Origin of the sequence: Sphingomonas pituitosa NBRC 102491, from assembly GCF_001598435.1 — a bacterium.
Taxonomy (GTDB): domain Bacteria; phylum Pseudomonadota; class Alphaproteobacteria; order Sphingomonadales; family Sphingomonadaceae; genus Sphingomonas; species Sphingomonas pituitosa.
On sequence record NZ_BCYY01000016.1, the window covers coordinates 1 to 57,671 of the forward strand.

Here is a 57,671-nt window from a genome sequence, read left to right on the forward strand (position 1 = left end):
GGGGCGGCGGGGGCGGCGTGGCCTCACCGGCGCCGGTCGTGCCGGGCATCGGCGCGGGGGCGGGGGCAGCCGGGTCGGTCTGCGGCGTCGACTCGCCGGGCATCGGTGCGGTCTGGGGCGCCGGCTGGGTCTGGGTCTGGCCCGGCGTCGTCTGCTGCGCCGGCATGTCCTGGGCGATGGCGGTGCCGCTGAGGGCGACCGCCGAGGCGAGAAGCATCCACTTCATCTTGTGTCTCCTTCTTCATGAAAGACGAGATGCGAACGTCCGCCGCGGCGGATTGTTGCAACCAGGTTTCCGGGAAGAGGGAGGCAGGGCGCGGCGACGACACGCCGCCGCGCCCGATTTCGGCTCAGTTGCCGGCGTCGAGCGCGTAGCCGGCCGAGCGCACCGTGCGGATGATGTCCGGCCGGTTGCCCTTGTTGATCGCCTTGCGCAGGCGGCGGATATGGACGTCGACGGTGCGCGATTCGATGTCGCTGTCATGCCCCCACACCGCATCGAGCAGCCGCTCGCGCGAGAACACCCAGCCGGGATGCTCGAGGAAATGCTTGAGCAGCCGGAATTCGGTCGGCCCCAGCTGGATCACCTCGCCGCCGCGGCGGACCTTGTGGCCCACCGTGTCCATCTCGATGTCCGAATAGGTGAGGGCCTCGCCCGCCAGCGCCGGGCGCACGCGGCGCAGCACCGCGCCGACGCGCGCGACCAGTTCGCGCGGCGAAAAGGGCTTGGTGACGTAGTCGTCGGCGCCGGTCTCCAGCCCGCGCACCCGATCTTCCTCTTCGCCGCGCGCGGTGAGCATGATGATCGGCACATTGGCCGTTTCCGGCATGCGGCGCAGGCGGCGGCATACCTCGATGCCGGACAGCCCCTCGACCATCCAGTCGAGCAGCACGATGTCCGGCGTCGCCTCCTTGGCGAGCAGCAGTGCTTCCTCGCCGTCGGGGGTGTGCTTCACTTCATAGTCTTCGCGCTTGAAATGCCAGGTGACGAGCTCCGCGATCGCGGCATCGTCTTCCACCAGCAGCATTTTGACCCGTGCCATATGTTCCCCTCAGCTCCCGCTGCTTTCGCCGGCTTCCGCTTCGGCGAGATACTGCCCGGTCGCGGCAAAATAGACCATTTCGGCGACGTTGGTTGCGTGGTCGCCGATCCTCTCCAGATTCTTCGCGACGAACAGCAGGTGCGCGACCTGGCTGATCGTGCGCGGATTCTCGACCATGAAGGTCACCAGCGTACGGAAGATCGAATCGTAGAAATCGTCGAGCGCAGTGTCGCTGGCATGCACCTCGGCGGCAGCCACGGCGTCGCGCGCGGAGAAGGCATCGAGCGCGGCCCGCACCATGTCGGCGGCGAGCTGGCCCATCGCGGGCAGGATCGACACCGCCTCGATCCGCTCCTCGCCCTCGGCATGAATCATCGGCACGCGCTTGGCGATGTTCTTGGCATAATCGCCGATCCGCTCGATCACCGCGGCGATCTTCAGCGCGGCGATCACCTCGCGCAGGTCGTCCGCCATCGGGGCGCGCAGCGCGATGACGCGGACGATCAGCTTTTCCAGCTCCGCCTCGATCGCATCGATCTGCTTGTCCTTCTTGCGCACCGTCTTGGCGAGCGCGAGGTCGCCGCGCTGCAGCGCCTTCATCGCGTCGTAGATCGCCTGTTCGGCAAGGCCGCCCATCTGCGAGATCAGCGCGCGCAGCTGGCTGATGTCCTGGTCGAACGCCTTGACCGTATGTTCCTGAGGCCCTGCCATCAGCCGTACCTTCCGGTGATATAGTCCTTCGTCCGCTCCTCGCGGGGGGCGGTGAAGATGTTGTCGGTCTCACCATATTCGACCAGCTGGCCGAGATGGAAGAAAGCGGTGCGCTGCGAGACGCGTGCCGCCTGCTGCATGTTGTGGGTGACGATCACGATGGCGTAGCGGCCGCGCAGCTCGTGGATCAGCTCCTCGATCTTGGCGGTGGCGATCGGGTCGAGCGCGCTGGCGGGCTCGTCCATCAGGATCACTTCCGGGTCCACGGCGATCGCGCGGGCGATGCACAGCCGCTGTTGCTGGCCGCCCGAAAGCGCGGTGCCGCTGTCGGACAGGCGATCCTTCACTTCGTCCCACAGCCCGGCGCGCTTCAGCGAGCGTTCGACGATGCCTTCGAGATCCGTCTTGGAGGAGGCGAGGCCATGGATGCGCGGGCCATAGGCGACATTCTCGAAGATCGACTTGGGGAACGGGTTCGGCTTCTGGAACACCATGCCGACGCGGGCGCGCAGTTGCACCACGTCCATGTCCGGCGAGTAGATGTCCTCGCCGTCCAGCGTGATCTCGCCGGTCACCCGCGCGCTGGCGATGGTGTCGTTCATCCGGTTGAAGGTGCGCAGGAAGGTGGACTTGCCGCAGCCCGACGGGCCGATGAACGCAGTCACCTTGTCCATGTCGACGTCGATCGAGACGTCCTTCACGGCCTGCTTGTCGCCATAGGAGACGCTGACGCCGCGGGCCGACATCTTGTGGGGGGCGGGGGAGGCGACGGTCATTACCAGCGGGTCTCGAACTTGTTGCGAAGGTAGATGGCGAGCCCGTTCATCGCGAGCAGCACGGCGAGCAGCACCAGGATCGCGGCGCTCGTCTTCTCGACAAAACCGCGGCTGACTTCGTCGGACCACAGGAAGATCTGCACCGGCAGCACCGTGGAGGGGTCGGTGAAGCCGCCGGGCGCGGTGACGATGAAGGCGCGCATGCCGATCAGCAGCAGCGGCGCGGTCTCGCCCAGCGCGCGGGCCATGCCGATGATCGTGCCGGTGAGGATGCCGGGCATCGCCAGCGGCAGGACATGGTGGAACACCACCTGGATCGGGCTCGCGCCGATGCCGAGCGCGGCGTCGCGGATCGAGGGCGGCACGCCCTTGATCGCGTTGCGGCTGGCGATGACGATCACCGGCATGATCATCAGCGCCAGCGTCACGCCGCCGACCAAAGGCGCCGAGCGCGGCAGCATCGGGCCATAGACATGCCCGCCGATCTGCCAGGTGCCGAGGAACACCGCGAGGCCGAGCAGGCCGAAGATGATCGAAGGCACTGCCGCAAGGTTGTTGATCGAAACCTCGATCAGATCGGTCCAGCGGTTCTTCGGCGCATATTCCTCGAGATAGATGGCCGATAGTACACCCACCGGAAACGCGATCAGGAAGGTGATCGCCATGGTGAGCAGCGAGCCCTTGAGTGCCCCCCAGATGCCGACCGCCACCGGATCGGTGGAGTCGGACTCGCGCAGAAATGCCCAGTTGAACCCGCGGGAGATCGCGCCCAGCTTCTGCAGCCGCGCGACGCCGGCTTCCATCGCCGGATCGCCCTCGCCTGCCAGCGCCTGGTCGAAGCCGGTGGCGGCGGGGACATAGACCGTCGCGCGGCGCTCCAGCAGCGAGGGATCGCGCTTCACCGCGGTGCGCACCGCCAGCCAGGCGCTGGGCGCGAGGTAGCCGTCGCCCTCGGGGCCGAAGGCGCGGACCGCGGCATTCTGCACCACGTCCTCCAGGCCGGCACTGGCCAGCGCCAAATCTGCGGCAGGCGTGGCAAGCTGGCGTCGCTCGATCTTCAGGCCGTCGGCCCTCAGGTCGATCGGCAGTGCCAGTTCGGTGACGGTGAAGCCGCGCCAGCCCTGCGCTACCATGGTCAGCAGCAGGAAACCGAGGAACGCGGCGGACAGGATGACCGCACCGGCGCCCAGCACGCGAAAGCGCCGCTCGGCCGCGTAGCGGCGGCGGATGCGCTTCTGCATCGCCGCGCCCTTCCAGTCGGTCGGCCGGCGTTCGCTCGGGGGGGCGGCGGGCTTACTCATAGGCTTCGCGATACTTCTTCACGACGCGCAGCGCGACGATGTTGAGCAGCAGGGTGATCACGAACAGGGTGAGGCCCAGCGCGAACGCGGCCAGCGTCTTGGGGCTGTCGAACTCGGCCTCGCCGGTCAGCAGGTCGACGATCTGCTTGGTGACGGTGGTCGCGCTCTGCAGCGGGTTGAGCGTGATCGTCGCCGCGCCGGAGGCGGCCATCACCACGATCATCGTCTCGCCGATCGCGCGGCTGACCGCGAGAAGCACGCCCGCCACCACGCCCGGAAGCGCCGCGGGCACGAGCACGCGCGAGATCGTCTCGCTGGTGGTGGCGCCCATCGCCAGGCTGCCGTCGCGCATCGCGGTGGGCACGGCGGCGAGCGAATCATCGGCCATCGAGGACACGAACGGGATGATCATCACGCCCATCACCAGGCCCGCTGCGAGCGCGCTTTCCGACGAGGCGAAGGGATCGCCGAGCAGCACCGCCAGCTTGCGCACGGCCGGCGCCACGGTCAGCGCAGCGAAATAGCCGTAGACGACGGTGGGCACGCCGGCGAGCATCTCCAGCGTCGGCTTCATCCAGCGGCGCGTGGTCGCGGAGGCATATTGAGTGAGGTACACCGCGCTCATCAACCCGAACGGAATGGCGACCAGCATCGCGATCACCGCGCCGATGAAGAAGGTACCCCAGAACAGCGGCACCGCGCCCAGCGACGCGCCGGGGTCCTTCGCATCGATCACCTGCGGGCTCCAATGCGTGCCGAACAGGAACTGGGTGATCGGCACCTGGCTGAAGAAGCGGGTCGATTCCCAGAAGAGCGAGGCGAAGATGCCGATGGTGGTGAAGATCGCGATCAGCGAGGCGACCAGCAGCCCCATCATCAGCGTGCGCTCCACCTTGGAGCGCGCGCGGAAATCGGGGCGGATACGGCTGAGCGCGAAGGCGGCGCCGGCAAAGGCGAGCAGCGCCGCCGCCGCCGTACCGGTCCAGGCATAGCGGTTGCGCGCCGCGCGCACGACCGGGGCGAGCTGCCGCGCCAGCGGATCGGCTTCGGTGTCGTACGGGTTCTTTGCGACCTCGCGCGCCTGGGCGAGCACCGAGTCGCGTTCGAAGGCGAAGTCGGACAGGCCGGCGGCGGTGGGGCTCTGCAGCACCGTCTGGCGAACGAGGCCGGGGCTGACCGCCGACCACACGACCAGGAACAGCAGCGGCGGCAGCACCGTCCACATGGCGACGAACCAGCCATGCTGCGCCGGCAGCGAGTGGAGCCGCTTGGCGCCGCCGCGATCGAACCGCAGCGCACGCGCCCGCGCCGTCAGCCAGCCGATCAGGCCCAGGCCCAGGATCACAAACGAAAGCGCGAAAGGGTTCACGGGCGGAGCAACTCGGCGGAACGGGGGGCGAGGACGGGGATCACTTGAGCACGGCCGGATCGAGCGGGGTCAGGTCCGCCACGCGCTTCGCCATTTCGGCCCGCATCGCTTCGGGCGCGGCGATGAGGCCGCGCTTCACCAGCGGGCCCGTAGGGCCCCAGAGCGTGGCGTACAGGGCGAGGAAGTCCTTCAGCCCCGGCACGGCCTTGAGGTGCCGTTTCTTTACGTAGAGATAGAGCGGGCGGGCGCCCGGATAGCGGCCGTCGGCGATCGACGCATAGCTGGGCGCCACGCCTTCGACCGGTACGCCGTGCAGGCGGTTCTGGTTCTCTTCGAGATAGGAATAGCCGAAGATGCCCAGTGCATTGGGGTTCTGCGCCAGCCCCTGGACGATCAGATTGTCGTTCTCGCCCTTGTCGACATAGGGGCCGTCGTCGCGAATGCGGCGGCATTCGGCGTCATAGTGCGCCGGATCGGCCTCGGCCTTCAGTTTCGCGGCATTCGGATCGGCCTCCAGGCAGCCGGGGGCGAGCATCAGTTCGACGAACGCATCGCGGGTGCCGCTGGTCGAGGGCGGTCCCATCACCAGGATCGGAATGGCAGGAAGGCTAGGGTTCACGTCGCGCCAGGTGCGCGCGGTGTTGGGCTTGCCCATCGGGTTGGCCGCCAGCGCCAGATAGACGTCGCGCTTGCTCAGCTGCAGCTTCGGCCCCTGGTTGGATTCGGCGAGCGCCACGCCGTCCAGGCCGATGACGATTTCCAGGATCTCGCCGACCTGGTTGGCCTCGCAGCGATCATATTCCCTGCGCGTCATCCGGCGCGAGGCGTTGGCGATGTCCGGGAACTGCGCGCCCACGCCCTCGCAGAAGCGGCGGATGCCGGCGCCGCTGCCGATCGATTCCACCACCGGCGCCTTGCGGCTGCTGCGCGCGTTGACGAACGCCTCGGCCACGGCCGTCGTGAAGGGGTAGACGGTGGAGGACCCGACGACGCGGATTTCACGCGTAGCACTGCCGTCGCACGCCGAAAGGGCGAGCGTGCCGAAGGCGATCAGCGCTAGACGACCCAGCATCGTCACTTTGTGCTCCCCGAGGATGGCGGTATTTGGATTACGGAGTCTGCGCTTTGCCCCGCGCACTGCCCATCCGGCAATCGCGTTACGACTTTATGACAATGGGTTCGATCGGCAGCCGGACCGCGACCGTGGTGCCGACCCCCACCGTGGAGGCGATGTCCATCCGGCCCCGGTGGCGCTCCACCACATGCTTGACGATCGCGAGGCCGAGGCCGGTGCCGCCCAGCGAGCGGCTGCGTCCCGAATCGACACGATAGAAGCGTTCGGTAAGGCGCGGAATATGCTCCGCCGGAACGCCTTCTCCCTGGTCGACCACGGCGAAGCGCACCATCGTATCCCCCTCGCTGCGCAGCGACACGGTGACCGGCGTGCCGGCGCGGCCGTATTTCATCGCGTTGCCGATCAGGTTGTGGAGCAGCTGGCTCAGCTGGGTGCGGTCGCCGCGTACCGGCGGCACGGCTTCGATCTCGGTCACCAGATCGGCGGCACGGGGGCTGCCCGAAAGTTCGGCGCAGACCTGCGGGATGAGGTCGGCCAGCTGCACCGATTCTGCCGGGGCGCGATATTTCTCGGCCTCGATCCGGCTCAGCGAGATCAGGTCGCTGATCAGCCGGTCCATGCGCCGCGCCTCGTCGTGCATGATCTTGAGGAAGCGTGCGCGAATCTCCGGCTCCTCGCCGGCACCGTCGGCCAGCGTCTCGACATAGCCGAGCAGCGAGGCCAGCGGCGTGCGCAGCTCGTGGCTGGCGTTGGCGACGAAGTCGACGCGCATCCGGTCGGCGGTGTAGCTGCCCGTGCGGTCGACCAGGTGGACGACACGCTCGCCGGTCTCCAGCGTGCGGACGCGCATTTCCCAGCGCTGCTCGCGCGTGCCCAGGCCGACGAGGTGGATGGGGGCGCTATGGTCCTCGCCGGGATCGAGCAGGCGTTCGGCGGCGGCAGGGTGGCGGATCGCCAGGCGCACGTCCTCGCCGAGGATATGCTCGCCGAGCAGCGCGCGGGCGGCGGCGTTGGCGGCGATCACGCGGGTGGCGGCGATCACCAGTACCGGCTCGGCGATGGCCTCGATCACTTCGCCGAATGCCGGATCGCGATCGGCGGCGGCGGTATCGTCGCGCCGGGGCGGTGCCGGATCGCCGCCGATGCCGACGACCAGCACGGCGGCGAACCCGCCGACCAGCAGCACCAGCGCCACCTGCAGGTCCCCGTTGAGCAGGAAGCCCACCAGCGCCGAAAGGGCGGCGACGCCCAGTGCGAGGACGATTCGGGAGCCATGGGCCGAAAGCATGGTGCCTTCTAGCGCGCGATCGTCCCAAGACGAGCCCGTATTTACGATTGCGAAATGGGCGCGGGCGCAGAAGAAGAAGGCGATGGACGATCCCGAACCCGAAGAACAGCCGACCCGGCGGCGTGCGCTGATGCTGGGCGCGGCAAGTGCTGCAGCGATCGTCTCCATCCGCCCGGCGCTGGCACAGACCAGCGCCTCGGTGATGCAGTGCGAGATTCCGGTGACCGATCCGGGCCGCGCGGGCAGCTATATCGCGCCCGACGGCAGGGTGGTGCCGGCACGCACGCCTGGCGCCTTTCCGGCACCGGGGCGCAACTTCAAGGCGCAGGACGTGAAGCGGGCGCTGAACGGCGGTACGCTGCCCGGCACCGATCCGCAGGCCAGCCGCGCCTATACCAACTATATCCGCCGGCTGCAGCGCGGGACCAGCGGCTTCACCTGCTTCGCCTCGCTGCAGATGCCGCGCGGCTGAGGCGGGGGGCGGTGTTCTATCGCGCCGCCGATCCTGCGACCCTGCGCATCGTGCCGCTGGATTCGCTGACGCTCGTCTACCACCGCGCGTCGGGCATCACCCACATCGTCGATGCGCCGGTGCCGGAGATCCTCGACATCCTCGGCGAAGGCCCGCGCGACGTGGGCGGGCTGCTAGGGATACTGGCCGAGCGTTTCGACCTTGCCGATCCCGATCCGGCCGCCCTGGCGGTACGGCTCGACGAACTGGTCGCGGCCGGCCTGGTGGAGCGGACATGCGCCATCTGAAGCTGCTGCGGATCGGACCCATAGGCTTCCGCATCGGCAGCCACTGGCGGCGGCCGATCGCGGCGCTGGACGAGCTGTACCGCGACTATCCCGGCCCCCGGGACGACATCGCCGATTTCAACGTTCACCTCTTCGCCGCGCGACCCTGGCGGCGGGTGCTGCGCCCCTCGGTGCACATCGCCGGCGACTTCGTGATTCCCGATGCCGCGCCGCTGCCGCTGGCCCAGGGGCTGCTCGCCGCCGAGATGGGGATGAACCTGCAGATGGCGCTGGGGCTGCGGCGCTACCTGCTGCTCCATGCCTCGATGGTCGAGCGGAACGGCCGCGCGGTGCTGATGACCGGCATCTCCGGGGCGGGCAAGTCGACGCTCGCGGCGCTGCTGATGGCGCGCGGCTGGCGGCTGATGGGCGACGAGTTCGCGCTGATCGACTGCGCGACCGGCCTCGCCCATGCCTTTCCCCGACTGGTCAGCCTGAAGAACGAGGCGATCGACGTGGTGACGCAGGCGCTCCCCGGTGCGCGCTTCGGCCCGCTGCTGCAAGGCACGCCCAAGGGTGCGATCCGCCACCTGGTGCCCGATGCGCGCGCCATCGCCGCGATGGAAGTACCCGCCGAGCCCAGCCTGATCCTGTTCCCCCGCTTCGGCTTCGAGCCAGCCGAGCGGCCGGTGCTGCCGAGCGAGGCCTTCGTGCGGCTCACCCAATCCTCCACCAACTATGTGGCGCTCGCCGAGCGCGGGTTCGAGGCGCTGACCCGGCTGGTGCAGACGGTGCCCGCGCGGGCGATCGATTATCCCGATGCAGCGACGGCGCTCGCGATGGTGGAGGCGCTGGCATGAATCCGGCGCTGCTGCTCGCCGGGGTGCTGCGCGATCCGGCGACGATCGCGGACCTCGCCGCGCCGGACTGGAACGCGCTCTGGGCGGTCGCCCGCGCCGAGCAGCTGGCGGGCACGCTGGCGCACCGCATTGCCGGGCTGCCGATGCCGGAAGCGGCGGCGCAGCTGGTGGCGGATGCCATCGTCTCGGCCGAGCAGGGACGCACGGCTGCCTTGTGGGAAGCCGAAATGGCGCGGCGGGCGCTCGCCGAGCTGGACGTGCCGGTGGTGCTGCTGAAGGGCACGGCCTATGCCGCCGCCGGGCTGTCCCCCTCGGTCGGGCGGGTGATCGGCGATCTCGACATTCTCGTGCCCCGCGATGCGATGGCGGCGGTCGAGGCCGCGCTGCTCGCCGCCAGCTGGGAATGGGTGAAGCCCGATCCCTATGACGATGCCTATTACCGCCGCTGGATGCACGAGCTGCCGCCGCTGATCCACCGCGACCGCGACAAGATGATCGACGTCCACCACACGATCCTGCCGCTCACCGCGCGCATCCGCCCGGATGCGGCGGCGCTGCTGGCGGACAGCGTGGCGCTGGGGAACGGCCTGCGCATGCTTGGGGCCCAGGACATGCTGTGCCACGCCGCCGCGCATCTGTTCGCGGACGGGGATCTGGCGGGGGGCATGCGCAACCTGTGGGACATCCATTGCCTGCTCGGCGAGTTCGGCTTCGACGGGCTGGCCGAGCGCGCGGCGCAGCACGGGCTCGGCGCCGCGATGGCGCGCGCCGTCCGGCAGTCGGTGCGGCTCTACGGCACCGAGGCGCCGCCGAAATGGCAGGGCTGGGACGCGCTCGATCCGCTGTTCCACCGCCGGCTGACGGCGCGGGATGCATGGGGCCGTTCGACCCGCAAGGCGGTGCAGCTGGGCTTCTATATCCGCTCGCACCTGTTGCGGATGCCGCCCGCAATGCTTGCGCGGCATCTCTGGACCAAGTGGCGCAAGGGCTACCGGCCGGCTTGAGCACGGCCGATCGCGGGGTGGGCGCCGGATCCGGTTCCTCGCCGGCTTGGTTGTTGTGCGACCCGAGAGGTTCGAGGGTTCCGGCGCCCTGGGGGGCAGGACGGGCGGCGGATCCGGGATCCGGCCGCCCGTCCCGCGAGATCAGAAGGTCGCGACCTTCACCATGAACCGGACGTTGCGGCCGGGCTGGATCACCAGATCCTTGTTGAGCGAGGCGGCGTTGCGCTGCACCTCGTCGGTCAGGTTCTGGCCGATGATCGCGAACTCGATCCCCGGCAGCGACTTGAACGGACGCCACGCGATCTGTGCGTTGAGGTTGTTGTACCCCGGCGTCTCGGTGTCGAACGCGCCGAACCTGGTCTGCTTGCCGGCATGGACGAACTGCACGGCGCCATCCAGCGTCGGGCTCAGCCAGTTGACGCCGCCGCCCAGGCGATAGGGCGGGATGCGCGGCACATTGCCGCCGCTGTCCAGCGTCGCGCGGGTATAGTCGGCCAGCGCGGTCAGCTGCAGCGTGCTGTACTGCTGGTGGAACAGGTCGTAGCTCGCCTTGCCTTCGAGGCCGCGGAAGTGCGCGCCCTGCTGGCGATAGTTCAGCTCCTTCAGGTCGCCGTCGCCGCCCACCGCGCAGGTGCCGTCGTCGTCGCAGGTGCGCCCCGTCAGGTCGCCATAGATATAGTTGTCGAACCAGGTCGAATAGGCGCTGCCGTCGAAGTGGAAGCGATCCAGGTTCACCCGCACCGTTGCCTCGAGCGAATTGGCGCGCTCGATCTTCAGGTTCGGATCGCCGGTCTCGAACGTGTTCGGCCCATCATGGCCGCCGCGTGCGAACAGTTCGGTGATCGCGGGCGCACGGCCGGTGCTGGAGCCGGTGAAGCCGAGCTTCACATGTGCCCCCACGTCGAGCAGCGCGCCGATCGCGCCGCTGACCGGGGTATAGTCGCGGCTGGTGAACAGGTTGGACGCCGGCGTGCCTTCCGTGCGGACATGCTCCACGCGGCCGCTCGCCTGGAGGTGGAGGATGTCGGTCAGCGGCACTTCGGTGAAGAGGTACGCCGCCTCGCTCTGGGTGGTGGTGGGGAACAGGTAGCTGCTGTCGGCGCCGATCGCCGAGAACTTGCGGTTCTGCAGCTCGAAGCCGATCGCCGAGTTGCGGATCGGGCCCAGCGGGTTCAGCAGGAATTCGAGGTGCCCGTCGAATTCCTTGTTGCGGAACGTCGTGTCGATCGTCCCGTCCGGCTCCTTCTCGTCATGCGTATAGTCGGCATAGCTGGCATCGAGGTTGATCGTCTTGAGCGGGCCGGCGTCGACCGCGAACACGTCGCGGCTCATCACCTTGGTCTGGCGCATGTCGATATAGGTGGTGTCGCTGGGGATGCCGTATTTCGAGTTGTACTGGCTGACCGACAGGCCGACATGGCTCGCATCGTTCCCGCCGAAGAAATAGGAGCCGCCGACCGAGGCTCCGTGGCCGCGGAAGAACGAGTTCTGCTGGGTGCCGAGCGGCGTGTCATAATCGCCGGCATCGCGATAGAAGCCGTCGGCGTGGAGCGCGATCGCACCGAGCTTGGCATCGACTAGCGCGCCGCCTTCCCCCATGTTGGAAACGGTGCCGTAGCTGCCCACCGCCTCGCCCGAGATCGTCGCGCTCGGCAGCTTCATCGGCACGCGGTTGTTGATCACGTTGACCACGCCGCCGATTGCCTGGCTGCCATAGCGCAGCGTGCCGGCGCCGCGGACCACTTCGATGCTCTGCGCCGAAAAAGGGTCGACCGGGATGCCGTGGTCGGGACCGATGTCGGACACGTCGGAGCTGCTGGCGCCGTTCTCCAGGATGCGGACGCGGGTGGCGTCCATGCCGCGGATGATCGGCCGGCTGGCGCCGTTGGCGAAGGTCGTCGCGGCGATGCCGGGCTCCTGCGCCAGTGCGTCGCTGATGCTGGCGCCGCCGCTGCGCAGGATCTGGTCGCGATCGACATGGGTGACGATGGTCGGCACCTCGTCGCTCGCCACGGCATAGGGCGCCGCCGTGATGATGATGACGTTCTTGTCGTTCGTCTGGGGATCGGGATCGGCAAAGGCATGGGGCGCGAACGCGACGACAGCCGCGCCCGCGAGAAGGGCAGTACGCATGGGAAAAAACCTCCGTGAACCTGGGGCGCGCCGCGGATGATCGCGGCGCGAATCGTCTTCAGGCGGTGCGGAGTGCGGGGGGCGCGCGGCTGCGCCAGGCGTGCGAGCGGAGCAGGCGGTGCGCCGGGGCGGCGGCGGCGACCGCGCGCCATTCCATGGCGGGGGCGGGAGGGCTGAGCGCAGGCGGCAGCGACGCCAGATAGGCCGCAGCCGTCGCACCCTCGTCGCAGAGCGGGCAAGCCGGATCGTCGTCGTTCTGCCTGGGCGCATGGTGTGCTTGCGTCGCCACGGACCAGCCAGGCGCTGCGTGCACATGCGCGCGAACGATCCCCGCCTGCCAGCACAGCGCGAAGGTCAGCAGCAGCGCCGGCAGCAACCGGACGAGGAGATCGGGTACGCGGAACAGGCGCATTCCCGCTGCCCTACTGCAGCGCAGTGTATGTTTCAATATATCATCGGCGTGCGAGGGCGGCGATGTCGATGCGGGCGGTGGCCAGCGCCAGCGGCGCGTGCCGGTGCGAGACGAGGAGCAGGCCGGTTCCCGTCGTGTCCAGCCAGTCGCGCAGCCGGGCGACCAGCGCTGCCTCGGTCGCCGCGTCCAGGCCTTCGCTCGGTTCGTCAAGCAGCAGCCACGGGCGGCGGGCGAGCAGCGCGCGGGCAAGCGACAGCCGCTTGCGCTCGCCGCCCGACAGCGTACCGCCGGCTTCGGCGATCGGCGTCTCCAGCCCGGCGGGCATCCCTGCGACGGTCGTATCCAGGCAGGCGGTGCGCAGCGCGGCGTGCATCTCCGCTTCGGTGATCCCCGGGCGGGCAATGCGCAGATTGTCGGCGATCGAGCCTGCGATCAGCATGGCATCCTGCGGCGCGAGGGCGCATTGCTGTCGCAGCGCATCGGCGGGGCATCGCTCGACCGGGGTGCCGCCGAGGTCGATCGGATGGACCGGCGCGCGCAGGCCGGCAAGCGCTTCGATCAGTCGCGTCTTGCCGGTGCCGGAGACGCCGGTGATCGCGATGCGGGCACCCGGGTCCAGCACCCGGCCGCCGAGCGTGATGGGCAGCCCCGCTGCCGTGCCGCCGGGCGCAGGGTTCAGCTCCTCCGGCAGCTGCGACAGCGTGGCGAGCCTCGCCATGCCCTGTTCGACGCTCGCCTGGCGAAGCGCGGTACGGGCGAAGGCGGCCATCGCCTCTACCGAAGCGGCCGCGGCAAGCAGGGCCAGCGCGCGCACCGGCGCGGCGCCTTCGGCCAGCGCAAACACCAGGGCCGCCGCGAGCGTGCCATAGCCGGCGAGCAACCCCGCCACCACGCCGTCGCCGCGCGCGAGCGCCGCGCGGGCGCGGTCGAGCGGGCGCGACAGCGCGGCCATGCTATCCGCCACGCGCGGGGCGAGGCCATAGGCGATGATCTCGGGCCGGGCGGCGGCATAGTCGACAAAGGCGGTGCGCAGCGCGCCCAGCGCGTCGGCGGCTTCCGCGGCGGGGCGGGTGGTAAGGCGGCGCGCGGCGAGGGTCAGCAGCGGCGGCAGCGCAGCGAGGAGCAGCGCCAGCGCGAGCGCCGCCTTCCAGCCCGCCAGCGCCACCAGCGCGACCGCGAAGCACGCGGCGGCGAGGCTGGCGGGCCGACCGGGACGGCGGACGACCAGGTCTTCCAGAGCCTCGATGTCGCCGATCAGCCTTGCGCTGGCATCGCCGCTCGCCAGGTCTGGCGCGGTGCGGCTGTCCTGTGCGGCGAGCTTGCCGAACAGGCGCCCGCGCAGATCCGCCATCGCGGTGAGGGCGGCCTGGTGCGAGAGCAGCCGCTCGCCATAGCGTCCGCCGGTGCGCAGGATGGCGAGCCCGCGAATCGCGGCGCTGGGGATCAGATAGTTGAACGCGACGACGGCGGCGGCACCGCTCGCCCCGGCGATCGCCGCACCGGTCAGGAACCAGCCGGACAGCGCCAGCAGCAGGATCGATGCCAGCCCGGCAATGGTCGCGCAGGCGAGCGCCTGGCGCAGCGTGCGGCGTTCCGGGGCGGCGGGGGGGAAGGGATTCACAGCGTCACCTCGGCATCGGCAGCCGCGATCAGGCGGGGATCATGAGTGGCGACGATCACCGCGCGCGCGGTGGCGACGGCGCGGAGCAGCGCGGTGATCGCCTCGGCGCTGGCATCGTCGAGATCGGCGGTGGGCTCGTCGGCGAGCAGCAGCGGGCGATCGGCGAGCAGCGCGCGCGCAAGCCCCAGGCGCCGTCGCTCGCCGCCCGAAAGGCCGGAGCCGCGATGATCGAGCAGCAGGTCCAGGTCGGCGCCGCGGCGCGCCAGCATCGGGGCGAGGCCCACTTGCTCGATCGCGGCGCGCACCGCGGCGTCGCCGGCGTGCGGCGCGGCCAGTACCAGATTGTCGCGGAGCGTGCCCGGCAGGATGAGGGGGTGCTGGGCCGCCCAGGCGATGGCGTCCGCGCCGGGCGCGGTGAGCGTGCCCGAGCTCGGCGGAATCTGTCCGGCGATCGCCGCGAGCAGGCTCGTCTTGCCGCTGCCGGTGGGGCCGGTCAGCGCCACCAGCCCGGTGGTGCCGATCGAAAGACGTGCCGGGCCGATCGTCCGGCCGGGCCAGGCGATCACCACCGCGCGCGCCTCCACGCCCGTAAAGGCGGCGGGGGCCGTGGCGGGGGGCGCCAGGTCCGGCACCGCCGCGATCGCCGCGCGCGCGGCCTCGCCCAGCTGCTTGTCATGATAGGCCGCAGCCAGCCGGCGCATCGGCAGGTAGAATTCGGGCGCCATCGCCAGCGCGAAGAAGGCCTCGCGCAGCGTCAGCGTTTCGGGATCCGGGAAGGGCAGCAGCCCGAGCAGGCTGAAGCCGCAATAGACCGCCACCAGCGCGACGGCGAGCGCCGAAAAGAACTCCAGCACCGCGCTGGACAGGAAGGCGACGCGCAGCACCGCGATCGTCCGGCGGGCCACTTCGCGGGTGGCGACCCCCACCTGGCGGGCGATCCGTTCCTCCGCGCCGAAATGGCGGACGATCGGCAGGGTGCGAACACGATCGACGAACAGGTCGGACAGGTCGCCCAATGCTTCTAGCTGCCGCTCCGACGCGCGCCTGGCGGCGGTGCCGGCGAGGATCATGCCGAAGACGAAGGGCACCAGCGTGCCGATCAGGATGCTCGCCGCGACCAGGCTCGCACAGGCGATGATCCCCACCGCCACCAGCGGCGCGGCGGCTGCCGCCACCCGCGCGGGCACGAAGCGGGTCTCATATCCCTCGATCGTGGCGACATGGTCGATCGCGAGCACCGCCGACTGCCCGCTCGACGGCGCGGCGCCGCTGCCGAGCAGACGCTGGACCAGGCTGTGGCGGAGCGGGGCGGTGGTCGCCTGCGCGCCGCGCACCGCCAGCACCGGCACGCCCCAGGCGGTCGCCGCGCGCAGGAGCCCGCCGCCCAGCATCGCGGCGAATGCAGTCGCAGGCGCGGCGTGCCCGGCGGCCGCCGCGGCGACGCCGTCGGCGATGCCCCATGCGAACAGCGCCGCGCCGCCCAAGTCGATGATCCAGGCGAACCCGGCCTGTTTTTGAAGAGCCATATGAGACAATTTGTACAAGCGATTTCGGCCCTGCAACGGAATAGGGGATATCCCGCATAGGCGGTTGCGCAACCGAAGCCTAGGCCGCGAACACCGGCTCTTTGCTGAGGACAACATTATGGATATGGCAGTCGTTGAGCTGTCGCGCCTGCAATTCGCGCTGACAGCGATGTACCACTTCCTGTTCGTGCCGTTGACGCTTGGCCTTTCCTTCATCCTCGTGATCATGGAAAGCGTCTATGTCGTCACAGATCGGCCGATATGGAGGGACATCACCCGTTTCTGGGCCAAGTTATTTGGCATCAACTTCGTCCTTGGTGTCGCCACCGGGCTGACGATGGAATTCGAATTCGGGACCAACTGGTCCTATTACTCGCACTATGTTGGCGACATCTTCGGTGCACCGCTGGCGATCGAAGGGCTGATGGCCTTCTTCCTGGAAGCCACCTTTGTCGGCCTGATGTTCTTCGGCTGGGATCGCCTGTCGAAGCGCCAGCATCTGATGGTGACCTTCCTCACCGCGCTCGGCACCAATTTGTCGGCGCTGTGGATCCTGGTGGCGAACGGCTGGATGCAGCACCCGGCGGGTGCGGTGTTCAACGCGGATACGATGCGCATGGAAGTCGTCGACTTCATGGCGGTGATCTTCAATCCCGTCGCGCAGGCGAAGTTCCTGCACACGGTGAGCGCCGGCTATGTCTGCGCCAGCGTGTTCGTGCTCGGCATCTCGGCCTATTACCTGCTGCGCGGCCGGCATCTGGAACTCGCCAAGCGCAGCTTCGCGGTGGCGGCGGCATTCGGGCTGGCGGCGTCGCTGTCGGTCGTCGTGCTCGGCGACGAGAGCGGCTATGCCCTTACCGACAACCAGAAGATGAAGCTGGCCGCGATCGAGGCCGAATGGCACACCGAGGCGGCGCCTGCGGGCATCACCGTGTTCGGCTTCCCCTCGAACCAGGGTCGCGAGACGCTGTACCAGGTCAAGGTGCCCTATGTGCTGGGCCTGATCGGCACGCGCAGCCTGACCGGCCAGGTGGAAGGCATCTATCCGCTGGTGGGCAAGGCCCGGCTGCGGATCGAGAACGGCCTGATCGCCTATGACGCGCTGCAGACGCTGAAGACCGATCGCAAGAACCTCGCCGCGCGCGGCAAGTTCGAAGCGACCAAGGGCGACCTGGGCTATGCCCTGTTGCTGAAGCGCTGGGTCGCCGATCCGCGCCAGGCGACGCCCGCGCAGATCGACCGGGCTGCCTGGTCGACCGTACCCAACGTGCCGGCCGTGTTCTGGCTGTTCCGCGGCATGGCGGCGCTCGGCTTCTTCTTCATCGCCTTCTTCGCCGCCGCACTCTACTACGCCAACACGCGCCGCTTCCACCGCAAGTGGTTCCTGCGCGCGGCGATGTGGGTGATCCCGCTCCCCTGGCTCGCGATCGAGTTCGGCTGGGTCGTCGCCGAAGTGGGGCGCCAGCCCTGGGCGGTCGACGGCGTGCTGCCGACCTTCCTCGCCACCTCGAGCCTGACCGTGCCGGCGCTGTGGACCACGATCATCGGCTTCACCGCGATCTACGGCCTGATGGCGGTGATCGAGCTGCGGCTGATGCTCGCCAGCATCAAGCACGGGCCCGAGACCTACGAGCCCTGGCAACCCCGCCACGACCCGGTGCCCCCGGCACCCGAGCCGCGGCCGCTCCACGCCGTTCCCGCGGAATGAGCGCGAGCAAGGAGAAAGAACATGTCCATCCCGCTCGATTATGAAATCCTGCGCCTCATCTGGTGGGCGCTGCTGGGGGTGCTGCTGATCGGCTTCGCGCTGACCGACGGCTTCGATCTGGGAACGGCGGCGCTGCTGCCGTTCGTGGCCCGCAACGACGAAGAACGCCGCATGGTGATCAACACCGTCGGCCCGACCTGGGAAGGCAACCAGGTGTGGTTCATCCTGGGCGGCGGCGCCATCTTCGCCGCCTGGCCGTTCGTCTATGCGGTCAGCTTCTCGGGCTTCTACCTCGCGATGTTCCTGGTGCTGGCGGCGCTGATCCTGCGTCCGGTCGGCTTCAAATACCGCTCCAAGCGCCCCGACGCCGCCTGGCGTTCGCGCTGGGACTGGGCGCTGTTCGTCGGCGGCTTCGTGCCCGCCCTCGTCTTCGGCGTCGCGGTGGGCAACGTGCTGCTGGGGGCACCCTTCCGGCTCGATAGCGATCTGCGCTCCTTCTACGAAGGCACGCTGCTCGGCCTGTTCACGCCGTTCAGCCTGGTCGCCGGCCTGCTCTCGGTGGCGATGCTGGTGCTGCACGGCGCCGGCTGGCTGAGCCTGAAGGCCGAGGGCATGGTGGTGGAGCGCGCGCAGCGTTTCGGCACCGTGGCCGCGATCCTCGCGATCGTGCTGTTCGCGGTGGGCGGCGCGTTCGTTGCGTACGGCGACATGGGCTATCGCCTGGTCGGCGCGGTCGATCCGAGCGGTCCGTCCAACCCGCATCTGATCCAGACGGTGAAGGCGCCGGGCGCGTGGCTGGCCAATTACGGCACCTATCCGTGGATGCTGATCGCCCCGGCGCTCGGTTTCCTGGGCCCGGTGCTGGCGCTGATCGGCATCCGTGCCCGCAGCGGCGCGCTGGTGTTCACCGGTTCGTCGCTGGCGAATGTAGGCATCATCGCCACGGCCGGCCTGTCGATGTTCCCGTTCATCCTCCCGAGCTCGATCGACCCGGCCTCCAGCCTCACCGCTTGGAACGCCTCGTCGAGCCACCTTACGCTGTTCATCATGCTGGTTTGCACGCTGGTCTTCCTGCCGATCGTGCTCGCTTACACCGCCTGGGTGTACAAGGTGATGTTCGGCCGCGTCAGCGGGGAAGAGCTGCGGCTCAACCCCGACCTCTACTGAGGAGTAACCCCCATGTGGTATTTCGCCTGGATCCTGGGAACCTGCCTGGCCGTCGCGGTCGCCGTGCTCAACGGCATCTGGCACGAGTTCCACTCCGACCCTTCGTCGGATGTCACGGTTCTCGACTGATCCCATGGCGGAGCGATCGACTAGGCGATCGCTCCGCCGTGCAGGAGGAGAGGGAAGGCGGCGAACCGGAACCGGTTCGCCGCCTTTTTCCGTTCTGGATTACATCGGGTCGCCAGCCGCGCGGCGCTCGAAAATCGCCGCCAGTTCCAAGTGCAGCCGCTTGTGGCGCTCGTTAGGCGCACGGGTCGCACGGTCTCGCTCCTGCTCGGCACGCAGGCGGAAGTGGCTCGTAAGGGGGGCCGTTCGGGGGGAGTTCATCTACCCATCTCAGACAAAAGTGCGACTCGTTCGCAGGGAATTTGGCGGCACACGGACCCGCTCGCCATTCCGTAGAAGTCACGGTCTGTACCGATACGGTACGGCGCGCGCGCCCGCCCCGGCGCCGGATGGGACCGACCGTTCTGGAAAGGGAGTGAACGGGAGGCGCACCGGAACCGTCCTGCGCGGCATCGGGTTGGACAGGCACTTCCCCACGCACAGGAGCGGCCCTTGCAGCGATTCATCGCCGAGCTTCCCGGCTGGATGACCAGCATCTTCGCCATCGTCCTCGCCATCGCAGTGGCCCTGCTCCTCCACAGGCTGGCCTTTTCGCTGGCGCGGCGCGCGGCGGCCCGGACCAGCACCCAGCTCGACGACATCGTGATCCGGCGGCTCTACCGCCCGGCGCGGTGGCTGCTGATGGCGATCGCGCTCTCCTTCGTGCAACCGGGGCTGGACCTGGGCGCAAGCGGGACGCGCGCCTGGGCGCAGGCGGCGGGGTTGCTGGTGCCCGGCCTGATCGGCTGGATGCTGGTGGCGCTGCTCGGCGTGCTGTTCGACTGGGTGCTGCTGCGCGCGGACGTTACGGTGGAGAACAACCTCCGCGCCCGGCGGCGGCGCACCCGCGCCTCCATCCTCCACCGCATCATCGTGTTCGTCGTGCTGGCGATCACCTTCTGCCTGATGCTGATGAGCATCCCCAGCGTGCGCAGCATCGGCGTGACGCTGATCGCCTCGGCCGGCCTCGCCGCGCTGGCGGTGGGCGCCGCCGCGCAGCCCGCGCTCAAGAACCTGATCGGCGGCATCCAGATGGCGTTTTCCGAGCCGATCCGGCTCGACGACGTGGTGATCGTGGAGGGCGAGTGGGGCCGGATCGAGGATATCCGCCTCACTTATGTCGTGGTGCGGCTATGGGACGAGCGGCGGCTGGTGGTGCCCGTCTCCCAGTTCCTCGAAAAGAGCTTCCAGAACTGGACGCGCGAGACCAGCCAACTGCTCGGCAGCGTGTTCTGGTATCTCGATCCCGCCGCCGACATCCCCCGGCTGCGCGCCAAATTGGAGGAACTGGTGAAGGCCAATCCGCGCTGGGACGGCCGCTTTTTCAACCTGCAGGTGACGGACACCAAGCCCGAGGCGATCGAGGTGCGCGGGCTGATGACCGCCAAGGATGCCTCGACCGCCTTCGACCTGCGCTGCGACATCCGCGAGGGGCTGCTCGCCTATATCCGCGAGGAGATGCCCGAGGCGCTGGTCCGCACCCGCGGGCTGATCGAGTTTAGACCAACGCGTGTGGGGAGCGATTCAATATCCTAAGGCCGTCATCCCGGCGAAAGCCGGGATCCAGTCGCCGCTCGGCCGCAGCAAGTGGCTTGACGGAGCCCCCAATGGATCCCGGCTTTCGCCGGGATGACGAAGCTTCGAACGCGATGGTTTCCGTCGAAGAGCCTCGGAATCACGCCTCGACCGGAAGCCGGGTCTCCGTCTCCATCGGCACGCTTCTGAGCTCGTCGGTGAACTTCTTGAGCCACCACATCACGTCCTGTTCGTCGACGCCCTGCTTCAGCGCCTGCCAGCGCTCGATCCGCTCTTCGAGCGACATGTTGAGCGCCTGGCAGATCGCGTCGGAGACTTCCTCGGCGCTATAGGGGTTCACCAGCAGCGCCTGCTCCATCTGGATCGCCGCGCCGGCGAATTTGGAGAGGATCAGCACGCCCGGATCCTTCGGATCCTGCGCCGCGACATATTCCTTCGCCACGAGGTTCATCCCGTCGCGCAAGGGGGTGACCAGGCCGATCTTGGCGGCGCGGTACACGCCGGCCAGCACGTCGCGCGGATAGCCCTGGTTGACGTAGCGCAGCGGCACCCAGTCGAGATCGGCATGCGCGCCGTTGATCTTGCCCGACAGGCCCTCCAGCGTGTTGCGGATGCGCTGATAGGTCTCCACCGTCGCCCGCGACGGCGGGGCGATCTGGAGCAGGAACACTTCCTTGCGCTGCTCGGGGTAGGTGGTGAGGAAGCGTTCATAGCCAAGGAATCGCTCCTCCAGACCCTTCGAATAATCGAGCCGGTCGACACCGACGATCAGCGAACGGCCGACCGAACTGGTGCGCATCTGCTGATACGTCTCGCGCGCGGAATCGCTCTCGGCCAGCGCGGCGAACTCCTTGGCGTCGATGCCGATCGGGCAGGCGACCAGCTTCACGCTCTTCAGGCCGATGCGCAGCACGCCGTCGGGCTGGACCACCGCTTCCATCTCGGCGCGGGCGAAGTCGATGAACGATTCCATCCATTCCTGGGTGTGGAAGCCGATCACGTCATAGGCGAACAGTGTCTCGATCAGTTCGTGCGCCTTGGGCAGGCTGGAAAGTAGCCGGCGCGGCGGCCAGGGGATGTGGAGGAAGAAGCCGATGCGGTTCTTGCATCCCCGCCGGCGCAGCTCCTGGCCGAGCGGGAACATGTGGTAATCCTGCACCCACACCACGTCATCCGGCTCGATCAGGGGCCGCACGGTGTCGGCAAAGCGTTCGTTCACCCGCTGATAGCCGCCCGCGAAACCGCGCTCATATTCGGCCAGGTCGATCCGGTAATGGAACAGCGGCCACAGCGTGCGGTTGGCATAGCCGTTATAATATTCGTCGATGTCCTGCTCTTCGAGGTCGACCGTCGCGGTGGTGACGCCCTCGCTGCGCTGCATGCTGATCTGGCCGGTGAACTGGTCGGTCTGCTCGCCGGACCAGCCGAACCAGATGCCGCCATTTTCGCGCAGCGCGGCGGCGAGCGCGACGGCCAGCCCCCCTTGCGCGCCGGAGTTAGAGCCGTTGGGCGCGGTGACGCGGTTCGAGATGACGATCAGGCGGCTCAACGGATCGAACTCCACGGTTTGCTCAGCAGGACGGCGCAGTTGATCATGCCGACCAGCGAGTAGGTCTGGGGATAATTGCCCCACAATTCCCCGGTCACGGGGTCGATATCCTCGGAGAGCAGGCCGGCGGCGGTGCGCCGGGTGAGCATCTCCTCGAACAAGGCGCGCGCTTCGTCGGTGCGGCCGGTGATGTGCAGTGCCTCGATCAACCAGAACGTACAGAAGTTGAACGCGGTTTCGGGCAGGCCGAAATCATCCTCGGTATCGTAGCGCAGCATCGTCGATCCGCGCCGCAGCCCGGCCTCGACGGCCTTGAGCGTATCGGCAAAACGGGGATCGTCGGGCGCGAGGAAGCGCATCTCCAGCAGCTGGAGCAGGCTTGCGTCGAGATCGTCGCCCGAGAAGGTGGCGGAGAAGCGCTGGGTCTCCTCGCGCCAAGCCTTGTCGAACACGGTCGTGCGGATCGTGTCGGCGCGGGTTTGCCAGAAGGCGCGGCGTTCCTCGAGGCCGAGCGCGTGCGCGGCGTTGGCCAGTCGGTCGCACGCGGCCCAGCACATCGCCACCGAATAGGTGTGGACGCTCTGGCGGGTGCGCAGCTCCCAAAGGCCGGCATCGGGCTGGTCGTGATGCTGCCAGGCGCGTTCGCCGACGCGTTCCAGCGCCTCGAAATCCTCGATGCCGGCGATGCGGTACAGCCGCTGGTCGAAGAACGCCTGGACGTTGGACAGGACGATCTGGCCATAGGCGTCGTGCTGGACCTGTTCGTAGGCCTGGTTGCCGACGCGCACCGGCCCCATGCCGCGATAGCCGGCAAGATCGGGCGCCGCGCGCTCCTCCAGCGTCGCCTCGCCCAGCACGCCGTAGAGCGGCTGGATATGGCCGCCGCGCGGCTCGGCGCGGGCATCGTCGACGATGTTGCGGAGATAGCCGAGATAGGTCTCCAGCACGTCGAGCGCGCCCAGCCGGTTGAGCGCCTGCACCGTGTAATAGGCGTCGCGGATCCAGCAGTAGCGATAGTCCCAGTTGCGCTGCGAGCCGGCATGTTCGGGGATCGAGGTGGTGAGCGCGGCGACGATCGCGCCGGTTTCCTCATGTTGGCACAGCTTGAGCGTGATCGCCGAGCGGATAACCACGTCCTGCCATTCGAGCGGAATGTTCAGGCCGCGCACCCAGTGCTGCCACTCGGCGATGCTGTTGAGCAGCATGTCGTCGACGGTCTCGGCGACGTCGCCGGTGAAGCTCTCGTCGGGGCCGAGGAAGAAGTGGAGCGGCTTCTCGACGCGGAATACGCGTTCCTCGTCCACCATGCCGACCGGCGCGGTGGTGGTGAGCCGCAGCGTCATCGGCTCGACCAAGTAGCGGAGGTGGTTCGAGCCGCCGATGCGGGTCTTGCAGCCCTTGCCCCAGCCGCAGGTCGGGCGCAGCTTCACCCGGATGCGCGGGCTGCCCGCCACCGGCTTGACGATCCGCGCGAACGCGACCGGGCGGTACACCCGGCCGAGCCGCTGGAAGCGCGGGCAGAAATCGGTGACTTCGATCGCGTTGCCGGCGGCATCGGTGTGGCGGCTGACCAGGATGGGGGCGTTGCGGAGATAGTGCTGCTCGACCGAGACGACGCCGTCGAGCGCGATGTCCCAATAGCCGCCCTCGGGCTCCTCGCCGCCGACCAGCGCCGAGAACAGCGGATCGCCGTCGACGCGGGGCACACAGCCCCAGACGAAGCGGCCGGTGCGATCGATCAGCGCGCTGACCTGGCAATTGCCGATCGGCCAGAGGTCGAGATTGGTCATGCGTGGACTCCGGCAGCAGTGGCGAGCCAGGTGAGCACGCCGGTCACGTCGTCGACACGGTAGCGCGCGTCGGTGGGGCGGGGCGGGCCGACCAGCACGCCGGCCCCGCCCAGCAGCGCCACGGCGGAGAAGCCGGGCTCGTCGGTCACGTCGTCGCCGAGGAACACCGGGCGTCCGGCGGCGAAGCGCGGATCGGCCATCAGCGCGCGGATCGCGCTGCCCTTGTCGCCGCCGGGGCTGCGCACCTCGACCATCATCTTGCCGTGCTGCAGGTACAGGCCGTGTTCGGCGGCGAGCCGCTCGCCCAGCGCGATGGCATCGGCCTCGTGCTCGGGGTTCAGCCGGTAATGCACCGCGGCGCCGAGCGGCTTGTCCTCCAGCACCACGCCGGACCGCGCATCGGTGAAGGTGCGCATCGTGGCGAGCGCCTCCTCCAGCCCGGCGGGCCGCTCGGCGCGTTCGCGGCGGCCGTCGGACCAGCGGAACTCCATGCCGTGGCTGCCGACGATCGAGGGCGTGCGATCGCCGAACATCGCCGCCAGGTCTTCGGCCGGACGGCCGCTGACCAGCGCGAGGCGGCCGTCGAGTTTTTCCTCCAGCGCGCGGATCAGGTCGACGAGCCTGTCGTTCACCACCACGCCCTCCGGGCGCTCGGCGAGTTCGACCAGCGTTCCGTCGAAATCGAGGAACAGGCTGGCGGTATCGAGCAGGTCCGCCGGCGGCGGCATCAGCGAAACGGGTTCCCGGTCGGGCATGCAACTCCTCATCGGGGCGCCAGCAGACGGGCGCCCTCCACAGGATCGTTACGCGCGCGGGACCGATCCGTTCCCCGATCCGTCGGATTCATGCTGCACCTGCGTTGTGCCGAAGCGCAGCGACAGGCCGTGATAGAGCCGCTCCTTCGAGACGATCTGCGCGGTGAAATCGGCGATCAACGCGGCGGCGAGCAGCGGCAGCATCAGCCCGCGGCTGGCGGTGGTCTCGGCGATGATGATCACCGCGGTCAGCGGCGCGCGGACCACGCCCGTGAAATAGGCGACCATGCCCAGCAGCACGATCGTCCCGCCCGGCGCGGTGGGGAAGATCGGGCGAACGAGGTCGCCGACACCGGCACCCACCGACAGCGACGGCGCGAAGATGCCGCCGGGGATGCCGGCGACGGCGGTGGCGAGCGTCGTCGCGAACTTGGCGGGGGCATACCACCAGGCGATCTCGCTGCCGGTGATCGCGGCGCGGGCAGCGTCATAGCCGGTGCCCCAGGTGAGCCCCGTCGCCACCCCGAGCGTCGCCACGACCAGCCCGCAGGCGGCGGCGAAGACCAGTTTATGGCGGCGGATCGCGACCAGCGGCGGCCACGCCGATCCGCCGGCCGCGAGCATCAGCCGGGAGAAGATGCCACCGGCGACGCCGCCCACCACGCCCGCCACCGGTGCTGCGAGGATGGCCTGGCCCAGCGGCAGCGTGCTGCGCATCGCGCCGAAATAGACATAGTCCCCGGCAATGCCGAGGCTGGTCATGCCGGCGATCAGCACCGCGGCCATCACCAGCACCGCCATGCGCTGCTCATAGGCGGCGGCGAGTTCCTCGATCGCGAAGGCGACCCCGGCGAGCGGGGTGTTGAACGCCGCCGCCACGCCCGCCGCGCCCCCGGCGATGAACACCGATGCGCGGATCGGCACCCGGGCGAGGCGATGGGCATAGCCCATGATCGACGCGGCGACCTGCACCGTCGGCCCCTCGCGGCCGGTCGAGGCGCCGACCAGCACCGCGCCGATGGTGAGAACCAGCTTCAGCACGACGGTCTTCGCGGCGGTGAGGCTGGTCATTGCATGTTCGGGGTCGCGGGTCGCCGCCATCACCTGCGGGATGCCCGAGCCGGTGGCGTCGGGGGCGAAGCGGCGCGTCGCCCAGGCGAAGAAGGCGAAGCCGGCAGGGGTGAGGAGGAGGGGGAGCCACCACCAGGTCCGCTCCAGCATCGTGAACCGGCGCGCGGCCCAATCGGCCGCTTCTGCAAAGCCGAGGGCGACGAGGCCGATCACGATCGCACCACCGAGAAAGGCGACGCGGCGGCGCCAGGTCTGGGCGGTTGGGCCATGCCGGCGCACGATCGCGCGAACGCGGCGGGTAGTTTGGTGGCGGTCCATGCACTCCCTCAGCCTGGCCCCCGCCGCCGGCGCTGTAGCGGGGAGGGGCGGGAAGCGCCACCCTAGATCCTCCCCGTTCCGGGGAGGATCTAGGCGCCTCAAACGAACGCCGGCATCCCCGGCAGCAGCTTGTCCAGCGTCACCGGATAATCGCGCACGCGCACGCCGCAGGCATTGTGGATGGCATTCGCCACCGCTGCACCCACGCCGCACAGGCCGAGCTCGCCCACGCCCTTCGCCTTCATCGGCGAGGTGGTGGGATCGGTCTCGTCGAGGAAGATCACCTCCTGGTGCGGGATGTCGGCATGCACCGGCACCTCATACCCGGCGAGGTCGTGGTTGACGAAGAAGCCGAAGCGCTTGTCGACCGCGAGCTCCTCCATCAGCGCCGAACCGACGCCCATCGTCATCGCGCCGATCACCTGGCTGCGCGCCGACTTGGGATTGAGGATACGCCCCGCCGCGCACACCGCCAGCATCCGGCGCACGCGGACCTCTGCGGTGGCCGCATCGACCGCGACCTCGACGAAATGCGCGCCGAAGGTGGACTGCTGGAATTTCTTGGCGAGGTCGCCATAATCCATGAAATCCTCGGCAACGATCTCGCCGGACCTGGCCGCATCCGCCAGCGCGGCGGTGCGGTTGCCGGCGCGGACCTTGCCGTCCTCGAACACCGCATCGGCGGAATTGAAGCCGAGTGCCGCCGTCACCTTGTCGCGCAGCGCGGTACACGCCGCATAGACGCCGGCGGTGGAGCTGTTGGCGCCCCATTGCCCGCCCGAGCCTGCCGAGGCCGGGAAGCTCGAATCGCCCAGCCGCACCACCACCGCATTGACGGGCACGCCCATCATCTCCGCCGCAGTCTGCGCGATGATCGTGTAGGTGCCGGTGCCGATGTCGGTCATGTCGGTCTCGACCGTGACCACGCCCTTGCCGTCCAGCCGCACGCGCGCACCCGAGCGTCCGTTGATGTTGTTGCGGAAGGCGGCGGCCATGCCCATGCCGATCATCCAGCGGCCTTCGCGAATGGCGCCCGGCGCCTTGGCGCGCTTCGCCCAGCCGAACTTCTCCGCGCCGATCTGCATGCACTGGATCAGCTGGCGCTGCGAGAAGGGGCGGTTCGCCGCTTCGGGATCGACCTGGGTGTCGTTGAGCGCGCGGAACGCGACCGGGTCCATGCCCAGCTTTTCCGCCATCTCGTCCATCGCGATTTCGAGCGCCATCAGGCCCGGCGCCTCGCCCGGCGCGCGCATCGCATTGCCTTCGGGCAGGTCGAGCACCGCGAGCCGCATCGCGGTCAGGCGGTTCTCGCCGGCATAGAGCAGGCGGGTCTGGCCCACCGCCGTCTCCGGTCCGCCGCCGGGCAGGTCGCCCGACCAGCTTTCATGGCCGATCGCGGTGATCTTGCCATCCTTGGTGGTGCCGATGCGGATGCGCTGGATCGTCGCCGGGCGGTGCGTGGTGTTGTTGGCGATCAGCGGGCGCTGGAGCGCCACCTTCACCGGCCGGCCCGCCGCCCTGGCGCCGAGCGCCGCGAGGATCGCGTCGGTGCGGACGAACAGCTTGCCGCCGAACCCGCCGCCGACGAAGGGCGACATCAGCCGCACCTTCTCCTTCGGCACGCCCAGCGTGCGCGCGACATCGCCCTTGCCCCAGTTGATCATCTGGTTCGAGGTCCACAGCAGCAGCTGGTCGCCGTCCCATTTCGCGGTGGAGGCGTGCGGCTCCATCATCGCGTGCGAATGGTCGGGCGTGGTATAGCGCGCATCGAGCTGCACCGGGGCACTCGCAAAGGCGCCCTCGAAATTGCCGACCTTGCTTTCGGACGGGCCACCAAAGCCCGGCGGGGGCAGGGGGGCGCCCGCCATTTCGGCTTCGAGGTCGAACCGGCCCTTGCCGCGCGCATAGTCGACGCGGATCAGCGACGATGCCGCGCGCGCCTGTTCGAACGTCTCGGCCACCACCAGCGCGATCGCCTGGTGGTAATGCTCGATCTCGGGCCCGCCGAGCAGGTTGGCGGTATTGAAATTGCCCTTGGTCAGCTTGCCGGCATTTTCGGCGGTGACGATCGCGAGCACGCCCGGCGCGGCCTTGGCGGCACTGAGGTCCATGCCCGTGATCCGCCCCTTGGCGATCGCCGAGCCGAGCACATAGCCATAGGCCGCGCCCGGCGCGACATCGTGCCGTTCATAGGCATAAGGCGCGCGGCCGGTGGTCTTGAGCGGACCGTCGATCCGGTCGGTGGGCTTGCCGATCACCTTGAGGCGATCGATCGGGTTGGTCGTGGCGGGGGTATCGAACTTCATGGCTCAGCCCCTTGCTTCGCTCAGCACCGCGGCGAGCGTGCGCTCGGCCAATGGCAGCTTGAAGGCATTGTCGTGCGTCGGCGTGGCGCCGGCGAAGGCGATCCTGGCGGTCGCGGCGGCACCCTTGGGGAGCGCGGCCTCGGCAGCCTCGACCCGCCACGGCTTGTGCGCCATGCCGCCGAATGCGACGCGGCCGGTGCCGTCCTTCTGCACCACCGCCGCCACCGAGACGAGCGCGAAGGCATAGGAGGCGCGGTCGCGCACCTTGTGGTAGAAATGCTTGCCGCCCAGCGGCTTGGGCAGCGTCACCGCAGTGATCAGCTCGCCGGCCTGCAGCGTGTTGTCGAGGTGCGGGGTGTCGCCCGGCAGGCGGTGGAAATCGGCGATGGCGATCTTGCGCGTCGCACCATCCGGCTTCACCGTCTCCACGGTGGCGTCGAGCAGCCGCATCGCGATGGCCATGTCGCCCGGATAGGTGGCGATGCACGCCTGGCTGGTGCCGATCACCGCCAGTTGGCGGCTGAACCCGCCGATCGCCGCGCAGCCGCTGCCGGGCTTGCGCTTGTTGCAGGGCTGGTTGGGGTCGTAGAAATAGGGGCAGCGCGTGCGCTGGAGCAGGTTGCCCGCGGTGGTCGCCTTGTTGCGCAGCTGGCCCGAGGCGCCCGCGACGATCGCCCGCGTCAGCACCCCATAGTCGCGGCGCACGCGCTTGTCGGCGGCGAGATCGGTGTTGCGCACCAGCGCGCCGATGCGCAGGCCGCCGTCGCTCGTCTCCTCGATCCGGTCGAGCGCGAGCTTGTTGACGTCGATCAGATGCGCCGGAGTCTCGATCTCGAGCTTCATCAGGTCGAGCAGGTTGGTGCCGCCGGCGATGAACTTCGCGCCGGGGGTCTTGGCGGCGAGGGCTGCGGCATCGGCCGGGCTGCTCGCACGGGTGTAGTGGAACGCCTTCATGCCTGCCTCCGCCCCGCGGCCTCGCGGATCGCCTCGACGATGTTGGAATAGGCGCCGCAGCGGCAGATGTTGCCGCTCATCCGCTCGCGGATTTCGCTGTCGGTCAGCGCAGGCGCTGCGGCGACGTCGCCGGACACATGGCTGGGGATGCCCGCCTTGATCTCGTCGAGCACCGCCACCGCCGAGCAGATCTGCCCCGGGGTGCAGTAGCCGCACTGATAGCCGTCATGCTTGACGAAGGCGGCCTGCATCGGGTGCAGGTCCTCCGGCGTGCCCAGGCCTTCGATCGTCGTCACGCTGTCGCCATCGTGCATCACCGCCAGGCTGAGGCAGGAATTGATGCGACGGCCGTTGACCATCACCGTGCACGCACCGCACTGGCCGTGGTCGCAGCCCTTCTTGGTGCCGGTCAGGTGAAGATGCTCGCGCAGCGCGTCGAGCAGGGTGGTGCGGGTGTCCACCGTGAGCTCGGCCGGCTTGCCGTTGACCTTCAGCTGGATGGGCAAAGTGGGGGGCGTCTCCATCGGCGCGGCCGGTTCCTTGTTGCTGGCGCTGGCGGGGAGGGCGGTCACGGCGGCGAAGCCTGCGCCGCTCGCCAGCAACCCCCGTCGCGATACGCCGATATCGGCTGGTCTATCCATGTCCTGGGTGTCCCCTGCTTGCCTGTTCCCTCGCCAAATGGCCGTGCGCCGGGCTTGTTCCGGCGTGATCCAGGCGGGGTCGATAGCCTTGTGCATCTACCGGCTTTTCGCCGCAGCCGCAATTGTACCGACAGGTAGCAAACTTGCTTTCCACCATTGCAATTCGGCAACAGTGTCGTGACATTTTGTTTCCGGGCGTGTCTGTCGCGTTGCCATTGCCCGTAGTTCGTGCAGACATGGGCGAATGTGAAGGCGCACGAAAGTTGCGTCGACTACGGAAAATGTTCCGGGAAAAGGGAAAATCCATGACGTCCACGTTCAGAACCTGTCTGCTCGCGTCGACCATGCTGGTCGCCGGCATTGCGGCGCCTGCCTATGCCCAGCAACAAAGCGTCCCCGAGCCCGAAGCCCAGGCCGAAAGCGGCAGCGAAATCGTCGTCACCGGCACCCGCATTTCGCGCCCGGATCTCGAACTGGCCAGCCCGGTCAACGTCATCAGCCAGCAGGAAATCACGTTCCGCCAGCCGGGCACCGCGGATGACCTGCTGCGCAACCTGCCGGCGATCCGCCCGTCGATCGGCGCGGGCGTGAACAACGGCTCCGACGGTTCCTCGACGCTCAACCTGCGCGGCATCGGCGAGCAGCGCACCCTGGTGCTGCTGGATGGCCGCCGCCTCGTGCCCTATGGCCTGGACGGCCTGACCGACACCAACAACATCCCCGTTGCCCTGCTGCAGCGCGTGGAAGTGTTCACCGGCGGCGCCTCCTCCACCTATGGCGCGGACGCCGTGGCCGGCGTCGTCAACTTCATCACCCGTCGCGACTTCTCCGGCATCGACGCGTCGGCGAGCTACCGCGTGTCCGAACGCGGCGACAGCCAGCGCTTCAAGGCCGATCTCGTCGTCGGCGGCAACTTCGCCGATGGCCGCGGCAACGTCGTGCTGGCGGTGGGCTATACCAAGGCCGATCCGCTGCTTCACATCGATCGCAAGATCAGCGAAGTGCCGATCAGCTCCACCACCGGGGCCTTCGCCGGCTCGAGCACCGCGGCCGTGACGATCTTCGGCTCGCCCGGCCTGACCGCGCTCGGCCTCGGCCCCAGCGACTTCGGCGCCGTGGTCAACCCGACGACCGGCCTGCTCCAGTCCGCGACCGCGAACGACACCTACAACACCAACATCGGCACCTATTTCCAGACGCCGCTCGACCGCATCAACGCCTATTCGGCGGGCTATTACAAGATCACCGACGCGATCGAATTCTACGGTTCGGCGATGTTCACGCGGAACCAGATCGCGACCCAGCTCGCATCCTCGGGCACGTTCAACAACACCTATCAGCTGGGCCTGAACAACCCCTATCTGACGACCGGCATCCGCAACCAGCTCTGCACCGCGAGCAGGATCTCGGCGGCGGACTGCGCCACGGCGGCGGCCGTGCAGGGCGGCCCGGGCACGGCCGGCTATCGCGAGATCCCGGTGGTTGCGCAGCGCCGCTTCACCGAGTTCGGCCCGCGCGGCAACCTGTTCGAATCGCAGATGTTCCAGGTGCAGGGCGGCTTCCGCGGTGAAATCACCACGGGCCTGAAGTACGATGTGTCCGCGCAATATGGCGAGACGACCCAGAACCAGACGCGCCAGCGCTGGGGCTCGTTCAGCAAGGTCCAGCAGGCCCTGCGCGCCTATCGCGACGCGAGCGGCACGATCCGCTGCGTCGACAGCGCCAACGGCTGCGTCCCGCTCAACCTGTTCGGTCCAAACGGCTCGATCACGTCGGCGCAGGCGGCGTTCGTCAATCTCGACGCCATCATCAACCGCAAGGTGCGCCAGACCGTCGTCACCGGCAGCGTCTCGGGCGACCTGTTCACCTCGCCGCTGGCTGCCAGCAAGATCGCGTTCGCGGTGGGCGCCGAATATCGCAAGATCACGGCCGCCAGCCAGCCGGACGGCCCCTCGCAGGTGCAGGGCGAAGTGCTCGGCACCGGCGCGCGTACGCCGCCGGACACGGGCCGCTACAGCGTGAAGGAAGTGTTCGGCGAATTGATCGCGCCGCTCGTCGAGAACCAGCCGTTCATCTACAAGCTGACGGCGGAAGCGGGCATCCGCTATTCCGACTACACCACCACCGGCGGCAGCACGACGTGGAAGGCCGGCGGCACCTGGGAGCCGGTGCAGGGCTTCAAGTTCCGCGGCACCTATCAGGTGGCGGTGCGCTCGCCCAACATCCAGGAACTGTTCCAGTCGCCCGTCCAGGGCCTGGGCAACCTGACGCGCGACGTCTGCGCCGGCACCGGCGTGCTGAGCAACGCACCGCTGGCCGCGCTCTGCGTCGCCACCGGCGCGCCGGCCGGCACGATCGGTTCGATCGCCCAGCCGAGCTCGGGCCAGATCAACAACACCACCGCAGGCAACCGCAACCTCGACGTGGAAAAGGCGAAGACCCTCACCCTGGGCGGCGTGTTCACGCCCACCTTCCTGAAGGGCTTCTCCGCGACCGTCGACTATTTCCGCATCGACGTGTCGAACGCGATCACCCAGCCGGCGCAGGCGGACATCCTGAACGGCTGCTATTCGGCGACGCTGAACCCCAGCTTCTCGAACAACGCGTTCTGCGCGCTGATCCAGCGTAACCCGCTGACCGGCACGCTGAACGGCGCCGGCGAAACCCCGGGCGTGATCCTGACCTATTCGAACCTGGGTCGGATCCGCACCGCGGGTATCGATCTCGGCGTCAACCAGCGCGTGCTGCTGAACGACATCGGCATCCAGGACAGCGGCGCGATCTCGGTCGGCTTCAACGGCACCTATCTGGACTATTACCGCTTCCAGGCGAACCCGAACTCGATCGACCGCAACTGCACCGGCCGGTACAGCGCGGGCGGCTGCACCAATCCGCGCGCGAAGCTGCGCTGGAACGGTCGCCTGACCTATGATCGCCCGGACTTCGACGTCTCGCTGCTGTGGACCCACATCAGCCATGTCAGCCTGGAGGATCCGATCGGCAGCATCCTGCCGCGTTTCGCCCGCATTCCCGCCTACAACTATTTCGACCTGTCGTTCGGCGTGCGCCCGACCAAGAACCTCAGCCTGAACTTCACCATGAATAACCTGCTCGACAAGGATCCGCCGCTGGTGGGTTCGGGCGTGGGTGGCACGGCCTACAACAGCGGCAACACCTTCCCGACGATCTACGATCCGATCGGCCGGTCCTACACGCTGGGTGCGCGCCTCACCTTCTGACGCATTCCCTAAAACATAAATGTCTCCCAACACCTGAAGCGGCGGGCCGAAAGGCCCGCCGCTTTTTTGTCGGGGCTCAGTCCTGCTGGTCGGACAGGTCCATGAAGTTGCGGGCGGCTTCGCGATCGGCCTCGTCCTCGAAGGTGACGTCGAGATCGGGCGCGTTGCCGAGCATGAAGAGGAGCGCCCAGAGCGCAAAGCGGCGGGCGCGATCGGTTTCCAGGCCGAGATCGACCTTCATCCGTTCGATTCCCGAGGCGAGCGCGGGCGGGGTGAGGGCGCCGAGGTCGGCGGTGCCGAAATAGCGGACTAGCTGATCGTCGAGTTGCATGACGCCGCGCCTAGGCCGGTCCGCCGCGAGCGGCAAGGATACGGGATATTCCCAGGCGACGCGCGCATCCCTGCGGTCCATGCGGCGGGATCATGTGGACCTATCATCCCGATCTGCTCGCCACGCCCGTGCCGCGTTACACCAGCTATCCCACCGCCGCCGAATTCGGCGAGGGGGTGGGGCCGGCGGACATGGCGGCGGCGCTGGAGCGGGTGGGGCCGGAGACCGAGCTCTCGCTCTATCTCCACATTCCGTTCTGCCGCGAGATCTGCTGGTATTGCGGCTGCAACACCGGGGCGGCCAACCGCACCGCGCGGCTCGACGCCTATCTCCTGCGGCTGTCGGAGGAGATAGAAGCGGTCGCCCGGCGCCTCGGCGGTCGCGGCCGGATCGGGCGGATCGCGTTCGGCGGCGGCAGCCCCAATGCCATCGCGCCGGAGGCCTTCGCTCGTCTCGCAGAGCACGCAAAGGCCGCGTTCGGCGCGGCGGCACCGGTGCTTTCGGTAGAAGTGGATCCGCGCGGTTTCGATGCCGCCTGGGCGGAGGCGATGGCGAAGGCAGGCGTTTCCCGCGCCAGCCTGGGCGTGCAGACCTTCGATGCGGGCCTGCAGGCGGCGATCGGCCGGGTGCAGCCGCGCGAGGACATCGCCGCCACCGTCGACCTGCTGCGCGGCGCCGGTATCGAATCGATCAATTTCGACCTGATGTACGGCCTGCCCGGGCAGACGGACGAGGCGCTTGCCGCATCGATCGGCGAAAGCGTGGCGATGGGTGCCGATCGCCTGGCGGTGTTCGGCTATGCCCATGTGCCGCACCTGATCCCGCGCCAGCGCCGGATCGATGCGACGGCGCTCCCGGATGCCGCCGCGCGCTTCGGCCAGGCTGCGCTGGCGCATGCTGCGCTGCTGGGCGCCGGCTATGATCCGATCGGCTTCGATCATTTCGCCCGGCCCGGCGATGCCATCGCCGTCGCCGCGCGCGAGGGGCGGTTGCGGCGCAACTTCCAGGGGTTCACCGAGGACGAGGCCGAGGTGCTGATCGGCCTGGGGGCGAGTGCGATCAGCCAGTTTCCGGACCTGCTCGTGCAGAACGAGAAGAATGCCGGGCGGTGGCACATGGCGGTTTCCTCCGGCCGGTTGGCGGCTGCGCGCGGGGTGCGGCGCTCCAGCGACGATCAGTGGCGCGCGGCGGCGATCGAGGAACTGCTCTGCCAGGGCCAGGCCGATCTGGCGGGCATCTCCGGCCGCGCGGCGATCGCGCTGCGGCTTGCCCGGTTCGCCGCGCTGGACCTGGTGCGCTGGGAAGGCAGCGTGCTGCTGCTCGCCCCGGAGGCGCTGCCCTATGCGCGGGTGATCGCCAGCGCCGTCGACCAGTATCGCGGCCCCGCGGCAACGCGCTTCAGCAGCGCGGTGTGATCCATCCGATCTCAGGGAAGATACCCAGCCTTCGGTGTATAGCTTCGGTTAATCGAGGGTCTTATAAGGCGCCGGCCCGACACGCGCCGGGGTCTTTGTTTTGCGCGGTTCGAAAGAGCACCGATGTCGCGTCCCGTTTTCTTTGATCCCACCGGCAGCCGCAAGCGCTGGACGATGCGCACGGTAGTGGCGCTGATCGGCGGCGTGCTGATCGCCGCGGTCGTGTTCGCCGCCACCATCGTCAATGTTCCCCCCGCGCAGGACCTGCCGGTCCGCTGGGAGAATGCCAAGCCGGCGGCGCTGCGTTCGCTGAGCGCACGCGGCCAGTCGCGTGCGCAGCGCTGGCTGCCCGGCGGCGCTGCCAAGCGGCCGGGCGCGCCGCTCACCGTGGGTTTCTACGTGCCCTGGGACCAGGCGAGCGCCGACTCGCTTCGCCGCAACATCGGCGATCTCGACTGGGTGGTGCCCGCGCTCGTCTCCGTGACCGGGCCCGGCCATGCGATGCAGGTGCTGGACGATGCGAAGTTCGCGAGCATCGTCGCCGGCGCCCGTCGTCCGCCGCGGGTGCTGCCGATGGTGCAGAACGTGTCCGACGAAGCCTGGGACACCGCCGGCTCCGCCCGCCTGATGGCGAGCCCGGCGGCCCGGGCGAAGCTGGCGCGCGACCTGGCCGCGATGGTCAAGGCGCGCAACCTGTCCGGGCTGGTGATGGATTTCGAGAGCCTGCAGCCGGCGTCGCTGTCCGGCTATGCGCAGCTGCTCGACCAGATCAACAAGGCGATGCCGAAGGACAAGCTGCTCGCGGTCACGGTACCGGCGGGCGATGGCAACTGGGACCTCAAGCGGTTTGCCGCGGTCACCGATCGGGTGATCCTAATGGACTATGACGAGCATTGGCAGGGCGGCACCGCCGGGCCGATCGCGTCGCAGCCCTGGTTCGTCGACGAGCTGCGCCATGCCGTGGCGAAGGTGGGCGCCGACAAGCTGATCGTCGCGCTGGCCAGCTATGCCTATGATTATCACGGCGACGGCACCGACGCGCTGAGCATCGAAGAGGCGTGGTCGGCGGCGCGCGACAGCGATGCCAAGGTCACCTTCGACAAGACCAGCGGCAACAGCGCCTTCGCCTATGACGAGGACGGCAAGCACCACGAAATCTGGATGGTCGACGCCACCGCGACCTGGAACCAGCTGCAGGCAGTGCGCGCCGCCGGCGTGGGCAGCGTCGCGCTGTGGCGGCTCGGCACCGAGGATGCGGGCGTGTGGACCGCGCTGCTCGCCTATCGCCATGGCGGCCGGCCGGACCTGAGCCGCATCGTGCCCGCGACCAATGTCGACGTGGAGGGGCCGGGCGAGATCCTGCGCGTCACCTCGACGCCGACGGTCGGCCAGCGCACGATCAGCTTCGATGCCGCGAACATGATCCGCGACGTGCAATATCCCGTGCTGCCGACGCCCTATGTGGTGATGCGCACCGGCGCCTCGAAGAACGAGATCGCGCTGACCTTCGACGACGGCCCCGATCCCACCTACACCCCGCGCATTCTCGACATCCTCAAGGCCGAGCATGTGCCCGCGACCTTCTTCATCATCGGCGAGAACGGGCTGCAGCACCCGCTGCTGCTGCGCCGGCTGGTGGCCGAGGGGCATGAGCTGGGCAACCATACCTATACCCACCCCAATCTCGCCACCACCTCGGCTGCGAGCACCGCGCTGGAACTCAACGCCACGCAGCGGCTGGTGCAGGCCTATACCGGCCGCGGCATGCGGCTGTTCCGCGCGCCCTATTTCGGAGACGCCGAGCCGACGACGCCGGACGAACTCGATCCGGCGGTCGTGGCGCAGAAGCAGGGCTATACGGTCGTCGGCCTCCACGTCGATCCGGACGACTGGAAGCGGCCCGGCGTCGACGCGATTGTGCAGGGCGTGCTGAACGACGTGGCGGGCGCCGCGCCGGACCATTCGACCAACGTCGTGCTCCTCCACGACGGCGGCGGCAATCGCGAGCAGACCATCGAGGCGCTGCCGATCATCATCCGCGAGCTGCGGGCGCGCGGCTATACCTTCGTGCCGGTCTCCAAGCTGGCGGGGCTTTCCTACGACGCCGTGATGCCGCCGATCCGCGGCAGCGACCTGCTGGCGGTGCGGGCGGACGTCGCGATCTTCGTGGCGCTCGCGGCGGTTGCATCCGGGCTGCGCTGGATGTTCTTTATCGCCATCACGCTCGGCATCGCCCGCGCGCTGATCCTGGCCGGCCTCGCGCTGCGCCAGCGGCTGCGCGAACGCGGGGAGCCGCCGGTGTTCACCCCCAGCGTATCCGTCATCATCCCCGCCTATAACGAGGAGCGGGTGATCGAGTCCTCGGTGCGGCGTGTGCTCGCCAGCGACTATCCGGCGATTGAGCTGATCGTCGCCGACGACGGATCGAAGGACCGCACCAGCGAAATCGTGGCGGCGGCGTTCGGCGACGATCCGCGCGTCACGCTGCTGACCCTGGCCAATGGCGGCAAGGCGGCGGCGCTCAACCGGGCGCTGCAGCAGGCGAAGGGGGATGTGATCATCGCGCTCGACGCCGATACCCAGTTCGAGCCGGAAACGATCGGCCGCCTGGCGCGGTGGTTCGCCGACGACAAGATCGGCGCGGTGGCGGGCAGCGCGCAGGTGGGCAACCGCGTAAACCTCGTCACCCGCTGGCAGGCGGTGGAATATATCACGGCGCAGAATCTCGAGCGGCGCGCGCTGGCCGGGTTCAACGCGATCACCGTGGTGCCCGGCGCGGTCGGTGCGTGGCGGCGCGCTGCGCTCGACGCGGTGGGCGGCTATCCCGAAGATACGCTGGCCGAGGACCAGGACCTCACCATCGCCATCCAGCGCGCCGGCTGGCGCGTCACCTATGATCCCGATGCGGTCGCCTGGACCGAGGCGCCGGAGAGCTTCAGAGCGCTGGCCAAGCAGCGTTATCGCTGGGCATTCGGTACCCTCCAGTGTCTTTGGAAGCATCGCGGCCTGTACCGCGACCGGAACGCGCGCGGCCTCGCCTGGATCGGGCTGCCCCAGGCCTGGGTGTTCCAGATCATCTTCGCCGCGATCTCGCCGCTGATCGACCTGGCGCTCGTCTCCGCGATCTTCGCCACCGGCGTCCGGATCGCGCAGCATGGCTGGGAGCAGACGCGCGCCGATGTCGGCACCATGGCGATCTATTGGGTCGCCTTCACCGCAATCGACGTGGGCTGTGGCTGGGTTGCCTACCGGCTCAACAGCCGGCGCATCCGCTATCCGGCACTGCTGCTGGTGGCGCAGCGATTTGTCTATCGCCAGCTGATGTACTGGGTCGTGCTGCGCGCGATCAGCTCGGCGCTCGGCGGCTGGTTCGTCGGCTGGGGCAAGCTGGAGCGCACCGGTCGAGTCGGCGGGGGGCAGGCCGCCGCGGCAGAGTGAAACCCGTCGCGTACCCATCGTGAACAAGCCTTCGCCGCCCGCTTCGCCTCTGCACAGCGGGCGGCTTTCTTAAGGGGACGATGAAACGCGCATGGATTGTACCAAGCCGGCTGTGATAATTTTGCACCGGCGGCCGAATTTCGGCGTGGAACCCGGCGCAATTTGGCACATTAACCAGCGTCGAATGCAGTGTCGCACCGGTGTTGTCGGCCGATTTACGTGAGTTTTCAGCGAAGATGAAGCGAACATGACGCCGTAGTGTCATGAATGCTGCGCCGGATGTAACAATCCTGCCAAATCGCCTGCCTAGGGCGCCCCCGAACCAAACAGACTCTGCCTCGGGGAAAACAACTCCATGTCCGACCGTTCGACCTTCCGCCTCTCGCTGCTCGCGGGCGCAACCGTGCTGGCGCTGGCAGCCGCGCCGGCCTTTGCCCAGGCCCAGACCGACACGACCGCGGCGACTGCTGCTGCGGAGCCCGAAGGCCTGGCCGATATCGTCGTCACTGCGCAGAAGCGCGAAACCAACCTGCAGCAGACGCCGATCTCGATCAGCGTGCTGAGCGATGCCGCCCTGAAGGACCGGCACGTCCAGAGCCTGTACGACCTTGCCGACGGCGCCGTGCCCAGCCTGCGTGTCGCTACTTTCGAAGCCCGCCAGTCGGCGCTGACCGTCGGCATCCGCGGCATCGTGCCGCTCGACGCCAACCAGCCCGCCCGCGAACAGGGCGTCGGCATCTATGTCGACGGCGTCTATCTCGGCCGCCAGCACGGCCTGAACGCCGCGCTGTTCGATCTCGAGCGTGTCGAAGTGCTGAAGGGCCCGCAGGGCACGCTGTTCGGCCGCAACACCGAAGGCGGCGCGCTCAGCCTCGTCAGCCGCGCACCGAGCGGCGAGTTCGCCGGCCGCGTCAACGCCGGCATCGCCAACTACGGCGGCTACAATGTCGATGCGCATCTCGACCTGCCGGAATACAAGAACTTCGCGCTGAAGCTGGACGGCGTGATCCAGCATCAGGACGCGACCACCAAGAACCCGCTCGCGGGCCAGTCCGGCTGGAATTACTATGACCGCCACGGCTTCCGCGCCGCGGTCCGCTGGAAGCCGATCGATGGCCTCACCAACGATTTCAGCTACGACAATGGCTATGACGCGAACACGCCGTTCTACAGCCAGCTGCTGAACTACAACCCGAACGGCTGCGTCGCCGGCGCCCAGGCCGCCGTGCCCGCCTGCACCCTGCCGGGCACCCAGTACACCGCGCTTACCGGCACGGTGAAGCCGCTGATGCCGGGCGTCGTCGTCAACGGTTCCAGCCGGATGAAGACCGCCGATATCGGCGTGCCGCAGCAGCCGAGCATCGACAAGACCCATGGCTTCACCAACAGCCTGAAGTGGAAGGTGAGCCCGGAAGTCGAGATCCGCTCGATCACCGCATGGCGCGGCGTGACCGCCACCCAGTGGGACAATTCGGGCGGTGCGCACCGCGTGCCGGTTGTTAACACGCCCGCGATCGGCAGCGTGACCACCAGCTGCACCGCGGCCGCGCCCTGCGCCTTCAGCCGCTACAGCCTCGCCGACCTGCGCCAGAACCAGTTCAGCCAGGAACTCCAGGCGGTCGGCACCGTCGGCCAGTTCGATTACGTTGCCGGCCTCTACTATTTCAACGAGCACGTCAGCGACGACGCGGCGACGCCGAACTCGAACGGCATCGTCGCGCTGACCAACACGGCGGGCCAAGTTACCGGCTACAACTATGTGATCCTCGATCCGTGCACCGGCTCGGCCGGCTTCGGTTCGCAGCCGGGCTGCCGCTCGATCGATCGCGCCTCGGAAGTCTGGTCGAAGAGCTACTCCGCCTATGGCCAGGTGACCTGGAACGCGACCGACGTGCTGCACCTCACCGTGGGCGGCCGCTACACCCACGACAAGAAGCGTGGCGTGCTGCACTTCTCGCGCAACGTGAACTACGACGTGAACACCACGGCGGCTGCGAACGCGGGGTACAAGCCGCTCGACAAGAGCTGGGATCGCTTCAATCCGATGGTCACGCTCGCCTATGACGTGAGCGACTCGGTGCACGCTTATGCCAAGTACGCGACCGGCTACCGCGCCGGCGGCGCCAGCTCGCGTACCGCCAACTACCAGGCGTTCAATCCGGAAGACGTGAAGTCCTATGAAATCGGCCTGAAGACCGACTTCTGGGATCACAAGGCTCGCCTGAACCTTGCCGGCTACATCATGGACCGCAAGGACAGCCAGGTCGACATCAGCTCGATCCAGCCGTTCAACGGCAGCAGCTTCAACAACCTCGTCACCATCAATGCTCCGGGCAACACCAAGATCCGCGGCATCGAGGCGGACCTGACGGTGAAGCCGGTGCAGGGTCTGACGCTGAACGCGTCCTATGCCTATACCTATACCCGCATCCCGCCGGTGCTGATCACCGCCACCGCGGGCACCGCGTCGACCAGCGTGTACCAGAACTTCTACATCGTGTTCACGCCGCGCAACGCCGCCAGCGGCTCGATCGATTACGAGCTGCCGCTGAAGGGCGCCGATCTGCGCTTCCACTTCGATGGCAACTATTCGCAGGCCACCCAGGCCTTCGACCAGTTCGCCACGAAGAACGACGCATCGCTGATCTTCAACGGCCGCATCTCGCTCGCCAACATCAATGTCGGCGCGATGCAGAACGTGACGTTCAGCGTGTGGGGCCGCAACCTGTTCAACGAACAGTATATCTTCCGCCGCGATCCGTCGAACAGCCTGCCGGGCTCGCCGACCAGCAGCGTGACGACCGGCAACATCAACAACGTCCTCGGCGACTATGGCAACTTCAACGCGCCGCGTACCTTCGGTGGCGAAGTGGCCGTGAAGTTCTGATCCGCCGCGGCGGCAGGCTTCTCATCCAGTGCGGCCCGGAGGGGGAGACCCTTCCGGGCCGTTCTGCGTCTGGCGCAGGCCCAGCGCCGAAAGCGCGCGGAAGGTGATCGACCAGCGCGGCTCCGCCATGGGCGCGATGCTGTGCTCCCAGCCATGGCGCACCTCCCCGGAGAGCAGGTAGATGGAGCGGGGCGGCAAAAGCCGTTCGGCACGGTCGAACGCGCGCGGGCCCGTCCGCCGGCGGAGCCGCAGCGTGGCGGCGGCGCCGAGCGAAATCCCCACCACTTCCTCGAACACGGAGCGATCGCGGTGCCAGCCGATCCCGGCGCCGGGGGGATAGTGGATCAGAAGCGCCTGGACGAGCGTGCCGGGTGCAAGGCGTGCAAACGCTTCCGCCCGATCCCGTAGCGGGACCAGCCAGTCCGGCATTGCAGCGGCGGGGCTGAAGCCACCCTGCTCGAAATCGTAGCGCCAGCCATAACTGGTCGTCCGCCGGTTGCCGATCCAACCCTGAAAACGGAACGGAGACAGATCGTCCGAGTCGATCGAGTCGATCGCCGCGGATTCCTCGACGGCGTCCAGAAAAGCCTCTCCAAGCCGCAGACCGGAAGGTGCAGGCGGGTCGAACAAATAAGGCTGCCGCTGGGCCATGCGCGAAGAACCTTCGAACTGCTGGTATGCTCCCAATTACTTCCCGGAAAAGAGACACATGCCAGCAATACTGCACATATATGATGTGTCATATTGATCCAGGTTTATGAATTTCCTGGATATTTCGCTGCGTGACGGGTTGCTTGGCATAGGATACACGCATAGCCATGGTCGCCGTGAAGAACGATATGATCGAGGTAATCGACCACGCGTCGCAGTTTTTGAAGGCGCTGTCCGGCCGCAGCCGTCTGCTGCTTCTCTGCCATCTGGTGGATGGCGAGAAATCGGTGGGGGAATTGGCACGGCTCACCGGCGCCCGCGATACGGCGGTCTCCCAGCAACTTGCCCTGCTTCGCCGCGAGGGCATGGTCTCCGCTCGGCGTGCCGGGCAGATGATCTTCTACTCGCTGGCAAGTCCGGAGGCACGCCGCATGCTCGAGGCGCTGAACGACCTGTTCTGCGCCAATGACGGCGCGACCGGCCTGCTGCTCAAGCCCGAGGTCAGCGAAACCGCCTGAGCGGCATCCCGCCGAAACGGGCCGGAAGACGGCTTACCGGCGGGCCCGTTCGATCGCCGCCCGTGCGGCGGGCACGATCAACTCCATGGCGCGGTTGGCGCGCATCCGATGCCAGCCGAACAGATCGCCAACCGGCTTTCGCGCCTGGTCCCGCGCCACTTCCGCCGTGGCATCGGATGCGTCGCCCGTGCGCGCCGTGACCCGCGCGATGCGGTCACGATCCGGCGCTTCCAGCCAGATTCCGGTGAACGGCACGCGTGCCTGCAGCGCCAGCGCTTCGGCGACTTCGCGCTCGCTGCGATTGAGGAACACCGCGTCCAGGATCACCGTGGACCCGCAGGCGAGGTGGTCGTCCGCCGATTCGAACAGCGCCTCATAGGTCTCGGCATCGTTGCGGCGGGTATAGTGCGCGGGCGGCAGTCGCGTTTCCGGCAACAGGCCGGCCAGGCGCTTGCGGAACACGTCGGAGCGCAGCACCCGTGCGCCGGGGTGGCGGCCGTACAGCCCGCCCAGCAGTCGCGCGAGGCTGGACTTGCCGGTGCCGGAAAGTCCGCCGATCACGATCAGTTGCGGCGCCGCAGGCTCCAGCAGGCGATTGGCGGCCGCCAGGTCGCCGGTCTGGAGCGACAGCATCAGCGGCAGCAACGCCCAGCCGGTGGCACCCTGGGGGGAGAGGTCGAGATAACGATTGGCGAGGATATTGGCGTCGGTGACGCGATCCTGCGCAAGCAATGCGGCGAGCGGGCCTGCGAGATCGAACAGGATATCGAGCGGCATGCCTTCGCCGAGCAGCCGGACCCTGCCGGCCCGTGCACGACGTTCGATGTCGGTACCCTGCAGGGCGAGCGCGCTGCGCTGCGCGCTGGTCTGCGCACGTTCCATCAGGAACTGACGGAAACTTGCGCCGGCCGGAGTCACGGTCGCCCGCCCATGTGCCTGCACGGTCGCTTCGGCGAGGCCGTGCAGCGCCGCGACGTCGATCGTACCGGCAACCGGAAGGTCCCCACCCGGTCCGTGCCGCTTCGCGGCCGCTGACGCCATTGCCCTGCTCCCCTCAATCCATCGGCGACTCAGCCGATCGGGCATATCCTATACGCCCGAAATCTGAACGGGACCGTACCGAGGTTCATCGTCGTGCCGCCGCCGCGATCAATTTCGCGGCAACCGTATCGCGCAGCGGCTTGGGGCGGAACCCGGAGTCATACGGAGCCACGCGCGGGATGCTGCCGTCCTGCCGCGGCTTGAATCCCTTCAGCCAGCTATAGCGGTCGCACATGCCCCAGAACAGCAGGTCGCGCAGCTGCGGATAGGCCAGCAGGATGTCGAGATAGACGCCCGCATAGTCCGCCACCTGCCGGTCGCGCATGGCGATGTTGGTCGGCAGATGCTGGTCGGCAACGTCGAACTCGGTGATCAGCAGGTCGTATCCCATCCCGGTTACCGCATCGAGAAAGGCGCGCCAGGGCTTCTCCTGTCGCGCCGCCAGCACGCCGGCCGGCGCATCGCGCGTCGGTTCGATATGCGATTGCACCCCCAGCGCATCCACCGGCACTCCGCGCTTGCGAAAGCCCTCCAGCAGCCGCAGCACCCCGTCGCGGTGCGCCTCGTTTCCCGGCTCCCAGCTCATATAGTCGTTGTAGACGAGCTGGGCATGCGGCGCTGCGGCGCGGGCGGCGTGGAAGGCGTGGTCGAGCATCGGCACCGTGCCGCCGAACGCGCGGGAGAGGCTGGTTTCCCGCAGGCCGCCGGTCTTCTCGTCGACGGTCTCGTTGACCACGTCATAGCTGCCGATCCGCGTGCCGTAGCGCTTGCAGACGGTTTCGATGTGGGTGGTGAGCAGCCGTTCGGCCTCGCGCCGCGGTGTCGCTCCGAAATCATGACCGTTCAGCCAGTGCGGGAAATATTGCGTCTTGTGCCACAGCAGCGTGTGGCCGCGCATGGCCATGCGGTGGGCCTCCGCCCAATCGAGCATGGCGTCGAAATGGGAGAAGTCGAACCGGTCCGCGGCCGGGCGGACCGCCTGCCATTTCAGCTGGTTCTCCGGCACCAGCAGCCCGCAGTCGCGCTGGAGCAGCGCGGCGTAGCGCGGGTTGGCGAAGCTGCCCGCATCGGCTCCGGGCGGGCTCCAGGCAAAGGCGGAGCCGATCCGCATCCGCTTCTGCCCGGCAAGCGTGTTGAGTCCGGCAATCGACGTGGTCGCACCGGAGGCGAGGGGCAATGCGGCGCTGGCGACAGCCGCGACGAGCAGGGTACGCCGATCTAAAGGGAATGCCTGCATGGACATGGGCCTTGTCCTCTCCTGAACGCACCTGTCGGTGTCGCTTGCTTGGTAGCGATACCATGCTCGGCCTGCTACACGCTCGTCAACCAGCGTAAACGAGCGCGAGCGGGAGAGGACGCAATGCGGGCGGCAGTACGGGCGTTGCTGTGCATCTGGATGGCGGTTGCCATGGCGGGGCAGGGGCATGCGGAAACGGGCTACGATCTGTGGCTGCGCTACCAGCCGCTCGAGGCGGCCACGGTGCGGCGCGTCGCGCCCCGGCTTCGCTATGTGGTGGCAGAGGCCGGCCGTCCGACCGTGCGTGCCGCGCTGGAAGAGCTGGATCGCGGCCTTGCCGGCCTGATCGGATCGGCGCCCGCACACGCCCGCACCGTGCAGGGTGAGGGCGGGGTGGTGCTCGCGACTGCCGGCGCGCCCCTGCTGAAAGGCCTTGACCTCCCGCTTGCTCCGCTGGGCCGCGAGGGTTTCCTGATCCGCTCGGTGACCATCGGCGGGACGCGGGTGACGCTGATCGCCGCGAACAGCGATGTCGGGCTGCTCTATGGCAGCTTTCGCCTGCTCAAGCTGGTGCAGTTGCGCGAGTCTCTCGATGCGCTGGATGTCCGCGACGCGCCCAAACTGCAACTCCGCGCGCTCGATCACTGGGACAATCTCGATCGCTATGTGGAGCGCGGCTATGCCGGCCAGTCGCTGTGGGACTGGCAGAAGCTGCCCGGCTACAAGGACCCGCGCTACACCGATTATGCCCGCGCCAATGCCTCGATCGGCATCAACGCGGTGGTGCCGAACAACGTCAACGCCAATGCCGATATACTCACCGCGCCGTACCTCCAGAAGGTGAAGGCGCTGGCGGAGGTGTTCCGCCCCTATGGCATCCGCATCTACCTGACCGCGCGCTTCTCCGCCCCGATCGAGATCGGCGGGCTGAAGACGGCCGATCCGCTTGATCCGGCGGTGCGCGCCTGGTGGAAGGCCAAGGCGGACGAGATCTACGCGGTGATCCCCGATTTCGGCGGCTTCCTGGTCAAGGCCAATTCGGAAGGCCAGCCCGGTCCGTCCGACTACAAGCGCAGCCATGCCGATGGCGCCAACATGCTCGCTGACGCGCTGGCTCCGCACGGCGGCGTGGTGATGTGGCGCGCCTTCGTCTATTCGGAGCATAACGACGCCGATCGCCACAAGCAGGCGAACGACGAGTTCGTGCCGCTGGACGGCAAATTCCGCGACAATGTGCTGCTCCAGGTGAAGAACGGCGCGATCGACTTCCAGCCGCGCGAGCCCTTCCACCCGCTGTTCGGCGCGATGCCGAAGACGCCGCTGATGCTCGAGGTGCAGATCACCAAGGAGTATCTCGGCTTCGCCACGCACCTCGCCTATCTGGGGACGATGTGGGAGGAGGTGCTGGAAAGCGACACCTTCCGGCCGCGCGCAGGCAGCGCCGTCGCCAAGATCCTGGAAACACCGGTTGCCCCCAAGGCGCTCACCGGGATGGCGGGGGTGGCCAATATCGGCACCGACATCAACTGGAGCGGGTCGCAGTTCGACCAGGCCAACTGGTACGCCTATGGCCGGCTCGCCTGGGATCCGGACGCCAAGGCTGCGGATATCGCCCGCGACTGGGTGCGGCTGACCTGGAGTTCCGATCCTGCGGTCGTCACACCCATCGTCGCGATGATGCTCGAATCGCGCGAGGCGGTGGTGAACTACATGACGCCGCTGGGGCTCGGCCATGTGATGGCGACGGGGCACCATTACGGGCCGGGGCCCTGGGTGTCGAACCTCGCCCGGCCGGAATGGAACCCGACCTATTATCACCGCGCCGATGCGACCGGCATCGGCTTTGATCGCACGCCCAGCGGCACCAACGCGCTCGGCCAGTACGCGCCGGAGGTGGCGAAGCGCTGGGGCGACCTGAAGACGGTGCCGGACAGCCTGCTGCTGTGGTTCCACCATGTGCCGTGGGACTATCGGATGCGCTCGGGCGCTACGCTGTGGGACAGCCTGATCGGCCAGTACGACACCGGCATCGCCACGGTGGCGGACCTGCAGCGCCGTTGGGCCGGGCTGGAAGGCAAGGTCGATGCGCGGCGCTGGGCCGAGGTGCGCGACTTCCTCGCCATCCAGCGCGAAGAGGCGCAGTGGTGGCGCGATGCCTCGATCGCCTATTGGCAGTCGCTGTCCAAGCGCCCGCTGCCCGCCGGGCATCTGGCCCCGCGGCATCCGCTGGGATATTATGAAGCGATCCGGACGCCGCACGCGCCCGGCAACGGCAAATAAAAGGGGAGCGGGATGGGCAAGGGAATGGCGTGGCTGCTCGCCGGCGTGGTGCTGGCGAGCCCGGTAGCGGCGCAGCAGCGTGCCGCGATCGACCTCAACCAGATCGGCTTCGAGCCCGGCGACGTGAAGCTCGCCGTGCTGCGAGGGGCGGGGACGAACCCGCTTCCCTGGTTGCTGCTCGATGCCGATGGCAACGCTGTCGGCAAGGGCGAGACGCTTGTCTACGGCGCCGATGCGAGTTCGGGCGCGGTGGTGCAGCGGATCGACTTTTCGGGCTTTCGCCGCGAGGGGAAGGGCTATCGCCTGTCAGTCGCCGGGGTGACCAGCGATGCCTTTGCCATCGCGCCCGCGCTCTACAAGCCGCTGGCGCGCGATGCGGCCAACTTCTTCTACCAGCAGCGCGCCGGCACGCCGATCGACGCCAAGTTCGCCGGGGCGGGCTGGGCACGCCCGGCGGGGCACGCGCACGAGTTGGCCGGCTGCTTCTCCGGCGCCGACGAGCGCGGCACCGACTGGACGGGCTGCGGCTACAAGCTGGACGTGACCGGCGGCTGGTACGATGCCGGCGACCACGGCAAGTATCTGGTCAACGGCGGCATTTCGCTGTGGACGCTGCTCAACGCCTATGAGCGCCGCCCCAAGGCGTTCCCGGACGGAGCGCTGCGCATTCCCGAAAGCGGCAACGGCGTGAGCGACCTGCTCGACGAGGCGCGCTGGGAAATGGAGTTCCTGCTGCGGATGCAGATCGCCGACGGCGTGCGCACGCGGGTGCCCTCGGGTCCGCTAGGGCCGCCCAAGCCCGGCCGCCCGGCCTGGGAGCCGAGCTTCCCGCCCTTTGCCGAGATCGATGCCGGCGGCATGGCGCACCAGAAGGTCGCCGACCGCAACTGGACGACGCTGCCCATGCCCCCGCAGGACGATCGCGAGGAGCGGCTGCTCTATCCGCCGACGACCGGGGCGACGCTCAACCTGGCAGCGACGGCGGCGCAGTGCGCGCGGCTGTGGCGCGGGGTGGACGACGCCTTTGCCGCGCGCTGCCTCACCGCCGCACGGCGGGCCTGGGCCGCGGCGCAGCGCAACCCCCAGGTCTACGCCACCAGCAGCTTCACCGGCAGCGGCGGCTATGGCGATTCGAGCCTCAGCGACGAGTTCTACTGGGCCGCCGCCGAACTCTACGCGACCACCGGCGAGGACGCGTTCCGCAAGGCGGTGACCGGTTCACCGCATTTCGGCGAGGCGGTGCGTGCGCCGGGCTGGAGCTTCACCGCCCCGCTCGGCACGATCACCCTGGCGACGGTGAAGACCGGGCTGGGCGATGCGGAGGTGCAGAAGCTGCGCGCCGCGCTGGTCGCGGCGGCGGACGGCATCCTGGAGGAGCGCCGGCAGAACGGCTATGCGATCCCCTACAAGGCGCAGGGCTATCCCTGGGGATCGAACGGGGACCTGATGAACCAGGCGATGGTGCTCGGCGTAGCGGGCGACCTCACCGGCGCGCCAAAGTATCGCGCGGGCATCGTCTCGGCGCTCGACTATCTGCTTGGGCGCAACCCGATGGGGACGTCCTATGTCAGCGGCTATGGCGTGCGAGCGCTCAAGAACCCGCACCATCGTTTCTGGGCGCATTCGCTCGACGCCAAGCTGCCGGGACCGCCGCCGGGCGTGCTCTCGGGCGGGCCGAATGACACGGCTATGGGCGATCCGGTGGCGATGCAGCTCAAGGGCAAGTGCGTCGCCCAGACCTGCTGGGCCGACAGCATCCACGCCTATGCGCTGAACGAAGTCGCGATCAACTGGAACGCGCCGCTGTTCTGGGTGGCGGCCTGGATGGATGATTGAGGGGGCGGACGGTTCGTTGGTTCGTAGAGGCGGCGTGTCCGTTTACGCCCAATTGCGGACGTTCCGCTCGGCGGCTAGCTTGAAGCTTCTCTCAGCCGGGCCGGTGGGCAAGACCCGGCGAGGGGAAAAGCTGGGGCCTTGAAAAGGCAGCGGAGCTTCCACCGCTCTCCCAACACCAGCACCAGCGATCGCTCACTTGCGATCATATTGGGTTCGCGGCATTCTCCACGTATGGCGGCAATGCATAAGGTCTCGTACGAAGCCAAAAGCGGGCGTCCAATCGCACCTATGTGGTGGCGGGTGCTCCCTTTTTTTGTGATCTTTGCATGGCTGATGGCAGCGATGATGCTGCTTTTTGCGTACTTGGGCGTCCGGGATGGAAAGCTGGAAATCTCAGCTGCAGCAGTCATGGCAGGAGGTTTTATCCTCGTGTTTGTGTACCGCGAAAAGATCCGCATTGAACGTAAACGCGTGACCTTCAACGAGAGCGTAGCAGCCTACGAGCGCGCGATTTCAGGAAAATCCTGAACGGCAGGTTCCCACCAATATCGGACATCCGCTGTTCAACACGGAACCCGTGGTGTCACCGAACTGCCTCTGCCCGATCTGGCAGGGGAGGCTGCGGTTGCTCACAGCCTCCCCATGCCTCACTTCACCGTCAGCGTGGTGCTCTTCAGCGTCACCGAGTTCGGGCCCGACGAAATCGTGAAGGTCCCCGGCTCCACCACATGGCGCATCTGGCTGTTCCACAGCGCCAGATCTTCGGGCGTCAGCTCGAAGCGCACCGTCTTCTTCTCGCCCGGCTTGAGCGTCACGCGCTCGAAGCGCTTGAGCTCGATCACCGGCCGCGTCACCGACGCCTCGTCGTCATGCACGTACAGCTGGACGACCTCGTCGCCCGCCACCTTGCCGGTGTTGGTCACGTCCACCTCGACCGCCGCCTTGTCGGCGATGCCGATCGTCGCCGTGCCCAGCCGCGGTGCCGACACGTCGAACGTCGTGTAGCTGAGGCCATAGCCGAACGGGTAGAGCGGGCTGGTATCGCCGAACAGATAGCCGCGCCGCGCGCTCGGCTTCTTGTTGTAGTAGATCGGCAGCTGGCCGACATTGCGCGCCACCGAGACCGGCAGCTTGCCGCCCGGATTGGTGCGGCCGAAGACCACGTCGGCGAGCGCGTTGCCGGTCTGCTCGCCCAGATACCAGCCCTCGATCAGCGCCGGCGCCTTCTCCGCCAGATAGTTGACCGCATAGGGGCGGCCGTTGAGCAGGATCACCACGACCGGCTTGCCGAGCGCGATCAGTTCCTTCGCCAGCCGGTCCTGCGGCCCGGGCAGGTCGAGCGTCTCGCTGTCGCCGAGATGGTTGTCGGCCCAGGCCTCGCGGCTCACCGCTTCGTTGCCGCCGAGCACCAGCACCACGACATCGGCGTTCTTCGCCGTTTCCAGCGCCTGGGCGCGGAGCTGGTCGTTGACCGAGTCCGGCACCAGCTTCACCGCATCCTTCGACCATTCGCGATGGTCGGTGATGCGGATGCCCTCGGCATAGTCGACCGCGAACTTGCCCTTGCCCTCGGCCTGCATGCCTTCGAGCACGCTGACGACATGGTTGGGCAGGTCCGAATAGCCGCCGATCGGCGTGTCCTTGGCGTGGGTGCCGATCACCGCCATGCGCTTGATACCCGTGGCGTCGAGCGGCAGCAGGCCTTGCGCGTTCTTGAGCAGCACGATCGATTCGCGCGCCGCTTGGCGGGAAAGCGCGATCGCCTCGGGCGTGTTGGTGCGCGCCGCCGCCAGCTTCACGTCGGGATAGGGATTCTCGAACAGCCCGGCCTCGAACTTCATCCGCAGCACGCGGCGGACGGCATTGTCGATCTCGCCTTGGCTGACGCGGCCTTCCTTCACCAGTTCGACGAGATGGGTATATGCCTCGCCGTCCGGGGTTTCGACGTCCACGCCCGCGTCAAGCGCACGCTGCGCCGCGTCCTTGGGTGTCTTGAACATGTGGTGGCGGGTGATCAGCTCGCGGATCGCGAAATAGTCGCTGACCACGGCGCCCTGGAAGCCCCATTCGCCGCGCAGCACGTCGGTCAGCAGCCACTTGTTGGCGTGGCTGGGGATGCCGTCGATCTCGTTATAGCTCGCCATTACCGACATCACCGGCAGCGTCTTCACCGCCTGTTCGAAGGGCGGAAAGAAATCCTCGCGCAGCGTCCGCTCGCCAAGCGAGGCGGGGCCGACATTGGTGCCATTCTCGGGCTGGCCATGGCCGGTCATGTGCTTGAGGGTGATGAACACCTTGTCGGACTTGAGCGGCAGCGTGCTGCCCTGGAAGCCGCGGATCGCGGCCAGACCCATTTGCGTTACGAGATACGGATCCTCGCCATAGGTCTCCTCGATGCGGCCCCAGCGCGGATCGCGGGCGACGTCGACCACAGGGGCCAGCACGAGGTTGGCGCCGCGGGCGCGGGCTTCGCGTGCGGCCATCGCGAAGATATTCTCGACCAGCTTGGGGTTGAAGCTGCTGGCGAGGCCGATCGACTGCGGGAAGCTGGTGGCGCCGGGGGCAACGAGGCCGTGCAGCGCCTCCTCATGCATCAGCATCGGGATGCCGAGCCGGGTCTTCTCCATCGCCCATTTCTGCGCGGCAGCGACGTAGCGGGCGGTTTCCTCCGGGCTGCGGTTGACGTCGCCCGCCACCGCGCCCGCGGCGCCCGGCGCGCCGGCGACCACGCCGCGGCGGTCATAGGGGCGCGAAATCATGCCGAGGCCGTTGGGGAAGCTGGCGCTGGCCTTGACGGGGTCGAACTCGCCCCGGGCGTCCTGGATCAGCCCCTTGTTCAGCCACAGCGCCTGCAGCTGCTGGACCTTTTCCTCCAGCGTCATCCGCGCGAGCAGATCGTCGATGCGCGCCTCGACCGGCTGGCCGGCATCCTTGTACAGCGGCTTGCCCGCGGGCGCGCTCTGGGCGGCGGCGGGCTGGATCGCGACAAAGGGCGTGAGAGCGCTCGCAGCAATGGCAAGCGCGGCGAAGCGGCGAAGTGAGCGCATGTTCCTCTCCCTGAAGGCCGGCGACGCTTCCCGGTCGCCTGTTGCCATGATGGTAGCGTTATCAATCTATAGGTGGGCGCGGCGCGGCCGGTCAACCTTGCCCGGTTCGATGCAGCAACGATTGCAATCATGATAGCGCGAACTTATGCGTCCTTGCAGGAGGGGGGATGATCAAACCCAGCCGGCGCAGCCGGGGCAGCATTACCGTGCAGGACGTCGCCCGCGAGGCAGGCGTATCCGCGATGACCGTTTCGCGCGTCGTCAACGGCGGCACCAACGTGCGCGAGGCGACTCGCGAGGCCGTGCTCGCCGCGATCGCCAAGCTCAACTATTCCCCCAACAGCGCCGCGCGCAGCCTGGCCGCAGGGGAAGCGACCCAGATCGGCCTGCTCTATTCGAACCCCTCCGCCGCCTATCTCTCGCAATTCCTGATCGGCGCGCTGGCCGCCGCGCGGCGCGCGGGCTGTCACCTCGTGCTCGAAGCGTGCGAAGGCGAACGCCCCGAGGAGCAGGCGGAGGCGACACGCGGCTTCGTGCAGACGCACGTCCAGGGCGTGATCCTGCCCCCGCCGCTTTCCGAGGTTGGCGCGGTCCGCGACGAGCTGGACGCCGCCGGCATCCCCTGGGTTTCGGTGGCGATGGGTCTGCCGCCCGAAGGCAGCCTGAACGTGCGCATCGACGATTTCGCGGCTGCGGCGGCGATGACCAGCCACCTGATCGACATGGGCCACCGCCGCATCGGTTTCATCCGCGGCAACCCGAACCAGACGTCGAGCGCCGAGCGCTACCGCGGCTTCTGCGCCGCGATCGAGGAAGCCGGGCTGGACCTTGCCGCCATGCCGGTGGAGCAGGGCTATTTCACCTTCCGCTCGGGCATTGTCGCCTGCGAGGCGCTGCTCGACCTGCCCGAGCGCCCGACCGCAATCTTTGCCAGCAACGACGACATGGCGGCAGCCGCCGTGGGTGTCGCGCATCGCCGCGGGCTGCACGTGCCGCAGGACCTGAGCGTCGTCGGGTTCGACGATACCTCGCTCGCGACGACGATGTGGCCGGAACTCACCACCGTGCGCCAGCCGATCGCCGCCATGGCCGAAGCCGCGCTGTCGATGCTGCTCGACGAGCTCCGCCCGCGCGGCCAGAACGCGCAAGCCGAACAAGTGCTTGCACATCAGCTGATCGTGCGCGAATCCTGCGCGCCGCCACCCCGGCGATAGGACAACGTTGGCGGAAAGTTGGGCGATCGCGCCTGCCGACTTGCTTTTCCTGGTTGCACGGGCCAGCGTTACCGCTAACAAATCGCACCACATTCCGGGGTGACTAGGAGAGGGATCGGATGAATCAGACAGCGGAGAAGGCCAATATCGGCCTGATCGGCGCCATCGTGGCCGTAGCCACGATCGGCGGACTGCTTTTCGGCTATGACAGCGGCGCAGTGAACGGCACCCAGCCCGGCCTGAAGGCCGCGTTCGCGCTCGATGAGGCCGGGCTCGGCTTCACCGTCGGCTCGCTGCTCATCGGCTGCGTCGCGGGCGCCTTCTTCGCCGGCACGCTGGCGGACCAGATGGGCCGCCGCAACGTGATGCGGCTCGCGGCGCTGCTGTTCCTCGGCGGCGCGCTCGTCCAGGGCTTCGCGCACGATCACACCCTCTTCGTCATCGCCCGCATCGTCGGCGGCATCGCCGTCGGCGCCGCCTCGGTGCTGTCGCCCGCCTACATTTCCGAAGTCGCGCCCGCCAACATCCGCGGCCGGATGACGACGGTGCAGCAGATCATGATCATCTCCGGCCTCACCGCCGCGTTCGTGGTCAATTATTATCTGGCAGGCGCGGCCGGTGCCTCGACCAACAAGTTCTGGGCCGGGCTCGAAGCCTGGCGCTGGATGTACCTGATGCAGGCGCTGCCGGCGGCGATCTTCCTGATTGCGCTGTTCTTCATTCCCGAGAGCCCGCGCTTTCTCGTCGCGAAGGGCCGCATGGAAGAAGCGACCAAGGTGCTGACCGACCTGTTCGGTCCCGCCACCGCGCGCACCAAGCTGGAAGAGATTCGCGCCAGCTTCACCGTCGATCACCGTCCGAGCTTCCGTGACCTGATCGACCCGCGCACCGGCGGTATCCGCCCGATCCTGTGGGCGGGCCTGGTGATCGCGGTGTTCCAGCAGCTCGTCGGCATCAACGTGATCTTCTATTACGGCTCGACCCTGTGGCAGCTGGCCGGCTTCACCGAAGCGGATTCGCTGCTCATCAACATCGTCTCGGGCGCAGTCTCGATCGCGGCCTGCCTCGTCACCATCGGTCTGGTCGACAAGATCGGTCGCAAGCCGCTGCTGCTGATCGGCTCGGCGGGCATGGCTGTGACGCTGTTCGTGCTGGTCTATGCCTTCGGCCATGGCTCGCTCGATGCGGACGGCAAGCTCGTCCTCTCGCCCGATCTCGGCAAGACCGCTGTCGTCGCCGCCAATCTGTACGTGATCTTCTTCAACGTCAGCTGGGGCCCGGTGATGTGGGTGATGCTCGGCGAGATGTTCCCGAACCAGATCCGCGGCTCGGCGCTGGCGGTGTGCGGCTTCGCGCAGTGGTTCGCCAATTATCTGATCGCGCAGAGCTTCCCGGTGATGGCATCCAAGCTCGGGCTTGCTGCCAGCTACACCTTCTACGCCGTCTGCGCGGCAGTCAGCTTCTTCCTCGTCCTGAAGTTCATCAAGGAAACCAAGGGCAAGGAACTCGAGGCAATGGAGGGGTAAGACCCTTCCTCTCAGCCCCTCCCTCCCGGGGGAGGGGCTTTTGTTTTTTGGGAGTTCAGAATCGTGACCCGCACGCCCGTCCGTCCGTTCCGATCGCGCGAATGGTTCGCCGCCCCCGGCCGCGCCGACATGGCCGCGCTCTATCTCGAGCGGTTCATGAACTACGGCATCACGCCCGCGGAGCTGACCTCGGGCAAGCCGATCATCGGCATCGCCCAGTCCGGCAGCGACATCGCGCCGTGCAACCGCATCCACCTGGAAACGGTGAAGCGCGCCCGCGAGGGCATCCTGGCGGCGGGCGGCATCCCGATGGAATTCCCGCTCCACCCGATCTTCGAGAATTGCCGGCGGCCGACTGCGGCGCTCGATCGCAACCTCGCCTATCTGGGCCTGGTCGAGATCCTCAACGGCTATCCGATCGACGCGGTGATCCTGACGACCGGCTGCGACAAGACCACGCCGTCGTCGCTGATGGCCGCCTCCACGGTCGACATTCCGGCGATCGTGCTGTCGGGCGGGCCGATGCTCGACGGCTGGCACGAAGGCGAACTGGTCGGCTCGGGCACGGTGATCTGGCGCTCGCGCCGCAAGATGGCGGCGGGCGAGATCGACGAGGCCGAGTTCCTCCGCCGCGCGATGGAAAGCGCGCCAAGCTCGGGCCATTGCAACACCATGGGCACGGCTTCCACGATGAACAGCCTCGCCGAGGGGCTGGGCATGAGCCTGCCCGGCTGTGCGATGATCCCGGCGCCGTACCGCGAGCGCGGGCAGATCGCCTATGAGACCGGCCGCCGCATTGTCGACATGGCCTATGAGGATTTGCGCCCGTCGAAGATCCTGTCGAAGCAGAGCTTCCTCAACGCGATCAAGCTGCTCACCGCGATCGGCGGCTCCACCAACGCCCAGCCGCACATTAACGCGATGGCGGCGCATGCGGGCATCACCATCACGCCGGAAGACTGGCAGACCGGCTACGATCTGCCGCTGATCGTCAACATGCAGCCGGCGGGGCAGTTTCTGTCCGAGCGCTTCCACCGCGCGGGCGGTATTCCGGCGGTGCTCAAGCTGCTGGTCGAGGCCGGTATCCTCGACGGCAGCGTCGCGACCTGCACCGGCAAGACCATGGCGGAGAATGTCGCCGGGGCGCGGGTGATCGATCCCGAGGTGATCTTCCCCCTCGACAAGCCGCTGATGGAGAAGGCGGGGTTCCTGGTGCTCACCGGCAACCTGTTCGACATGGCGATCATGAAGACCAGCGTGATCTCGGAGGCGTTCCGCGCCCGCTATCTCTCCACGCCGGGGCAGGAGGGCGTGTTCGAGGTGCGCGCGGTGGTGTTCGACGGATCGGACGATTATCACCACCGGATCAACGATCCGGCGCTCGCCATCGACGACAATTGCATCCTGGTGATCCGCGGCGCGGGCGTGCTCGGCTGGCCGGGCTCGGCCGAGGTGGTCAACATGCAGCCGCCCGACGCGCTGCTCCAGAAGGGCATCCAGAGCCTGCCGACGCTGGGCGACGGCCGCCAGTCGGGTACGTCGGACAGCCCCTCGATCCTCAACGCCTCGCCGGAGAGCGCGGCGGGGGGCGGCCTGTCGTGGCTGCGCACAGGCGACATGGTCCGCATCGATCTCAACCAGGGCCGCGTCGACGCGCTGGTCGCCGAGGACGAGATCGCCCGGCGGAAGGGGGAGCCGGCCCCGCCGATCCCGCCGAGCAACACGCCGTGGGAAGAGCTGTACCGCGAGAAGTCGGGCCAGCTGCACGAAGGCGGCGTGCTCGAGTTCGCGACCAAATATCGCGGCACCGGGCTGAAGGTGCCGCGGCACAACCATTGAGTCGGGCGGGTGGGGGGCTTCGCGCACCCAGACCCTACTTCGTCATTCCCGCGAAGGCGGGAATCCATTTGCCAGGACGTGGGGGGAAAGAACGTCGGCATCAGCGCCAATGGATCCCCGCCTTCGCGGGGATGACGACGGTGGTGTCGTGGGCGGAGTATGTATCTCTAACTGCCGACCCCCCCCCCCTCCGGCCCATTCCGGAGATGGCAAGTGTCACTCGCCAGTGATAGTTAACCATCGCCAACAACAGGGGGATGGACGGGGTGGACGAGACGGCACCGGCGAAGCGGCCGCGCAATGCGGCGAACACGCGGGGCGTGATTCTGGCGGCGGCGAAGGCGCTGCTCGCCGAGCAGGGCTTTGCCCGCTGGGGCGTGAACGCGATCGCGCGCGCCTCGGGCTATGACAAGCAGCTGATCTACCGCTATTTCGGCGGCATGGACGGGCTCGCCGAGGCAATCGCCGCGGACGTGTCCGCCTGGATGGAAACCGCGCTGGTGCGGCCCGAAAACGTGCCGCCGCCAGCCACCTATGCCGAGATGATGGCGCGGGTGGCGGTGGCGCTGCTGGACGCGCTGCGCAGCGATCCGCTGGCCCAGAAGATCCTCGCCTGGGAGCTGTCGGCCCCCTCCAAGCTCGCCAGTGCCTTCACCGAAGCGCGCGGCAAGGCGCTGAGCGCGTGGATCGCCCGCGAGCGCGGCACGCTGCAGCGGCCGGCGGGTATCGACGCGCCGGTGCTCAATGCGCTGCTGATCGCGTCGATCCAGCAGCTGGTGTTGTCGGGCGCCACGAGCGGCCGGTTCCTGGGGCTGGACCTCAGCGAGGAAGCCGGCTGGGAGCGCGTGCGCACCGGCATCGCCGGGCTGACCAAGGCGATGTTCCAGTAGGCAAAGGAACCGCGCCTCAGCTTTTCGGCGGGGGCGCGATCCCGTATTTGGCGGCGCGGGCGGCGACGCGCGGCGCGATCGTGGTCGCTGCGGCAAGGTCCTTGGCGGCGGCCTCGCTCTGGCCCATGTGCGCCTCGATCACGCCGCGCAGATAAAGCGTCCACGCCTGTCGCGGACGGATCGCCAGCGCGGCGTTCAGGTCGGCGAGCGCGCCGGGCCAATTGCCCTCGCGGAACGCGACCAGGCCGCGGCTGTCCAGATAGGCGGCGTTGGAGGGGAGCGCACGCACGGCGGCGTCGCAGTCGCTCCGCGCCCGCTTCAGGTCGCGATTGGCGAGCGCCAACGCCCAGCAGCGGCCGTTCTGCGCCTCCGCCCGGCTGCCATCCTCGTGGTGCGAGGCGAGCCATAGATCATATTGGCCGATCGCCGAATCGAACGCGTCCAGCGCGGTATAGAGATGCGCGA

44 protein-coding genes and 1 pseudogene (1 of these 45 running past the window's edge) are annotated in these 57,671 nt (G+C 68.2%); 20 read left to right on the forward strand and 25 right to left on the reverse strand.

All coding sequences use genetic code 11. The features are described from left to right. The 8 genes and pseudogenes from SPI01S_RS13440 to SPI01S_RS13475 all read right to left on the reverse strand — a co-directional run. Nucleotides 1-226, reverse strand: a pseudogene (locus tag SPI01S_RS13440) (hypothetical protein); the annotation flags it as partial. A gap of 124 nt (nt 227-350) precedes the next feature. Then, on the reverse strand, nt 351-1,043 hold the full coding sequence (phoB, locus tag SPI01S_RS13445; protein ID WP_064314091.1) for a phosphate regulon transcriptional regulator PhoB: 693 nt from the start codon (nt 1,041-1,043) through the stop codon (nt 351-353). Nucleotides 1,044-1,052: 9 nt separating this feature from the next. Then, nucleotides 1,053-1,754: a phosphate signaling complex protein PhoU gene (gene phoU, locus SPI01S_RS13450; RefSeq protein WP_066723293.1), complete on the reverse strand. Its 702-nt coding sequence runs from the start codon at nt 1,752-1,754 to the stop codon at nt 1,053-1,055. Continuing rightward, nucleotides 1,754-2,530 (reverse strand): phosphate ABC transporter ATP-binding protein PstB, encoded by a 777-nt coding sequence (gene pstB, locus SPI01S_RS13455; RefSeq protein ID WP_066723295.1) that lies wholly within the window; start codon nt 2,528-2,530, stop codon nt 1,754-1,756. Before pstB ends, phoU begins: the two co-directional genes overlap by 1 nt. Further along, nucleotides 2,530-3,831: a phosphate ABC transporter permease PstA gene (gene pstA / locus SPI01S_RS13460; protein ID WP_066723296.1), complete on the reverse strand. Its 1,302-nt coding sequence runs from the start codon at nt 3,829-3,831 to the stop codon at nt 2,530-2,532. Before pstA ends, pstB begins: the two co-directional genes overlap by 1 nt. Next, nucleotides 3,824-5,200, reverse strand: a complete 1,377-nt coding sequence (gene pstC, locus SPI01S_RS13465; protein ID WP_066723299.1) for a phosphate ABC transporter permease subunit PstC — start codon at nt 5,198-5,200, stop codon at nt 3,824-3,826. Before pstC ends, pstA begins: the two co-directional genes overlap by 8 nt. Nucleotides 5,201-5,240: 40 nt before the next feature. After that, complete coding sequence (locus SPI01S_RS13470; RefSeq protein ID WP_066723301.1) at nt 5,241-6,272, reverse strand: substrate-binding domain-containing protein; 1,032 nt, start codon at nt 6,270-6,272, stop codon at nt 5,241-5,243. A gap of 85 nt (nt 6,273-6,357) precedes the next feature. Then, nucleotides 6,358-7,563, reverse strand: a complete 1,206-nt coding sequence (locus SPI01S_RS13475; RefSeq protein ID WP_066723303.1) for a sensor histidine kinase — start codon at nt 7,561-7,563, stop codon at nt 6,358-6,360. An 82-nt stretch (nt 7,564-7,645) separates the two neighbouring features. Here SPI01S_RS13475 and SPI01S_RS13480 point away from each other — a divergent pair, with 82 nt between their 5' ends. The 4 genes from SPI01S_RS13480 to SPI01S_RS13495 are packed head-to-tail and all read left to right on the forward strand — an operon-like array spanning nt 7,646 to nt 10,165. After that, a complete protein-coding gene (locus tag SPI01S_RS13480; protein ID WP_066723305.1) occupies nt 7,646-8,035 on the forward strand; it encodes a hypothetical protein in 390 nt (129 codons plus the stop codon). A gap of 11 nt (nt 8,036-8,046) precedes the next feature. Then, the gene (locus SPI01S_RS13485; protein WP_066723308.1) at nt 8,047-8,322 is read left to right on the forward strand and encodes an HPr-rel-A system PqqD family peptide chaperone; all 276 of its coding nucleotides are present in this window, start codon (nt 8,047-8,049) and stop codon (nt 8,320-8,322) included. Continuing rightward, a complete protein-coding gene (locus SPI01S_RS13490; RefSeq protein WP_066723311.1) occupies nt 8,310-9,161 on the forward strand; it encodes an HprK-related kinase A in 852 nt (283 codons plus the stop codon). The genes SPI01S_RS13485 and SPI01S_RS13490 overlap by 13 nt, the downstream gene beginning before the upstream one ends. Continuing rightward, entirely contained in the window at nt 9,158-10,165 is a 1,008-nt protein-coding gene (locus tag SPI01S_RS13495; RefSeq protein WP_066723314.1) for a nucleotidyltransferase domain-containing protein, read from the forward strand. The genes SPI01S_RS13490 and SPI01S_RS13495 overlap by 4 nt, the downstream gene beginning before the upstream one ends. 141 nt (nt 10,166-10,306) lie before the next feature. On the opposite strand, the gene SPI01S_RS13500 is transcribed toward SPI01S_RS13495, so the two are convergent. From SPI01S_RS13500 to SPI01S_RS13515, 4 genes are read right to left on the reverse strand one after another with little or no spacing between them, the layout of a single operon-like run. Further along, nucleotides 10,307-12,298, reverse strand: a complete 1,992-nt coding sequence (locus tag SPI01S_RS13500) for a TonB-dependent receptor (protein ID WP_066723316.1) — start codon at nt 12,296-12,298, stop codon at nt 10,307-10,309. A 58-nt stretch (nt 12,299-12,356) separates the two neighbouring features. Continuing rightward, the gene (locus SPI01S_RS13505; protein ID WP_066723319.1) at nt 12,357-12,710 is read right to left on the reverse strand and encodes a hypothetical protein; all 354 of its coding nucleotides are present in this window, start codon (nt 12,708-12,710) and stop codon (nt 12,357-12,359) included. Between the two features lie 40 nt (nt 12,711-12,750). After that, nucleotides 12,751-14,331: an ATP-binding cassette domain-containing protein gene (locus SPI01S_RS13510; RefSeq protein ID WP_066723321.1), complete on the reverse strand. Its 1,581-nt coding sequence runs from the start codon at nt 14,329-14,331 to the stop codon at nt 12,751-12,753. Further along, nucleotides 14,328-15,857, reverse strand: a complete 1,530-nt coding sequence (locus tag SPI01S_RS13515) for an ABC transporter ATP-binding protein/permease (protein ID WP_066723322.1) — start codon at nt 15,855-15,857, stop codon at nt 14,328-14,330. Before SPI01S_RS13515 ends, SPI01S_RS13510 begins: the two co-directional genes overlap by 4 nt. Nucleotides 15,858-15,975: 118 nt before the next feature. On the opposite strand from SPI01S_RS13515, the gene SPI01S_RS13520 reads away from it, so the two are divergent. The 4 genes from SPI01S_RS13520 (at nt 15,976) to SPI01S_RS13530 (ending at nt 20,433) form a co-directional block, all read left to right on the forward strand. Beyond that, nucleotides 15,976-17,565, forward strand: a complete 1,590-nt coding sequence (locus tag SPI01S_RS13520; protein ID WP_066723324.1) for a cytochrome ubiquinol oxidase subunit I — start codon at nt 15,976-15,978, stop codon at nt 17,563-17,565. Between the two features lie 21 nt (nt 17,566-17,586). Beyond that, nucleotides 17,587-18,732 carry a cytochrome d ubiquinol oxidase subunit II gene (gene cydB, locus SPI01S_RS13525; RefSeq protein WP_066723326.1) on the forward strand — a complete coding sequence of 382 codons (1,146 nt, stop codon included), beginning with the start codon at nt 17,587-17,589 and terminating at the stop codon, nt 18,730-18,732. 12 nt (nt 18,733-18,744) lie between these two features. Beyond that, a complete protein-coding gene (cydX, locus tag SPI01S_RS21890) occupies nt 18,745-18,861 on the forward strand; it encodes a cytochrome bd-I oxidase subunit CydX (RefSeq protein WP_084253463.1) in 117 nt (38 codons plus the stop codon). Nucleotides 18,862-19,350: 489 nt separating this feature from the next. After that, nucleotides 19,351-20,433 (forward strand): mechanosensitive ion channel family protein, encoded by a 1,083-nt coding sequence (locus SPI01S_RS13530; RefSeq protein ID WP_245653598.1) that lies wholly within the window; start codon nt 19,351-19,353, stop codon nt 20,431-20,433. 139 nt (nt 20,434-20,572) lie between these two features. On the opposite strand, the gene SPI01S_RS13535 is transcribed toward SPI01S_RS13530, so the two are convergent. From SPI01S_RS13535 to paoA, 7 genes are all read right to left on the reverse strand, one after another. Continuing rightward, a complete protein-coding gene (locus SPI01S_RS13535; protein ID WP_066723665.1) occupies nt 20,573-21,982 on the reverse strand; it encodes an alpha,alpha-trehalose-phosphate synthase (UDP-forming) in 1,410 nt (469 codons plus the stop codon). Further along, the gene (locus SPI01S_RS13540; RefSeq protein ID WP_066723327.1) at nt 21,979-23,772 is read right to left on the reverse strand and encodes a glycoside hydrolase family 15 protein; all 1,794 of its coding nucleotides are present in this window, start codon (nt 23,770-23,772) and stop codon (nt 21,979-21,981) included. The genes SPI01S_RS13535 and SPI01S_RS13540 overlap by 4 nt, the downstream gene beginning before the upstream one ends. After that, a complete protein-coding gene (otsB, locus tag SPI01S_RS13545; protein WP_066723330.1) occupies nt 23,769-24,527 on the reverse strand; it encodes a trehalose-phosphatase in 759 nt (252 codons plus the stop codon). The genes SPI01S_RS13540 and otsB overlap by 4 nt, the downstream gene beginning before the upstream one ends. 48 nt (nt 24,528-24,575) lie before the next feature. Next, the gene (locus SPI01S_RS13550; RefSeq protein WP_066723333.1) at nt 24,576-25,916 is read right to left on the reverse strand and encodes a chloride channel protein; all 1,341 of its coding nucleotides are present in this window, start codon (nt 25,914-25,916) and stop codon (nt 24,576-24,578) included. Between the two features lie 98 nt (nt 25,917-26,014). Further along, the gene (paoC, locus tag SPI01S_RS13555) at nt 26,015-28,222 is read right to left on the reverse strand and encodes an aldehyde oxidoreductase molybdenum-binding subunit PaoC (protein WP_066723337.1); all 2,208 of its coding nucleotides are present in this window, start codon (nt 28,220-28,222) and stop codon (nt 26,015-26,017) included. Between the two features lie 3 nt (nt 28,223-28,225). Further along, nucleotides 28,226-29,176, reverse strand: a complete 951-nt coding sequence (locus SPI01S_RS13560; RefSeq protein WP_066723340.1) for an FAD binding domain-containing protein — start codon at nt 29,174-29,176, stop codon at nt 28,226-28,228. Then, nucleotides 29,173-29,817 carry an aldehyde dehydrogenase iron-sulfur subunit PaoA gene (gene paoA, locus SPI01S_RS13565; RefSeq protein WP_066723342.1) on the reverse strand — a complete coding sequence of 215 codons (645 nt, stop codon included), beginning with the start codon at nt 29,815-29,817 and terminating at the stop codon, nt 29,173-29,175. Before paoA ends, SPI01S_RS13560 begins: the two co-directional genes overlap by 4 nt. Nucleotides 29,818-30,122: 305 nt before the next feature. On the opposite strand from paoA, the gene SPI01S_RS13570 reads away from it, so the two are divergent. Next, nucleotides 30,123-33,056, forward strand: a complete 2,934-nt coding sequence (locus tag SPI01S_RS13570) for a TonB-dependent receptor domain-containing protein (protein WP_066723344.1) — start codon at nt 30,123-30,125, stop codon at nt 33,054-33,056. A 76-nt stretch (nt 33,057-33,132) separates the two neighbouring features. Here the strand turns inward: SPI01S_RS13570 and SPI01S_RS13575 are convergent, their stop codons facing one another. Further along, a complete protein-coding gene (locus SPI01S_RS13575) occupies nt 33,133-33,387 on the reverse strand; it encodes a hypothetical protein (RefSeq protein ID WP_066723669.1) in 255 nt (84 codons plus the stop codon). A 92-nt stretch (nt 33,388-33,479) separates the two neighbouring features. Between SPI01S_RS13575 and hemN the strand changes: the two genes are divergently transcribed. From hemN to SPI01S_RS13590, 3 genes are all read left to right on the forward strand, one after another. After that, the gene (hemN, locus tag SPI01S_RS13580) at nt 33,480-34,802 is read left to right on the forward strand and encodes an oxygen-independent coproporphyrinogen III oxidase (protein ID WP_066723352.1); all 1,323 of its coding nucleotides are present in this window, start codon (nt 33,480-33,482) and stop codon (nt 34,800-34,802) included. Between the two features lie 123 nt (nt 34,803-34,925). Next, a complete protein-coding gene (locus tag SPI01S_RS13585) occupies nt 34,926-38,240 on the forward strand; it encodes a trifunctional glycoside hydrolase family 18/polysaccharide deacetylase/glycosyltransferase family 2 protein (RefSeq protein ID WP_066723355.1) in 3,315 nt (1,104 codons plus the stop codon). Between the two features lie 355 nt (nt 38,241-38,595). Beyond that, a complete protein-coding gene (locus SPI01S_RS13590; protein ID WP_066723358.1) occupies nt 38,596-41,127 on the forward strand; it encodes a TonB-dependent receptor in 2,532 nt (843 codons plus the stop codon). A 21-nt stretch (nt 41,128-41,148) separates the two neighbouring features. On the opposite strand, the gene SPI01S_RS13595 is transcribed toward SPI01S_RS13590, so the two are convergent. After that, nucleotides 41,149-41,778, reverse strand: coding sequence for an alpha-ketoglutarate-dependent dioxygenase AlkB (locus SPI01S_RS13595; protein WP_066723361.1), 630 nt, complete (start codon nt 41,776-41,778; stop codon nt 41,149-41,151). Between the two features lie 167 nt (nt 41,779-41,945). Between SPI01S_RS13595 and SPI01S_RS13600 the strand changes: the two genes are divergently transcribed. Further along, nucleotides 41,946-42,296, forward strand: a complete 351-nt coding sequence (locus SPI01S_RS13600) for an ArsR/SmtB family transcription factor (protein ID WP_066723364.1) — start codon at nt 41,946-41,948, stop codon at nt 42,294-42,296. A 33-nt stretch (nt 42,297-42,329) separates the two neighbouring features. Here the strand turns inward: SPI01S_RS13600 and SPI01S_RS13605 are convergent, their stop codons facing one another. Together SPI01S_RS13605 and SPI01S_RS13610 are read right to left on the reverse strand one after the other, a co-directional pair. After that, the gene (locus tag SPI01S_RS13605) at nt 42,330-43,337 is read right to left on the reverse strand and encodes a P-loop nucleotide/nucleoside kinase family protein (RefSeq protein ID WP_066723366.1); all 1,008 of its coding nucleotides are present in this window, start codon (nt 43,335-43,337) and stop codon (nt 42,330-42,332) included. A gap of 85 nt (nt 43,338-43,422) precedes the next feature. Continuing rightward, nucleotides 43,423-44,580 (reverse strand): endo-1,4-beta-xylanase, encoded by a 1,158-nt coding sequence (locus SPI01S_RS13610; RefSeq protein ID WP_066723367.1) that lies wholly within the window; start codon nt 44,578-44,580, stop codon nt 43,423-43,425. A 117-nt stretch (nt 44,581-44,697) separates the two neighbouring features. On the opposite strand from SPI01S_RS13610, the gene SPI01S_RS13615 reads away from it, so the two are divergent. The 3 genes from SPI01S_RS13615 to SPI01S_RS13625 all read left to right on the forward strand — a co-directional run bounded on the left by SPI01S_RS13615 (nt 44,698) and on the right by SPI01S_RS13625 (nt 49,218). Continuing rightward, complete coding sequence (locus SPI01S_RS13615; protein WP_174539108.1) at nt 44,698-46,854, forward strand: alpha-glucuronidase family glycosyl hydrolase; 2,157 nt, start codon at nt 44,698-44,700, stop codon at nt 46,852-46,854. A 12-nt stretch (nt 46,855-46,866) separates the two neighbouring features. Next, nucleotides 46,867-48,690 (forward strand): glycoside hydrolase family 9 protein, encoded by a 1,824-nt coding sequence (locus tag SPI01S_RS13620; RefSeq protein WP_066723372.1) that lies wholly within the window; start codon nt 46,867-46,869, stop codon nt 48,688-48,690. Between the two features lie 333 nt (nt 48,691-49,023). Next, nucleotides 49,024-49,218 (forward strand): hypothetical protein, encoded by a 195-nt coding sequence (locus SPI01S_RS13625; protein ID WP_157084690.1) that lies wholly within the window; start codon nt 49,024-49,026, stop codon nt 49,216-49,218. A gap of 119 nt (nt 49,219-49,337) precedes the next feature. On the opposite strand, the gene SPI01S_RS13630 is transcribed toward SPI01S_RS13625, so the two are convergent. Further along, nucleotides 49,338-51,737, reverse strand: coding sequence for a glycoside hydrolase family 3 N-terminal domain-containing protein (locus tag SPI01S_RS13630; protein WP_066723376.1), 2,400 nt, complete (start codon nt 51,735-51,737; stop codon nt 49,338-49,340). Between the two features lie 167 nt (nt 51,738-51,904). Here SPI01S_RS13630 and SPI01S_RS13635 point away from each other — a divergent pair, with 167 nt between their 5' ends. The 4 genes from SPI01S_RS13635 (at nt 51,905) to SPI01S_RS13650 (ending at nt 57,206) form a co-directional block, all read left to right on the forward strand. Continuing rightward, nucleotides 51,905-52,951, forward strand: a complete 1,047-nt coding sequence (locus SPI01S_RS13635; RefSeq protein ID WP_066723378.1) for a LacI family DNA-binding transcriptional regulator — start codon at nt 51,905-51,907, stop codon at nt 52,949-52,951. Nucleotides 52,952-53,070: 119 nt separating this feature from the next. Then, entirely contained in the window at nt 53,071-54,477 is a 1,407-nt protein-coding gene (locus SPI01S_RS13640) for a sugar porter family MFS transporter (protein ID WP_066723385.1), read from the forward strand. A 60-nt stretch (nt 54,478-54,537) separates the two neighbouring features. Beyond that, entirely contained in the window at nt 54,538-56,316 is a 1,779-nt protein-coding gene (locus SPI01S_RS13645) for an IlvD/Edd family dehydratase (RefSeq protein WP_245653607.1), read from the forward strand. 257 nt (nt 56,317-56,573) lie between these two features. Then, nucleotides 56,574-57,206: a TetR/AcrR family transcriptional regulator gene (locus tag SPI01S_RS13650; protein WP_066723391.1), complete on the forward strand. Its 633-nt coding sequence runs from the start codon at nt 56,574-56,576 to the stop codon at nt 57,204-57,206. A gap of 16 nt (nt 57,207-57,222) precedes the next feature. On the opposite strand, the gene SPI01S_RS13655 is transcribed toward SPI01S_RS13650, so the two are convergent. Beyond that, nucleotides 57,223-57,671, reverse strand: partial view of a retroviral-like aspartic protease family protein gene (locus SPI01S_RS13655; RefSeq protein WP_245653599.1) — the final stretch only. Its footprint extends 1,291 nt past the window's final position; the window shows 449 of its 1,740 coding nt (coding positions 1,292-1,740); its start codon lies beyond the right edge, outside the window; it ends in the stop codon at nt 57,223-57,225.

What these genes read in the sequence shown, in the direction of transcription:
- phoB (WP_064314091.1), bottom strand. Translation starts at nt 1,043, where the DNA reads ATGGCACGGGTCAAAATGCTGCTGGTGGAAGACGATGCCGCGATCGCG.
- SPI01S_RS13520 (WP_066723324.1), top strand. Translation starts at nt 15,976, where the DNA reads ATGGATATGGCAGTCGTTGAGCTGTCGCGCCTGCAATTCGCGCTGACA.
- SPI01S_RS13625 (WP_157084690.1), top strand. Translation starts at nt 49,024, where the DNA reads ATGGCAGCGATGATGCTGCTTTTTGCGTACTTGGGCGTCCGGGATGGA.
- pstA (WP_066723296.1), bottom strand. Translation starts at nt 3,831, where the DNA reads ATGAGTAAGCCCGCCGCCCCCCCGAGCGAACGCCGGCCGACCGACTGG.
- SPI01S_RS13515 (WP_066723322.1), bottom strand. Translation starts at nt 15,857, where the DNA reads ATGGCTCTTCAAAAACAGGCCGGGTTCGCCTGGATCATCGACTTGGGC.
- SPI01S_RS13490 (WP_066723311.1), top strand. Translation starts at nt 8,310, where the DNA reads ATGCGCCATCTGAAGCTGCTGCGGATCGGACCCATAGGCTTCCGCATC.
- SPI01S_RS13640 (WP_066723385.1), top strand. Translation starts at nt 53,071, where the DNA reads ATGAATCAGACAGCGGAGAAGGCCAATATCGGCCTGATCGGCGCCATC.
- cydB (WP_066723326.1), top strand. Translation starts at nt 17,587, where the DNA reads ATGTCCATCCCGCTCGATTATGAAATCCTGCGCCTCATCTGGTGGGCG.
- hemN (WP_066723352.1), top strand. Translation starts at nt 33,480, where the DNA reads ATGTGGACCTATCATCCCGATCTGCTCGCCACGCCCGTGCCGCGTTAC.
- SPI01S_RS13495 (WP_066723314.1), top strand. Translation starts at nt 9,158, where the DNA reads ATGAATCCGGCGCTGCTGCTCGCCGGGGTGCTGCGCGATCCGGCGACG.
- paoC (WP_066723337.1), bottom strand. Translation starts at nt 28,222, where the DNA reads ATGAAGTTCGATACCCCCGCCACGACCAACCCGATCGATCGCCTCAAG.
- SPI01S_RS13610 (WP_066723367.1), bottom strand. Translation starts at nt 44,580, where the DNA reads ATGTCCATGCAGGCATTCCCTTTAGATCGGCGTACCCTGCTCGTCGCG.
- SPI01S_RS13595 (WP_066723361.1), bottom strand. Translation starts at nt 41,778, where the DNA reads ATGGCCCAGCGGCAGCCTTATTTGTTCGACCCGCCTGCACCTTCCGGT.
- SPI01S_RS13585 (WP_066723355.1), top strand. Translation starts at nt 34,926, where the DNA reads ATGTCGCGTCCCGTTTTCTTTGATCCCACCGGCAGCCGCAAGCGCTGG.
- SPI01S_RS13600 (WP_066723364.1), top strand. Translation starts at nt 41,946, where the DNA reads ATGGTCGCCGTGAAGAACGATATGATCGAGGTAATCGACCACGCGTCG.
- SPI01S_RS13475 (WP_066723303.1), bottom strand. Translation starts at nt 7,563, where the DNA reads ATGCTTTCGGCCCATGGCTCCCGAATCGTCCTCGCACTGGGCGTCGCC.
- otsB (WP_066723330.1), bottom strand. Translation starts at nt 24,527, where the DNA reads ATGCCCGACCGGGAACCCGTTTCGCTGATGCCGCCGCCGGCGGACCTG.
- SPI01S_RS13630 (WP_066723376.1), bottom strand. Translation starts at nt 51,737, where the DNA reads ATGCGCTCACTTCGCCGCTTCGCCGCGCTTGCCATTGCTGCGAGCGCT.
- SPI01S_RS13620 (WP_066723372.1), top strand. Translation starts at nt 46,867, where the DNA reads ATGGGCAAGGGAATGGCGTGGCTGCTCGCCGGCGTGGTGCTGGCGAGC.
- pstB (WP_066723295.1), bottom strand. Translation starts at nt 2,530, where the DNA reads ATGACCGTCGCCTCCCCCGCCCCCCACAAGATGTCGGCCCGCGGCGTC.
- SPI01S_RS13570 (WP_066723344.1), top strand. Translation starts at nt 30,123, where the DNA reads ATGACGTCCACGTTCAGAACCTGTCTGCTCGCGTCGACCATGCTGGTC.
- SPI01S_RS13505 (WP_066723319.1), bottom strand. Translation starts at nt 12,710, where the DNA reads ATGCGCCTGTTCCGCGTACCCGATCTCCTCGTCCGGTTGCTGCCGGCG.
- phoU (WP_066723293.1), bottom strand. Translation starts at nt 1,754, where the DNA reads ATGGCAGGGCCTCAGGAACATACGGTCAAGGCGTTCGACCAGGACATC.
- SPI01S_RS13590 (WP_066723358.1), top strand. Translation starts at nt 38,596, where the DNA reads ATGTCCGACCGTTCGACCTTCCGCCTCTCGCTGCTCGCGGGCGCAACC.
- SPI01S_RS13500 (WP_066723316.1), bottom strand. Translation starts at nt 12,298, where the DNA reads ATGCGTACTGCCCTTCTCGCGGGCGCGGCTGTCGTCGCGTTCGCGCCC.
- SPI01S_RS13635 (WP_066723378.1), top strand. Translation starts at nt 51,905, where the DNA reads ATGATCAAACCCAGCCGGCGCAGCCGGGGCAGCATTACCGTGCAGGAC.
- SPI01S_RS13550 (WP_066723333.1), bottom strand. Translation starts at nt 25,916, where the DNA reads ATGGACCGCCACCAAACTACCCGCCGCGTTCGCGCGATCGTGCGCCGG.
- SPI01S_RS13615 (WP_174539108.1), top strand. Translation starts at nt 44,698, where the DNA reads ATGCGGGCGGCAGTACGGGCGTTGCTGTGCATCTGGATGGCGGTTGCC.
- SPI01S_RS13540 (WP_066723327.1), bottom strand. Translation starts at nt 23,772, where the DNA reads ATGACCAATCTCGACCTCTGGCCGATCGGCAATTGCCAGGTCAGCGCG.
- SPI01S_RS13560 (WP_066723340.1), bottom strand. Translation starts at nt 29,176, where the DNA reads ATGAAGGCGTTCCACTACACCCGTGCGAGCAGCCCGGCCGATGCCGCA.
- SPI01S_RS13480 (WP_066723305.1), top strand. Translation starts at nt 7,646, where the DNA reads ATGGACGATCCCGAACCCGAAGAACAGCCGACCCGGCGGCGTGCGCTG.
- SPI01S_RS13470 (WP_066723301.1), bottom strand. Translation starts at nt 6,272, where the DNA reads ATGCTGGGTCGTCTAGCGCTGATCGCCTTCGGCACGCTCGCCCTTTCG.
- paoA (WP_066723342.1), bottom strand. Translation starts at nt 29,817, where the DNA reads ATGGATAGACCAGCCGATATCGGCGTATCGCGACGGGGGTTGCTGGCG.
- SPI01S_RS13575 (WP_066723669.1), bottom strand. Translation starts at nt 33,387, where the DNA reads ATGCAACTCGACGATCAGCTAGTCCGCTATTTCGGCACCGCCGACCTC.
- SPI01S_RS13605 (WP_066723366.1), bottom strand. Translation starts at nt 43,337, where the DNA reads ATGGCGTCAGCGGCCGCGAAGCGGCACGGACCGGGTGGGGACCTTCCG.
- SPI01S_RS13650 (WP_066723391.1), top strand. Translation starts at nt 56,574, where the DNA reads ATGGACGGGGTGGACGAGACGGCACCGGCGAAGCGGCCGCGCAATGCG.
- cydX (WP_084253463.1), top strand. Translation starts at nt 18,745, where the DNA reads ATGTGGTATTTCGCCTGGATCCTGGGAACCTGCCTGGCCGTCGCGGTC.